At 68.7% G+C, this 43,262-nt stretch carries 37 protein-coding genes; 13 read left to right on the top strand and 24 right to left on the bottom strand.

The window, feature by feature from the left end; all coding sequences use genetic code 11:
- From ON38_RS06990 to ON38_RS06970, 5 genes are all read right to left on the bottom strand, one after another.
- A partial coding sequence (locus ON38_RS06990) for a translation initiation factor IF-2 N-terminal domain-containing protein (protein WP_039823327.1) occupies positions 1-232 on the bottom strand: 232 nt, incomplete at its 3' end.
- 405 nt (positions 233-637) lie between these two features.
- The gene (gene ndk, locus ON38_RS06985; protein WP_039823326.1) at positions 638-1,054 is read right to left on the bottom strand and encodes a nucleoside-diphosphate kinase; all 417 of its coding nucleotides are present in this window, start codon (positions 1,052-1,054) and stop codon (positions 638-640) included.
- Between the two features lie 114 nt (positions 1,055-1,168).
- Complete coding sequence (locus tag ON38_RS06980) at positions 1,169-1,588, bottom strand: DUF4233 domain-containing protein (protein WP_039823324.1); 420 nt, start codon at positions 1,586-1,588, stop codon at positions 1,169-1,171.
- Positions 1,589-1,803: 215 nt separating this feature from the next.
- A complete protein-coding gene (folC, locus tag ON38_RS06975) occupies positions 1,804-3,189 on the bottom strand; it encodes a bifunctional tetrahydrofolate synthase/dihydrofolate synthase (RefSeq protein WP_444543708.1) in 1,386 nt (461 codons plus the stop codon).
- 71 nt (positions 3,190-3,260) lie between these two features.
- Entirely contained in the window at positions 3,261-5,939 is a 2,679-nt protein-coding gene (locus tag ON38_RS06970; protein ID WP_039823322.1) for a valine--tRNA ligase, read from the bottom strand.
- 534 nt (positions 5,940-6,473) lie between these two features.
- Between ON38_RS06970 and ON38_RS06965 the strand changes: the two genes are divergently transcribed.
- Positions 6,474-7,196, top strand: coding sequence for an ATP-binding protein (locus ON38_RS06965; protein ID WP_245563944.1), 723 nt, complete (start codon positions 6,474-6,476; stop codon positions 7,194-7,196).
- 9 nt (positions 7,197-7,205) lie between these two features.
- Here ON38_RS06965 and ON38_RS06960 read toward each other — a convergent pair whose 3' ends face one another.
- Positions 7,206-8,135: a diacylglycerol kinase family protein gene (locus ON38_RS06960; protein WP_039823320.1), complete on the bottom strand. Its 930-nt coding sequence runs from the start codon at positions 8,133-8,135 to the stop codon at positions 7,206-7,208.
- Positions 8,132-9,709: an FAD-binding oxidoreductase gene (locus ON38_RS06955; RefSeq protein WP_039823319.1), complete on the bottom strand. Its 1,578-nt coding sequence runs from the start codon at positions 9,707-9,709 to the stop codon at positions 8,132-8,134. The genes ON38_RS06960 and ON38_RS06955 overlap by 4 nt, the downstream gene beginning before the upstream one ends.
- Positions 9,710-9,784: 75 nt before the next feature.
- Between ON38_RS06955 and ON38_RS06950 the strand changes: the two genes are divergently transcribed.
- Together ON38_RS06950 and ON38_RS06945 are read left to right on the top strand one after the other, a co-directional pair.
- Positions 9,785-10,402, top strand: coding sequence for a TetR/AcrR family transcriptional regulator (locus tag ON38_RS06950; RefSeq protein ID WP_051164453.1), 618 nt, complete (start codon positions 9,785-9,787; stop codon positions 10,400-10,402).
- Positions 10,403-10,502: 100 nt separating this feature from the next.
- Positions 10,503-12,056: a glycerol-3-phosphate dehydrogenase/oxidase gene (locus tag ON38_RS06945; protein ID WP_039823316.1), complete on the top strand. Its 1,554-nt coding sequence runs from the start codon at positions 10,503-10,505 to the stop codon at positions 12,054-12,056.
- 2 nt (positions 12,057-12,058) lie between these two features.
- Here the strand turns inward: ON38_RS06945 and ON38_RS06940 are convergent, their stop codons facing one another.
- A complete protein-coding gene (locus ON38_RS06940; protein WP_039823315.1) occupies positions 12,059-12,580 on the bottom strand; it encodes a GNAT family N-acetyltransferase in 522 nt (173 codons plus the stop codon).
- Positions 12,577-12,750, bottom strand: coding sequence for a hypothetical protein (locus ON38_RS35880; protein WP_157181689.1), 174 nt, complete (start codon positions 12,748-12,750; stop codon positions 12,577-12,579). The genes ON38_RS06940 and ON38_RS35880 overlap by 4 nt, the downstream gene beginning before the upstream one ends.
- A 137-nt stretch (positions 12,751-12,887) precedes the next feature.
- Between ON38_RS35880 and ON38_RS06935 the strand changes: the two genes are divergently transcribed.
- The 3 genes from ON38_RS06935 (at position 12,888) to fdhD (ending at position 17,230) form a co-directional block, all read left to right on the top strand.
- Positions 12,888-13,997 carry an FHA domain-containing protein gene (locus tag ON38_RS06935; protein ID WP_039823314.1) on the top strand — a complete coding sequence of 370 codons (1,110 nt, stop codon included), beginning with the start codon at positions 12,888-12,890 and terminating at the stop codon, positions 13,995-13,997.
- Positions 13,998-14,105: 108 nt separating this feature from the next.
- Positions 14,106-16,406 carry an FdhF/YdeP family oxidoreductase gene (locus ON38_RS06930; RefSeq protein WP_051164455.1) on the top strand — a complete coding sequence of 767 codons (2,301 nt, stop codon included), beginning with the start codon at positions 14,106-14,108 and terminating at the stop codon, positions 16,404-16,406.
- Positions 16,403-17,230 carry a formate dehydrogenase accessory sulfurtransferase FdhD gene (gene fdhD, locus ON38_RS06925; RefSeq protein WP_039823311.1) on the top strand — a complete coding sequence of 276 codons (828 nt, stop codon included), beginning with the start codon at positions 16,403-16,405 and terminating at the stop codon, positions 17,228-17,230. Before ON38_RS06930 ends, fdhD begins: the two co-directional genes overlap by 4 nt.
- 129 nt (positions 17,231-17,359) lie before the next feature.
- On the opposite strand, the gene ON38_RS06920 is transcribed toward fdhD, so the two are convergent.
- Positions 17,360-18,586 carry an FAD-dependent monooxygenase gene (locus tag ON38_RS06920; protein ID WP_245563943.1) on the bottom strand — a complete coding sequence of 409 codons (1,227 nt, stop codon included), beginning with the start codon at positions 18,584-18,586 and terminating at the stop codon, positions 17,360-17,362.
- 53 nt (positions 18,587-18,639) lie between these two features.
- On the opposite strand from ON38_RS06920, the gene ON38_RS06915 reads away from it, so the two are divergent.
- Positions 18,640-19,377 (top strand): TetR/AcrR family transcriptional regulator, encoded by a 738-nt coding sequence (locus tag ON38_RS06915; protein ID WP_039823310.1) that lies wholly within the window; start codon positions 18,640-18,642, stop codon positions 19,375-19,377.
- 33 nt (positions 19,378-19,410) lie between these two features.
- Here ON38_RS06915 and ON38_RS06910 read toward each other — a convergent pair whose 3' ends face one another.
- Both ON38_RS06910 and mihF read right to left on the bottom strand, forming a co-directional pair.
- Positions 19,411-19,848 carry a DUF6841 family protein gene (locus tag ON38_RS06910; RefSeq protein WP_039823309.1) on the bottom strand — a complete coding sequence of 146 codons (438 nt, stop codon included), beginning with the start codon at positions 19,846-19,848 and terminating at the stop codon, positions 19,411-19,413.
- Positions 19,849-20,019: 171 nt separating this feature from the next.
- Positions 20,020-20,334 (bottom strand): integration host factor, actinobacterial type, encoded by a 315-nt coding sequence (gene mihF, locus ON38_RS06905; protein WP_030523251.1) that lies wholly within the window; start codon positions 20,332-20,334, stop codon positions 20,020-20,022.
- 456 nt (positions 20,335-20,790) lie between these two features.
- Between mihF and ON38_RS06900 the strand changes: the two genes are divergently transcribed.
- Together ON38_RS06900 and ON38_RS06895 are read left to right on the top strand one after the other, a co-directional pair.
- Entirely contained in the window at positions 20,791-21,168 is a 378-nt protein-coding gene (locus tag ON38_RS06900; protein WP_039823307.1) for a nuclear transport factor 2 family protein, read from the top strand.
- A 206-nt stretch (positions 21,169-21,374) separates the two neighbouring features.
- The gene (locus tag ON38_RS06895) at positions 21,375-21,944 is read left to right on the top strand and encodes a carboxymuconolactone decarboxylase family protein (protein ID WP_039823306.1); all 570 of its coding nucleotides are present in this window, start codon (positions 21,375-21,377) and stop codon (positions 21,942-21,944) included.
- Between the two features lie 12 nt (positions 21,945-21,956).
- Here the strand turns inward: ON38_RS06895 and ON38_RS06890 are convergent, their stop codons facing one another.
- The 6 genes from ON38_RS06890 to ON38_RS06865 all read right to left on the bottom strand — a co-directional run bounded on the left by ON38_RS06890 (position 21,957) and on the right by ON38_RS06865 (position 28,665).
- The gene (locus tag ON38_RS06890) at positions 21,957-22,418 is read right to left on the bottom strand and encodes a hypothetical protein (protein ID WP_157181688.1); all 462 of its coding nucleotides are present in this window, start codon (positions 22,416-22,418) and stop codon (positions 21,957-21,959) included.
- A gap of 95 nt (positions 22,419-22,513) precedes the next feature.
- On the bottom strand, positions 22,514-23,794 hold the full coding sequence (clpX, locus tag ON38_RS06885) for an ATP-dependent Clp protease ATP-binding subunit ClpX (RefSeq protein ID WP_030523255.1): 1,281 nt from the start codon (positions 23,792-23,794) through the stop codon (positions 22,514-22,516).
- Positions 23,795-24,153: 359 nt separating this feature from the next.
- The gene (locus tag ON38_RS06880; RefSeq protein ID WP_039823303.1) at positions 24,154-24,819 is read right to left on the bottom strand and encodes an ATP-dependent Clp protease proteolytic subunit; all 666 of its coding nucleotides are present in this window, start codon (positions 24,817-24,819) and stop codon (positions 24,154-24,156) included.
- Between the two features lie 88 nt (positions 24,820-24,907).
- Entirely contained in the window at positions 24,908-25,516 is a 609-nt protein-coding gene (locus tag ON38_RS06875; protein WP_083872360.1) for an ATP-dependent Clp protease proteolytic subunit, read from the bottom strand.
- A gap of 910 nt (positions 25,517-26,426) precedes the next feature.
- Positions 26,427-27,800 carry a trigger factor gene (tig, locus tag ON38_RS06870; protein WP_039823335.1) on the bottom strand — a complete coding sequence of 458 codons (1,374 nt, stop codon included), beginning with the start codon at positions 27,798-27,800 and terminating at the stop codon, positions 26,427-26,429.
- A 295-nt stretch (positions 27,801-28,095) separates the two neighbouring features.
- Positions 28,096-28,665 carry an FKBP-type peptidyl-prolyl cis-trans isomerase gene (locus ON38_RS06865; protein ID WP_039823302.1) on the bottom strand — a complete coding sequence of 190 codons (570 nt, stop codon included), beginning with the start codon at positions 28,663-28,665 and terminating at the stop codon, positions 28,096-28,098.
- A 440-nt stretch (positions 28,666-29,105) separates the two neighbouring features.
- Between ON38_RS06865 and ON38_RS06860 the strand changes: the two genes are divergently transcribed.
- Entirely contained in the window at positions 29,106-31,574 is a 2,469-nt protein-coding gene (locus ON38_RS06860; RefSeq protein WP_083872358.1) for a phosphoketolase family protein, read from the top strand.
- Positions 31,575-32,212: 638 nt separating this feature from the next.
- On the top strand, positions 32,213-32,527 hold the full coding sequence (locus ON38_RS06855; protein ID WP_039823301.1) for a hypothetical protein: 315 nt from the start codon (positions 32,213-32,215) through the stop codon (positions 32,525-32,527).
- A 19-nt stretch (positions 32,528-32,546) separates the two neighbouring features.
- Here the strand turns inward: ON38_RS06855 and ON38_RS06850 are convergent, their stop codons facing one another.
- The 4 genes from ON38_RS06850 to ON38_RS06835 all read right to left on the bottom strand — a co-directional run bounded on the left by ON38_RS06850 (position 32,547) and on the right by ON38_RS06835 (position 37,090).
- Complete coding sequence (locus ON38_RS06850; protein WP_039823300.1) at positions 32,547-35,096, bottom strand: ATP-binding protein; 2,550 nt, start codon at positions 35,094-35,096, stop codon at positions 32,547-32,549.
- 80 nt (positions 35,097-35,176) lie between these two features.
- Positions 35,177-35,749, bottom strand: a complete 573-nt coding sequence (locus ON38_RS06845) for a dihydrofolate reductase family protein (RefSeq protein ID WP_039823299.1) — start codon at positions 35,747-35,749, stop codon at positions 35,177-35,179.
- Between the two features lie 201 nt (positions 35,750-35,950).
- On the bottom strand, positions 35,951-36,706 hold the full coding sequence (locus ON38_RS06840) for a MerR family transcriptional regulator (protein WP_039823297.1): 756 nt from the start codon (positions 36,704-36,706) through the stop codon (positions 35,951-35,953).
- Between the two features lie 87 nt (positions 36,707-36,793).
- Positions 36,794-37,090 (bottom strand): WhiB family transcriptional regulator, encoded by a 297-nt coding sequence (locus ON38_RS06835; RefSeq protein ID WP_039823295.1) that lies wholly within the window; start codon positions 37,088-37,090, stop codon positions 36,794-36,796.
- Positions 37,091-37,237: 147 nt separating this feature from the next.
- Between ON38_RS06835 and ON38_RS35875 the strand changes: the two genes are divergently transcribed.
- Positions 37,238-37,621 carry a DUF1707 SHOCT-like domain-containing protein gene (locus ON38_RS35875; RefSeq protein ID WP_051164452.1) on the top strand — a complete coding sequence of 128 codons (384 nt, stop codon included), beginning with the start codon at positions 37,238-37,240 and terminating at the stop codon, positions 37,619-37,621.
- Positions 37,622-37,623: 2 nt separating this feature from the next.
- On the opposite strand, the gene ON38_RS06825 is transcribed toward ON38_RS35875, so the two are convergent.
- Together ON38_RS06825 and ON38_RS06820 are read right to left on the bottom strand one after the other, a co-directional pair.
- Entirely contained in the window at positions 37,624-40,263 is a 2,640-nt protein-coding gene (locus tag ON38_RS06825) for a serine/threonine-protein kinase (RefSeq protein ID WP_245563942.1), read from the bottom strand.
- Positions 40,264-40,408: 145 nt separating this feature from the next.
- Complete coding sequence (locus ON38_RS06820; protein ID WP_083872362.1) at positions 40,409-41,929, bottom strand: amino acid permease; 1,521 nt, start codon at positions 41,927-41,929, stop codon at positions 40,409-40,411.
- Positions 41,930-42,134: 205 nt separating this feature from the next.
- Here ON38_RS06820 and ON38_RS06815 point away from each other — a divergent pair.
- Positions 42,135-43,262: SPFH domain-containing protein (locus ON38_RS06815; protein WP_245563941.1), on the top strand; the 1,128-nt coding region annotated here is incomplete at its 3' end.

Here is a 43,262-nt window from a genome sequence, read left to right as displayed (position 1 = left end):
GCTCGGCCGGGGCGAGTGCGGGCGGAGCGGTCAGTGATTCGCGCACCGACTCCGCGACGGCCCGGTCCACGCTCGATTGCGGGCTACGGGCCTCGGTCCCGAGTTCGCTGAGTTTGGCCAGGATGCGCTTACTGGTCACGCCGAGCCGTTTGGCCAGGGCATGTACTCGGATTCGCTCCGGCAAGTGATCGTCGTCCTGTGATGTTGTGTCCAGCGGCTCTTGATCGGCCACGAAGTCTCCTCGGGCCCCCGGGCGCGTTCCTCTTCGAGTGACGCGGCCGTCGCGGGGACGCTTTCCGTCCGCCTCGCGCGGTTGGCGCGAGGTCAATGGTCTCGCCCCGCGTGCCCGGTTATCTCCACTATCGAACGTCGGTCGGGCTAACTGGCCACGCGGCGCCTGGCATATGGCTGAACTCCGCGGTCCGAGCGCTCGTCCAGCGCGCCGGGCAGACGCAGCCCAGAAATCCGGCTGTACGTCCGCGGCAGCGGTGGCGGCATCGTTCCGCAGTGTGTCATCCGGTCGTGCCCCCTGTGGAGCGCAACCGAGTACCAGTATCCCATACCGTGCGCCAGGTGTTCGCCGTGGCGCCGGGCGGGGCACTCGCACGGGTCCGGTCGGCCCGGCACCGGACAGTGATCAGAGGGGGAATTCGGGGAACCAGAGGGAGATTTCGCGCTTGGCCGACTCGGGCGAGTCCGATCCGTGGACCAGGTTGTACTGGGTCTCGAGGCCCAGGTCACCACGGATACTGCCGGGCGCGGCCTTCTCGACCGGATCGGTGCCACCGGCCAGCTGCCGGAACGCGGCGATGGCGCGCGGGCCCTCCAGGACGGCCGCGACGACCGGGCCCGAGGTGATGAACTCGATCAGCGAACGGTAGAACGGCTTCTCCGCGTGCTCGGCGTAGTGAGCGGCGGCCACTTCCTCGGTCACCTGCTTGAGCTCCAGGGCCGCGATGGTGAGACCCTTGCGCTCGATGCGGTTCAGTACTTCGCCGACGTAGCCGCGGGCCACACCGTCGGGTTTGATCAGAATCAACGTCTGCTCTGTCACGCGGTCAGCCTAATGGGCGCCGCCGGGCGAGGCCCAACCGCAGTCCCCTCGGCCTACGCGCGAGTAGCGACGGCGCCGGGAGGGCGGAGGCGGAGCCGTGCCGGGCGGCCTCGCTCAGGAACCTCCGGAGGTGCGCTGACTCGGCAGCGTCCCCTCGTCCATTCGCCGCTTCACATCCGAGCGCAGCAGCAGGATGAACGCCCAGACCGCGAGGAAGATGACGCCGATGACCGCGATCGACAGATGGAACACCCCGCCGATCAGCACCAGCACCTGCAACCCAAGATTGAACGGGACCGCCCAGGGGCGGCGCTGCAAACCCGCGCCGACGATCATCACCAGGGCCAGGACCACCAGATAGGTGCCCGATACCCAGGTGACACCACCGGCGACATCGGCCACCACCGGCAGGGCCAGCAGCACCGTGATCGCCTCGAGCACCAGGGCCCCGGCCATCACCCCGCGCAGACCCTTCCACGGATCGGGCGGAGCCGGGGGCGTCGCCTCGGATTTCGGCGCTTCGGGCTCACTCATGCTGTATATATTGCGCCGCCTCCGGCGGCGCGGGTTCGGGGCCCCCTCGGTCTCGATTCTTCACTCCGACGCTCCCCCGCTCCGTCGCTCCAGAATCGAGCCGGGCCCCGAACCCCATGGTCGGACGGAAGCGGGGGCCGCCCTTGGCGCGAAAACCCCGACGGTAGGTATGCCCCGTCGGGGTGCTCGAAATGCCGTTCCGGTGGATGGGGGCGCTACGCGGGGTCTTTGCCGAAAAGGGCCCGGGCGGCGCCGGCCGTGATGACCGACCCGGTGACGACCACTCCGGCACCGGAGACCATTTCCCCGCTCGCACCGACCTCCTCCGCGAGCGCGACGGCGGTTTCCAGCGCGTCCGGCAGGGTGTCGGCGGTGACCACGCGTTCGTCGCCGAACCGCTGGACCGCCAGATCGGCGAGCTGATCGACCGGCAACGCCCGGGGGGACCCGTTGGTGGTCACCACGATCTCGTCGAAAACCGGCTCCAGCGCGGTGAGGATTCCGGCGACATCCTTGTCGGCCAGTACCGCGACCACGCCGACCAGCTTGCGGAAGTCGAATTCGGCGGTCAGCGTGGCGGCGAGCGCGGTCGCCCCGGCCGGGTTGTGCGCGGCATCGATGAACAAGGTGGGTGCGTTGCGCATCCGTTCGAGGCGCCCGGGGCTGGTGACCCCGGCGAAACCGGCGCGAACCGCGTCGATGTCCAGCTGCCGCTGCGCCCCGGCGCCGAAGAAGGCTTCCACCGCGGCCAATGCGAGCGCCGCGTTGTGGGCCTGGTGCTCTCCGTGCAGGGGCAGGAAGATCTCGTCGTAGACCCCGCCGAGCCCCTGCAGTTCGAGCTGCTGACCGCCCACGGCGATCCGCCGGCTCAGCACCTGGAACTCCGAACCGGCCCGCGCCACCGCCGCGTCGGTTTCCACGGCCCGGCGCAGCAGTACCTCCAGCGCCTCGGGGTCCTGTTGGGCGATGATCGCGACCGTATCGGTGGGAACCAGCGACTCCGGGGCGCGTTTGATGATCCCGGCCTTCTCCTTGGCGATGGAGGTCAGATCCGGACCCAGGTATTCGGTGTGGTCGAGGCCGATGGGGGTGATGACCGCGACCTGCGCGTCGATCACATTGGTGGCGTCCCAGCTGCCACCCATCCCGGTCTCCACGACCGCGACGTCCACCGGCGCCTCCGCGAACGCCGCGTAGGCCATGGCGGTGAGCACCTCGAATTTGCTCATCGCCGGGCCGCCCGCGGTCGCCGACTGGGCATCGATCATCTCGATATAGGGCTGCATCTCCCGGTACAGCTCGACATAGCGGGCCGGGGAGATCGGCCGGTTGTCGATACTGATCCGCTCGGTGGCCAGCTGCAGGTGCGGGCTGGTGAGCCGGCCGGTCCGGCGGTGCAGCGCGGTGAGCAGCGAGTCGATCATCCGGGTCACCGACGTCTTACCATTGGTGCCCGCGACATGGATCGCCGGGAACGCGCGCTGCGGTGAACCCAGCACATCCATGAGCGTGGCGATCCGGGTGAGCGAGGGTTCGATCTTGGTTTCCGGCCAGCGCTGATCGAGTTCCGCCTCGACCAGGGCCATCTCCGCCAGGTCCACCGGTGACGGCCCGGTGCCGAGCCGAGAGCCCCCGGACCGGGGGTCCGGCTCGGCGTCGTCGCCGTGGGTGTTCACTTGCCGCTCAGCTCGGCCAGGCGGGCCCCGATCCGCTCCACCTCGGCCGCGGCGACCTCGCGCCGGGCCCGGATCTTGTCCACCACCGGTTCCGGGGCCTTGGCCAGGAACGCCTCGTTACCGAGTTTGGCCTCGGTCCCCGCCAGTTCCTTCTGCGCGACCGCCAGATCCTTCTCCAGGCGCCGCCGCTCGGCCGCGAGGTCGACGGTGCCCGAGGTATCGACCTCGACGGTGACCGTGGTGCCGCTGAGCCGCACCTCCACCGAGGCCGTCGCCGCGAAATCCGCGCCGGGCTCGGTGAGCCGGCCCAGCGTGCTCACCTCCGGATGGAGATGCGCCAGACCCGCCGCGTCCAGGCCGAGCACCCGGGCCGCGACCTTCTGCTTGTCGTTCAACCCCTGATCGCTGCGGAACCGGCGGATCTCGGTGACCAGCCGCTGCAGATCGGCGATACGCCGCGCCGCGCCGGTATCGGCGGGCGTGCCGGAGCGCTGCGGCCAGGACGCCACGACCACCGACTCCGCGCCGGTCAGCGCCTGCCACAGCGCTTCGGTGACGAACGGGATCACCGGGTGCAGCAACCGCAGCACCGCGTCGAGCACCGACCCGAGCACGACCCGGGTCGATTCGGCCCGCTCCTCGCTCTCGGCGAACTGGACCTTGGACAGTTCCAGATACCAGTCGCAGAGTTCGTCCCATGCGAAGTGGTAGAGCGCCTCGCAGGCCTTACCGAACTCGTAGGCGTCGAACGCGGCGTCGACCTCGGCGAGCACCTCGTCGAGCCGGTCCACGATCCAGCGGTCGGCGTCGGTCAGCGTCTCCCGGGCGGGCACCGGTCCCGGGCGGGCGCCGTTCAAGAGCGCGAACTTGGTCGCGTTGAACAGCTTGGTGACGAAACTGCGCGAGGCCAGGGCGTGCGGTTCGCCGACGGACAGATCACCGCCCGGCTGGGCACCACGGGCCAGGGTGAAGCGCAGCGCGTCCGCGCCGTAGTTGTTGATCCAGTCCAGCGGGTCGATCCCGTTACCCCGCGACTTCGACATCTTCCGGCCGAACTGGTCGCGGATCAGTCCGTGCAGGAACACATCCTTGAAGGGAACCGGATAGTCCCCGCCCTTACCGGTGGCCACCGCGGCGTCGTCGGCGACGAAGGTGCCGAACATCATCATCCGGGCCACCCAGAAGAACAGGATGTCGTATCCGGTGACCAGCACGCTGGTCGGATAGAACTTCGCCAGCTCCGGGGTCGCGTCCGGCCAGCCCATCGTGGAGAACGGCCACAGACCGGAGGAGAACCAGGTGTCGAGGACGTCGGGGTCCTGCACCCATCCCTCGGGAGCCTGTTCGTCGGGACCGACGCACACGACTTCGCCCTCGGGCCCGTACCAGATGGGAATGCGATGGCCCCACCACAGCTGCCGCGATATGCACCAGTCGTGCATATCGTCGACCCAGTCGAACCAGCGCGGTTCCTGGCTCGCCGGGTGGATGACGGTATCGCCGTTGCGGACCGCGTCACCGGCCGCCTTGGCCAGCGATTCGACCTTCACCCACCACTGCATGGACAGCCGCGGTTCGATCGCTTCGCCGCTGCGCTCGGAATGCCCGACACTGTGCAGGTACGGGCGCTTCTCGGCGACGATCCGGCCCTCGGTGGCCAACCGCTCACGGACCTTCACCCGCGCCTCGAACCGGTCCATCCCGTCGAATTCGGTACCGGTATCGGCGATCCGGCCGCGTTCGTCCATGATCGTGGGCATCGGCAGGTTGTGCCGCAGGCCCATCTCGAAGTCGTTCGGATCGTGGGCCGGGGTGATCTTCACCGCGCCGGAGCCGAACTCGGGGTCCACGTAGTCGTCGGCGATGATCGGGATCTGCCGTCCGGTGATCGGATGTTCGAGCGTGGTGCCGATCAGGTCCCGGTACCGGGGATCATCCGGGTGCACCGCGACCGCGGTGTCACCGAGCATGGTCTCCACCCGGGTGGTGGCGACCACGACGTGCGGTTCGGCATCGTCGAGCGACCCATACCGCAGCGACACCAGCTCGCCCTCGACGTCCTCGTACTTGACCTCGATATCGGAGATCGCGGTACGCAGTTCCGGCGACCAGTTCACCAGCCGCTCCGCCCGGTAGATCAGGCCCGCGTCGTAGAGGCGCTTGAAGATCGTCTGGACCGCGCGCGACAGGCCCTCGTCCATGGTGAACCGATCCCGCGACCAGTCCACACTGTCCCCGAGCGCCCGCATCTGCCACTGGATCGCGCCACCGGACTCACGTTTCCAGTCCCAGACCTTCTGCACGAACAGTTCGCGGCCGAAATCCTCTTTGGTCTTCCCGTCCGCGGCGAGCTGCTTCTCCACCACCGTCTGGGTGGCGATACCGGCATGGTCCATCCCGGGCAGCCACAGCACCTCGTAACCCTGCATCCGCTTCCGGCGCGCCAGGGTGTCCATGAGGGTGTGGTCGAGCGCATGGCCCATGTGCAGTGTGCCGGTCACATTGGGCGGCGGCAGCACGATCGAGTACGCGGGCGCGGAACTGTGCGGGTCGGCCGTGAAGTAACCGGCGGCTACCCAGCGCTCGTACAGGTCGGCCTCCACCTCGCCGGGATTCCAGCTCTTGGGGAGGGCATCGGCACGATTACGCGTGTTGTCAGGGGCTGCGCTGGTCACGCCGCGATTCTAGTTCTATCGGCGTCGCCTTCGGCGCCGCGGGGTCGGAGCCCTCGTGACCCGGCTCTTCCCTCCTCCGCTCAGTCCGGAGTCGGGGCGGGCTCCGACCACAAATGCCGACCATCCGGACAGGCATAGGAGAAGACAGACCGGCGGTTGCGTACCTTTGTCCCTACTTCGAGGGGGATCGACCGAGGGGCGAAGGACCTATTGCGGAATCTGTCCGCACGCGCCCGGACGCCGGAGTCCCGCTACGCGCGAGAAGGCGAGGGGCGACTGCGGGGACCGGCGAAGACCGTGCACACTGCCGGCCTCGGCGAAGATGCCGGAAAGGTCGAAGGCGGAGCCTTCGGTGGATGAGGGACACCGAAGACTCCGCCTACATGTGTAAGACTACCGCCGATCCGGGCCTGCGCCGCCAATCCATAAACAATTCTCAGCTTGAGCACCGGAATTCTCAGGCGAGCGCCCGGCTCGCCGGGCCGACGCGCTTCGGCCGAAAGCTGTGACCTCGAGCAGACAAAGGCGACATTCTTGCCGAAACCGGTTCGACTGGGGACCCTGGACGGGGTGAACCCCCCGCTCGACTCGTTACCGGTGAACCCCGCGGAATCCATCTTCCCGGAATCGGATTCGGAAATCGTCCGGCCCCGGGCCGTCGACGACCTACGGGGCCGGGCGACGCGGGAGCTGCGGTACCCGGCGAGCGCGGCCGTGCTGTTCGCCGGAATCCCCGGCGCGGGCAAGAGCACCGCGCTGCGCCGGCTGTTCGGCGCCGACCCCGAGGCCGAGCACGCGCTACCCGGTCCCGACCGGTCGGTGGTGCTCGATTCCATCCATGCCCGCAATTCCTGGCGGCGCCGGCTGTCCTGGCTGCCCTATCCGCTGTGGCGGCCGGTGGTACACGTGGTGCATTTCGGCCGCATCTGGGTCGCACTGCGCGATCACACCGGCCCCGTGGTGATCCATGATTGCGGCACCATCGGTTTCACGCGGCGGATGCTGACGCGCTGGGCCGTCCGGCACGGCCGCGAACTGCACATGGTGTTCCTGGATGTGCCGGCGACGGTCGCCCGCGCCGGACAGTACGCGCGCGGACGGCGGGTCGGACGGCTGTCGTTCCACTGGCACGTATGGCGCTGGAGACGGCTGCTGGGGCAGCTGGAGACCGGGGCCGGTCCCCGGCCCGCGCCCGCCTCGGTCGTGGTGATCGACCGGACCGGCGTGGACCGGCTGCGTATCCGGTTCGCCGCCTGACCGCCGCGGTCAGGGCGTCAGTACGGTCAGCGCCGCGCGTTCGACACGCACGGTGAGCGGGAGCCGGCCCGCGGGCTCGCCGTCGGCGGTGGCCGGGGCGCCGGGAGCGTGCAGACGCAGGGATTCGGTCCGGTACTGGCTCACCGCGGGGTGTTCGATCCGCCGGCCCGCCGAGAGGGCAGGCAGGATTCGCAGCATCTCCAGATGCGAGACCTTGCCGACCACGGTCACATCCAGCAGGCCGTCGTCGCAGCGGGCGTCCGGGCAGATGAGCATTCCGCCGCCGTAGGTGGTGGTGTTTCCCACCGCCACCAGCAACGCCTCCGTGGTGATCACCTCGGGGGCCGGACCGCCCAGCTCGATCCGGTAGGGCACGGCGATACCGTGCGCGATCTCCGCGACCGCGGCCACGGTGTAGCGGGACCGGCCGCGCGGGTAACGCATCCGGTTGGCACGCAGGGTGACCCGGGCGTCGAAGCCGGTGCACGCGACGGTGGCGAACCACATCGGGTCGTGCCCGTCGGGTTCCAGCCGGCCCAGGTCGATGGTGCGCACCCGACCGGAGCGGATCAGTTCCGCGGCCCGGGCCGGCTCGTCGGCGATACCGAGTTCCCGCGCCAGGTCGTTGCCCGTACCCGCCGGAACCAGGGCCAGCGGAACGCCCGAACCGGCCAGCGGGTCCAGGATCGTGTTCACCAGACCGTCACCGCCGACGCAGACGACGGCGTCGGGGGCGCCGCCGGTCACCACCTCGCGAACCTGCTCCCGGGTCCGGGCCGCGGAGGGCGCGTGGATCTCGACGACGGCCACGCCGTCCGCGCTCAGCCGGTCGGCGACGGTGCGGGCGGCTTCGCGCGCTCTGCCCTGCCCTGAAGCGGGGTTGGTCACCACGGCGACCGTCCGCACCTGCCGGGACTCCGCTGCGTTGCGGCGTGTCATGGCAGCAGTTTGCCAGGGTTGAGGATCCCGGCCGGGTCGATCTCGCGTTTCACCGCGCGCAGTACCCGCACGCCCAGGTCGCCGATCTCGTCGGGCAACCAGGCACGGTGGTCCGCGCCCACGGCGTGGTGGTGGGTGATGGTCGCGCCGGCCGCGGCGATGGCGTTCCCGGCGGCGGTCTTCGCGGCCCGCCACTGCGCGATCGGATCGTCGAGCAGCTTGGCGACCACCGTGAAATACAGCGACGCGCCGGTCGGGTAGGTATGCGAGATATGGCACATCACCAGCGCGGGAGCGCCTTGGGCGGTCAGCGAATCGGTGAGCGCGCTCGTCACCTTCGCCTTCAGCTCGGCCAGCGCGCTCCAGGTGGTGGCGGTCTCCAGGGTTTCGCACAGCACCCCGACATCCAGCAGTGCGTCCCGCAGGTAGGGGGCGGCGAAGCGGCCGTGCTGCCACTCCCGGGCCGGTTCCGGCCCGAGTTCGGTACCGCCGGCGGCGCGCAGTAGCGCGGCGGCCTCGGCGCCACGGGCCGCGGTGTGGGCGGCGGTGCCCTCGAATGTGGTCACCGCCAGGCAACCGGAAACCGATGCCCCGCCGACGTTTCCGGCGCGGGCCAGGTTCAGCCCGGTTTCGGCTTCGTCGGACAACCGCAGCACCGTCGGCGCCGCGCCCGCCTGCACCACCGCGCGCAATGCGGCGGCGCCGGTCGCGAAATCCGGGAAAGACCAGGCCATATGAGTTGTGGTCGCCGGGATCGGATGGACCCGGACGGTGACCTCGGTGAGGACGCCGAGCGCGCCCTCGGAACCGACGAACAGTTCGCGCAGATCGGGTCCGGCGGCCGAGGCGGGTGCCCGGCCCAGCAGCACGCTTCCCGTCGGCGTGGCCACCCGGACGCGCTGGACCATATCGTCGAACCGGCCGTATCCGGCGGAGGCCTGACCCGACGACCGGGTCGCGGCGAATCCGCCGATACTGGCGAATTCGAAACTCTGCGGGAAATGTCCGAGCGAGAGCCCGTGCTCGGCGAGCAACTGCTCGGCCCGCGGGCCGGTGACGCCGGCGCCGAAGGTGGCGGTGCCGGAGACCGGGTCGCAGTCCAGCAGGGCATCGAGCCGGCGCAGGTCCAGTGCGATCACCGTGTCGAACGCGCCGCGCACCGGATCGAGCCCGCCGACCACACTGGTGCCGCCGCCGAAGGGCACCACCGCGATGCCCTCCGCCGAGCAGTAGGCGAGGACGGCCGCCACCTCGTCGTGGCCGGCGGGAAAGACCACCGCGTCCGGTGCGTCCTGCGGGGCCGGATCGCGACGTCGCAGCAGGTCGGGTGTGCTCTTGCCACCGGCGTGGCGCAACCGGGAGACCGCTTCGGTGGAGATATGGTCCGCGCCGACGAGATCTGCCAGACCGGCCCGCCGGTCCGGGGACAGGACCGGCGGCCGGAGCGGCACATCGCCCTCATCACGACGCGTCGCCGGCTCCCCGGAGATTCCGAACACCTGTGTCAGGAGGCCGCGGATCTGCTCGGGCAGCGGTGTGTGCCCGGCGGGAACACCCCAGGCGTCCCACACCATATCCGGTCGCCGCGCGCTCGACGCCGAGTTCACCGGACGTTCGCCTTGCTCACCTGTCATGCGTTACAGTTTGACATGGAGTGTCAAGCAGTAACCCGAACTGGAGACGAGGTCGAGTCCGTGTCATCCGGCGCAGCAGCCGTCGAGCAGACGATCCTGGACGCGGCCCGCGCCTGCGTCGCGGAGTTCGGCGTCCGGCGCACCACGCTCACCGAGGTCGCCCGCCGGGCAGGCGTGAGCCGGCCGACGGTCTACCGCCGGTGGGCCGACAGCCGCGCTCTGGTCGCCGAACTCCTGGTGCGCGAACTGCGCGAGATCATCGCCGCGGCCGTACCGACCACCGGTCCGGCCCGGGAGCGGCTGGTCACCGGCGTGGTCACCGGCGCGGCGGAGGTCCGATCGAACCCGCTGTTCGGCAAGATCTTCCGCACCGATACCGACCTGATGCTCACCTACGTCTTCGGCCGCCTGGGCCGCAACCAGCGGCAACTGCTCGAACTGTTCGACACCGGCATCCGGGACGGCCAGGCGGACGGATCGGTCCGGGCCGGCGAACCCGACCGGCTGGCGGCCATGGTCCTGCTGATCACCCAGTCGGCGGTGCAGTCGGCGGCCACGGTCGCCCATCTGCTCGACGGTTCCGCGCTCGACACCGAACTCCGCCACGCCCTCGACAGCTATCTCGCCCCGTGATCCCACCTTCCAGGAAGGAGTAGGGCCCGGCGCATCCGGAAGCGGTGCTCGTCCCCGTCTTCCGTTCCGCCGCACCGGCGGGCGCCGTGCCGAGAAACAGATGGCCGAGAACCCCTCCCGCACCGCGGGACCCGCACTGAACGCCTCCCGCCGGCGCCGCGAGCTCGCGGCCCTCGGCGACCACCCGGACATCGACCTGCTCGTGATCGGCGGCGGCGTGACCGGCGCCGGCGTCGCGCTCGACGCGGCCGCCCGCGGACTGCGCACCGTGCTGGTGGAACGCCATGATCTAGCCCACGGCACCAGCCGGTGGAGTTCGAAACTGGTGCACGGCGGACTGCGCTACCTGGCGAGCGGCAAGGTCGGCATCGCGCACGAGAGCGCGGTGGAGCGGGGAATCCTGCTGCGGCGCAATGCTCCGCACCTGGTCCGGCCGCTCCCCCAACTGGTCCCGCTGCTGCCCGGGATCGGCCTGTCCACCCGGAGCCTGATCCGGGCGGGGTTCCTGGCCGGCGACGCGCTGCGGTTCGGGGCGGGCACACCCGGAGCACTGCTACCCCGGTCGCGGCGGGTGACCCGCGCCGAGGCACTGCGGCTGGCGCCGACCGTACGGCAGCACGGACTGCGCGGCGGATTGCAGGCCTGGGACGGGCAACTGGTGGACGACGCGCGACTCGTGGTCGCACTCGCCCGCACCGCGGCCGCGCACGGCGCGACCGTGCTGACCCGTGTCGCCGCCGAACAGGCCGGCGGTGACGGCGCCGTCCTACGCGACACCCTGACCGGCGAAAGCCTCCGGATCCGCGCCGCGGCCGTGGTCAACGCGGCCGGTATCTGGGCCGACCAGGTGGATCCGAGCATCGAGTTGCGACCCAGCCGCGGCACCCATCTGGTGTTCGACGCCGCCGCCTTCGGCGGGCTCACCGCGGCGCTGACCGTGCCGGTGCCCGGCGCCGTCGGCCGGTTCATCTTCGCCCTGCCCGCCCCGCACGGACGGGTCTACCTGGGACTCACCGACGAGGACGCGCCCGGGCCCGTCCCCGACGAACCGCGGCCCACCGCTACCGAGATCGACTTTCTGCTCGACACGGTGAACACGGTGCTCCGTATCCCGCTGACGCACACCGATATCCGCGGCAGCTATGCCGGCCTGCGGCCGCTGCTGCGCACGGCCGGCGACAGCACGGCCGATATCTCCCGGGAACACGCGGTCCTCACCGCGCCGAGCGGGCTGGTGACAGTGGTCGGCGGCAAACTCACCACCTACCGCAAGATGGCGCAGGACGCCGTCGACGCCGCCGTGGCACACTCGCGACTGCGCGCAGGCCCGTGCCGGACGAAGAACCTGCCGCTGGCCGGCGCGGTCACCGGGGTGGCCCGCGACCGGCTGGCCGCGCCCCAGCTACTCATCGAACGCTACGGCGCCGACGCCCCGGCGGTCGTCACGCTGACCGCCGCGAACCCGGAGCTGGCCACCCCGGTCGCGCCCGGCGTGGATGTGCTCGCGGCGGAGTTCGTCTGGTCGCTGGAGCAGGAGGGCGCCCTCGACGCCGGTGATCTGCTGGACCGCCGCACCCGGATCGGGCTGGTTCCGGCCGACCGGGCCGCCGCGCTGGCCGCGGCCGTTGCCGCGGTGGCGGCCACCACGGGCTGAATTCAGGCGTACTCCCAGGTCTCGGTCGCGGCCCACATGCACGACCGGGGCCAGCGGTCGAGACCGTGCGCGATCTCGGCCGCTCGCAGCGCGTGCAGTTGCGGGGTCTCCGCGGCCGGATCGAGATAGCGGAAACCCAGCCGCTGGTAATAGGGCCCGTTCCACGGCACCTCGGTGAACGTGGTGAGCGTTATCGCCGGCAATCGGTGCTCGGCGGCCCAGCGCACCGCGCGGTCGATCAGGCGCCGGCCGATGCCGGCTCCGCGGTACTCGGGCAGGACCGATACCTGGTCGATATGGGCGTTCCCGTCGACGACGCTCGCGATGAGGTAACCCACCGGTCCCCGGTCCGCGACGGCCCAGACCCAGGCGCGATCGTCCAGCACGAATTCGCCCAGCACCTCGGCCGACAGCGGTTCGTCACCGGCGACCGCGTGCATCCCCAACGCCGCGAACGGCTGCCCCGCCCGCACCTCGATCTCCTGCAGCACCGGGATATCCGCGGCGCTCGCCGCCCGGATCACGCCGCACCCGCCCGCAGCACATCCGCCACCCGGGAGGAGCAGTGATCCACCAGAGCGGCCCCGGCCTGCCCGAGGTAGCGGGGCCGACGGAGCACCGGCAGCGCCGGGCGCGCGGTCGAGGACCCGGCCGCGACCACCCCAGGGCGTCCGTCCGGTGCGCTGAGCGACATGACAATCCCTACTCTCTGTTCCGTGCGGCGCGGCGGTCTGCCCGCTCACCCCGGCGATCCGTCGCCACCATCTCATACGCCGGGTAACGGATTCGCATCTATGCTGGATCCGGTAGTGCGCCAGGAAGGAGCCGCGGGTGCGCGTTGATACGTCCACTATCGGGATCGCACCGGGCGAGGGCCTGGTCGCGCGGTTCGGTGACGTCGTGATCTATCTCGTGGGGGCCAATGCCTCCACCGAGCGGATACTCGGCGCGGTCGAAGCCGTGGCAGACGCCGAGCATCCCGGGGCGGCCATCGCGCAGCGGCTCGCCGCGGTCGTCTTCGGCACCGGTTCGGAGCCGCCCCCGTTCGGGCTCGTCGCGCCCACCGCCGACGGCACCCTGGTGCTGCTGCGCGGCCCGGTGTCGGCGATGATCTCGGGGGCCGAGGGGTCGCGGCGGCTGGTCGGTGCCCGCGCCTTCACCTGGGTGGACGAAATCGTGCGCGACCCCGTGCGCACACTCACCGTGGGCCCCGGCGCCGACGGCCGGATCACGCCGTATCCGCGCACCGATCTGCGCGCCGGAGTCGTGCCCGGTGGGGGTTTCGTCATCCAGGCCGCGGTGCGCCGCGGCACCAAGAATCAGAACCGGGCCACCACTCCGGCGAAGAAAACGGCGGCGTCCTACGAACCCGTCGCGACGGCACCGGCCGGGCTCGCCGCGAGCGAGCCGGAACCCGAATCGCATTCCGGGCCCCGGACCGGTCTCGCCGAGGTGTCCCCCGCGGAACCACTGCCCGGCACCCGCGCGTGGTCGGCCGCACCGGCGCCCATGCGCGTGGATCCCGAACCGATCCGCCTGCGCAAGGAACCGGCCCGGCCGCACCCGCACACCCGCACCCCCAGCGCCGAACAAGCCCATTCGGCCCCGCCGACCCTGGTGGCCGAGGACGGTACCGCCTACCCGCTGGACCGCGCCTACGTCATCGGCCGCGGCCCCTCGGTCGACGAATCGGTACGCCGCAAAACCGCCGCTCCCCTGGTTCTGCAGCGCGACCGCCACATCTCCCGCGTCCACGCCTACCTCTCGGTCGACTCGGGGAAGGTCTTCCTCCGCGACGCGGGAACCGCCGCCGGAACCTTCGTCTCCACCCCCGGCGAACCGCGCTGGACCCGGATCAGCCAGTCCCCCACCGAACTTCCGCCCGGCGGACGGATCCGCATCAGCGAACAGGTCCTCACCTACCACGGCGGCTCCGCCTGATCCCGGCACCCCGCTCGTCCCCCCGGCACCCGGTTCTCCACTCCGGCGCTCGGCCGTTCCGGAACCGGGGGCGGGCCCCGGCCGCGAAGGTGGATCACAATGGTCGGTATGCACCGCAACGCCCCCACCGACGATATCGACGAGTCCGAGCTGACCGTCACTGCACCGAAGGAGCAGGCGGCCGGTGTACGAGCGGTGGCCGTGGCCCTGCAGCGGGCGGTCTCCGATATGGGTGTCATACGCACGGCCCGCACCCTCGCCCGGGTCAATCAGGTGAACGGGTTCGACTGCCCGGGTTGTGCCTGGCCGGAGCCGAGCGGTCATCGCCGGCCCGCCGAATTCTGTGAGAACGGCGCGAAGGCCGTCGCCGAGGAAGCGACGCTCGAGACCGTCGGGCCGGAGTTCTTCGCCCGGTATTCGATCGACGAACTCGCGCAACGGTCCGGGTACTGGCTGGGGCGGCAGGGCCGGCTCACCCACCCGATGGTGCGGCGGCCCGGCGATACCCACTACTCCCCCATTTCCTGGGCGGAGGCCTACCGGCTCATCACGGAGCACCTCCACGCCCTGGATTCGCCGGACGAGGCCGTGTTCTACACCTCCGGCCGTACCGCCAACGAGACGGCGTTCCTCTACCAGCTGCTGGTGCGCAGTTTCGGGACCAACAACCTGCCCGACTGCAGCAATATGTGCCACGAGTCCTCGGGCACCGCGCTGACCGGGTCGATCGGTATCGGCAAGGGCTCGGTGACCATCGACGATTTCGCGGCCGCCGATCTGATCCTGATCGCGGGGCAGAATCCGGGTACCAACCATCCGCGGATGCTCAGCGCTCTGGCGGACGCGAAGAAGGCGGGCGCGCGGATCATCGCGATCAACCCCCTGCCCGAGACCGGCCTGATCGGTTTCCGCGATCCGCAGACCGTGCGGGGGCTGACCACCGGGGTGGATATCGCCGACGATTTCCTGCAGATCCGCCTGGGTGGCGATATGGCGCTGTTCCAGGGCTTGGCGAAACTGCTGTTCGAGGCCGAGGACCGGGCCCCGGGCACCGTGGTTGACCGGGCTTTCGTCGATACGCACACCGCCGGTTTCGCCGACTACGAGCGGCATATCCGGGCTGTCGACCTGGACACCGTGCTCACCGCGACCGGACTCTCCCGCGACGATCTCGAACGCACGGCCGCGCTGCTGGCCGGTTCGACGAGCACGATCGTGTGCTGGGCGATGGGACTCACCCAGCACACACATGCGGTGGCCACCATCGAGGAGGCGGCCAACCTGCTGCTGATCCGCGGCATGATCGGCAGGCCGGGGGCGGGCCTGTGCCCGGTGCGCGGACATTCCAATGTGCAGGGCGACCGCACCATGGGAATCTGGGAGCGGGCTCCGGAAACCTTCCTGGCCGCCCTGGACCAGGAGTTCGGGATCACCAGTCCGCGGGCGCACGGTTACGACACCGTCGCGGCCATCCGGGCTCTGCGCGACGGTCACGCCCGCGTCTTCTTCGGTATGGGCGGCAATTTCGTCTCCGCCACCCCCGACACCGCGGTCACCGAAGCCGCACTGCGCCGGTGCGCGCTGACCGTGCAGGTGTCCACCAAACTGAACCGCAGCCATATCGTGCACGGGGAGACCGCGGTGATCCTGCCGACCCTGGGCCGCACCGATCTGGATATCCAGAACGGTATGCGGCAACAGGTCTCGGTGGAGGATTCGATGTCGATGGTGCACCTTTCCACCGGCCGGTTGACACCGGTCGGGCCGGAACTGCGCAGCGAGGTCGCCATCGTCTGTGAACTCGCCCGGGAACTGCTGGGTCCGGACCATCCGGTGCCGTGGGATCGGTTCCGCGGTGACTACGACCTCATCCGCGATGCCATTGCCCGGGTGGTGCCCGGCTGCACCGATTACAACGCCCGGGTCCGGCAGCGCAACGGTTTCGTGCTGCCGCATCCGCCGCGCGATTCCCGTGAATTCCGGACCACCACCGGCAAAGCCAACTTCGCGGTGAACGAACTGCGGTGGGTACCGGTGCCGCCGGGGCGGCTGATCCTGCAGACCCTGCGCAGCCACGACCAGTACAACACCACGATCTACGGCCTCGACGACCGCTATCGCGGGGTACACCACGGGCGCCGGGTGGTCCTGGTGAACGCCACGGATATCGCTGACCTGGGTTTCCGCGACGGCGATCTCGTCGATCTGGTCTCGGAGTGGAGCGACGGCGCGGACCGGCGCGTCGAAGGGTTCCGGCTGGTGGCCTACTCCACTCCGCGCGGCAATGCCGCCGCCTACTATCCCGAGACGAACCCGCTGGTGCCGCTGGATCATGTGGCCGACCGTTCCAACACCCCGGTGTCGAAAGCCGTCACCGTCCGGCTCGAACCGCATACCCACCGGCGATGAGCAGAGTCACCGCCCGCCGCCGTATGCGGCGGATCACCCCGTCCGGGGAGATCGTCCGCCCCGACACCTTGGCCGTGGAGGAGCCTCTGGAGATCCGGGTGCGCGGCGAGTCGCTCACCGTCACCATGCGCACCCCCGGTCACGATATCGACCTGGTGCACGGTTTCCTCTTCGGTGAGACGCTGATCGGCGCCGCCGCCGATATCCACAGCGCCCGCTACTGCGCCGGTACCGACGACGAGGGGCGCAATACCTACAACGTGCTGGATGTGGGCCTGCGTGCCCCGATCGTGCTCCCGGACCGGCCGTTCCTCACCACCGGTGCCTGCGGGCTCTGCGGGCGCACCGCGCTCGACGAGGTCCGGATGCGCAGCCGATATCCGTTGCCGGCGCCGCGACCGCTGCTGGACGCCGAAGTACTCGCTGCCCTGCCGGATCGGCTGCGCGCCCACCAGTCGGTGTTCGACGCCACGGGCGGCTTGCACGGGGCGGGTCTGTTCACCCCCGACGGTACGGCCCTGGTGGTGCGCGAGGACATCGGCCGCCACAATGCCGTGGACAAGGTGATCGGCTGGGCGCTGCGCGAAAACCGTGTACCGGCTTCCGATCTCGTGCTCGTGGTCAGCGGGCGCGCGTCGTTCGAACTGGTACAGAAAGCTGTCCTGGCCGGTATCCCGGTCCTCGCCGCCGTCTCGGCGCCCAGTTCGCTGGCGGTCGACCTGGCCGACGAGTCCGGTCTCACCCTGGCGGGGTTCGTGCGCGGCGACACCATGAACATCTACAGCCATCCGGAGCGGATCCGCGGCATCGGCATCGCCGGATGACCCGGGCCGGGTGGCCGCGGCATCTTCCTCGGCCATGACCGGTCGGGCCCCGCGCCGGCGGTAGGTTTCCCGGCAACGGCGAGGCGCTCACGATTCTCGGCGTGCAGTGGGCGGACGGCCGCGTACTCGCTACCGCGCCGGCGCAGCGGCGTAGTCGGCCAACTCGATATCGTCCTTGGCGTCGCCGGCGAACCTGTCCATCATGTCGAACCAGCGTGACCCCAGGAACCAGTTCCGCAACCGCAGGCCCAGAGCCGTTTTCGGCGCCAGGAACGGGCCCGGGCTACTGCTGCCCCCGAGTTTCGCGTATCGGCGCATGATGCGGTCGTATCGGGCGAAGGCCTCGGTGTGCTCGCCCCCGGCGGCGGCGAGTTCGCCCGCCAGCACATACGCACCCACCACTGCCAGACCGGTCCCGAAGCCGGCCAGGGTGTTGCCGTAGGCGCTGTCGCCGACCAGTGCCACCCGGCCCGACACATAGCTGGGCATCCGCACCCGGGCCAGCGCGTCCAGATAGAAGTCGTCGTATCCGGGCAGTTCGGCGAGCATATCGGAGACCGGCCCGCTCATTCCGGCGAAGTGGTCGACCAGTACGCGCCGCTTCTCGGCGTCGTCGGCGAATGTCCGCGCGGCGGCGGCGAACATGTACATCTGCTGCGCCTTCGGCCCCCCGCGCACCGCGAGGCGGCCCGGTGCGCTGTAGGCGTGGGACACTCGCCGCCGCGGCCCGTCGCCGGATTCGGCGGCGAGTGGTTCGCCGGCGATGGCGTAGTAGTAGCCGCGGTGCCCGACGAACTTCTCCTCCGGGCCGAATGCCAGGCGGCGGACCCGGGAATGGATACCGTCCGCGCCGAACACCAGGTCGAAGCGGCGCGCAGGACCGTGCTCGAATTCGACCTCGACGCCGTCTCCGGTCTCCCGCAGTGCGCTGATCGAATCGCCGAACACGTAGGCGCAGCGCCGGGCGGTCAGGTCGTAGAGGATTTCGGCCAGATCTCCCCGCAGGATCTCGACGTCGCCGCCGGTGAAGTCGCCGGACATCCGTGCTCGTTCCCGGCCGTCGGCATCGACGAAGACCATATCGGTGGCGCCCGTACTACGCCGCCGGATCTCGTCGTGAACACCCATCCGCTCGAGCACCGTGCGTTGCACGGCCCCTGTGAAATCGACGGCCTGCCCTCCCGGGCGCAGCGCGGGTGCCCGTTCGACCACGGTGACATCGAACCCGTAGCGGTCGAGCCAGTAGGCGAGCGCCGGGCCGGCGATGCTCGCCCCGGAGATGAGAACGGTGCGGTTCTGCATGACGAACTCCATCCATATTTGCGTCCAATGGAAACTGTTTCCGATGGACGCCATTCAGCGTATGGTAGACACAGTTCCACGTCAATCCACTTCCGGAAAGGAATCCGATGGCGACGCCGACCGTCCTCGAACTGCTCTGGGGAACCGACCGGCGCCCGACACGGGGCCCCAAGCCGACACTCACCCGCGCCGCGATCGTCACCGCGGCGGTCGAATTGGCCGACACGGAGGGTCTGGCGGCGCTGTCCATGCAGCGGCTGGCCGATCGCCTCGGCTATACGAAGATGTCGCTGTACCGCCATCTGCCGGGGAAGGCGGAACTGACCGCGTTGATGGTGGAGGAGGCGCTGGCCGGCCTGCCGGCACTGGACACCTCGGGATCTCCGCGCTGGCGAGCCGGCCTACGGTCCTGGGCACTGCTGACCTTCGAGCGGTATCGGCGCCACCCATGGGTGATGGAACTACTCGCCGGAGCGCGACCGATGGGACCCAACGAACTGGGCTGGACCGAGGCCGCGCTGGAGGCGATGGCGGATACCGCGCTGACCGGCCCGGAGCGACTGGACACGCTCGTCGTACTGAACGGGCACGTGCGCAGCCTGGCCCAGCAGGTCGTGGGGCCCGGCGCCACCGAGGAAGAATTCACCGGCGCCATGGCCGCGGCACTCGAATTGGCGGGGGATCGATTCCCGCGGCTGATCGCGGCCGTATCGGAACCTCCACCCTCCGCCGGCACACACGCGGGGGCACCGCAACGCGACGCCGCCCTGGAGTTCGGCACGGAGCGAATTCTCGACGGAATAGCGGCCCTGCTCACCACCCGAGGCACGGCCGACGGCCGGTAACGGGCATCACCGGAACCGGGAAGAGCTTGCTCCTCACATTCCCGGCAGCCGGACGCCCCTGTCCGCCGCCACCCGGGCCAATTTCTCGGCCTCGTCGATGGCGACCGCCACATAGGTACGCAACCCGTCGTCGTCCCGACGCAGCAGGTACTCGTAATCGCTGTCGGTGAGCAATGCGTCGTCGCTGTCGTAGAAATGCCAGCGCACCCGCGCCCGCACCAGTGAACCGGTCAGTTCCGCGTAATCGACCACGGTGTGGTCTACCCGCGCCAGCCCCAGCGTCTGATAAATGGGATGAGCCTGTGCCAGACCCTGGGCCATCTCTTCCCGCGAATGCAGCGCACCGACGAAATCGTCACCGACAATGGTGCCCGGAGTGCCCCACAGGGCCGCCGTACGCTCGGCGTCGTAGGCGCTCAGCGTCGATTGGTATTCGTCGAGGAACGATTCGAGTTCTACACGGAGGGCCATATCGCCACGTATCCACCTTTTCCGGCCGGGGCCGCGAACCGCCCGGAATCGACGTGCCCGATCGGGTACGGCGGCTCGCGACAGCCGCCCGCCGGGCCACGCCGGTCGTGTCACCGACCGGCTCGGCCACGGCCGGAGTTCGGAGCGTCCACCTTCGAACGCTCCACCTCCTCAGTTGGCCAGCGCCTCCAGCAGCGCCGCCCGCTGACGAGCGCCCAGCCCGCCGATCCGGCGATCTTCCGGGATATCCGCCTGGTCCATCAGCTTGGCGGCCTTCACCGGGCCGACACCGGGCAGCGCCTTGATCACGGCGACCACCTTCGTCTTCTTGACCAGTTCATCACTATCGGCCTTGCGCAGCAGGTCGGCGACAGAGACTTTGCCGTCTTTCACCTGACCGATCAGTTCGGAGCGCGCCTTGCGCACCGCCGCCGCTTTGGCCAGAGCCTCCGTGCGTTGTTCCGCGGTCATCGTTGGCAGTGCCATATCTCCTCCGCTTTCACTCATCGCTCGAACATCTGGTTTGACCGGGTCGATTCAACATCACAATACCGACACCGACCGATCGACACACCGTCCGGACCTGCAGTCATAGCAATGTTTTCTGATTCGATCACCCGGTAGGGGCCCGGATACCGGTAAACCGGTCAATGGGATCGGGCACGAAAGAGCGCCTGTAACACGTAACACTCGGACCCGCTGCGGCGAAATTCAGAGCAGACACATATCTGCACGGCGGCGGTTCAACGGCGAACCGAGGGGGTCAGCGGAGATACCCGCCCGCTCTGCACAGTCAGTGCGATTACCAGGCGTTTTCCCGCCACACCGAAGTGGCGGACATATATGAGAAAACCTTTTTCCGATGCGATCGGGCGACCGGACGCGCCCCCGACTGCTACGCTCCCGAACCTAGAACACGTTTCATTTTCGGTAGGAGTGGTGATGGCACGGGAGATCCGCGACGTAGTCGAGCAGTACGTAAAACTGGTCGGCTCGGGACCGACGGCCGATATCGTCGATCTCTACGCTCCGGACGCGGTGATCGAGGATCCGATCGGCACCGAACCCAAACAGGGCCATCAGGCCATCCGCGAGTTCTACGACGTGATCGCGAGCCTGGAGCGGGAAACCGGTCTCGCCCCGGAAACCGTGCGGATCGCCGGGAACCACGCGGCATTCGTGTTCACCCTCGTCACCCGGGCGGGTGGGCAGCGCATGACGCTCAGCCCCATCGACACCATGGAGTTCGACGCGGAGGGCCGGATCATTCGGATGCGCGCCTACTGGAGCGCCGACGATATGTCCGTCGAGCCCGAATGAGCCGCGAGGTGGCGACTCGACCGTGCCGAGCCGCCACCTCGCCCACCCCCAAGCCCGCCTCCGGCCTCGTCCCCCGCGCGCACCCGGCATACCCTGGGCACAGGGCACGGGTGCGCTCGGTCACAGTAGGCGGCGCGGGGCGTCACGTCGCGGGCCACTGTCTCGTCCGAGTTGCAGGGAAACGAACCCACCTCAGAGGAGACCCGATGAGCACATCACGTATTCCGGCCGTGGCCCCGGGAGACGCCGGGCTACTGACCAGGGCACTGTACTGGTTCGCCAAACGCCAGTTCGGCGAAGTGCCCGAACCCTTCGCCGTCGGCGCCCACCACACCGGCCTGCTCGTGGCCGGTGGCATACACGAGATGCTCGCCGAGAAGGCGTCGAAGAAGCTGCCGGCCAATATCCGCGAGATCGCGGTCTACCGCACGGCCTGGACCGTCGGCTGCTCCTGGTGCGTCGACTTCGGGACCATGCTGCAACGGCTGGACGGCCTGGATATCGAGCGGCTCCAGCACATCGCGGACTACGAGACGTCACCGCACTACACCGACGACGAACGCGCGGCCATCGCCTACGCCGACGCCATGACCGCCACCCCGATGACGGTCACCGACGAACAGGTCGCCGACCTGGAAAAACGCTTCGGACGGCCGGGACTGGTCGAGCTGACCTATCAGATCGCGCTGGAGAATTCGCGGGCCCGCAACAACCACGCCCTCGGCATCACCGCGCAGGGGTTCGGCACCGATTCCTGCCGGGTGCCCTGGGCGTGACGCCGCCGCGGCTCAGCTGACCCAGCAGGCGTAGCCGATGTGCTCCCCCCGGCCGACGAAGACCCGCACGTACGGCGCCTGGTCGTTCCCGCCGGTCGGCTGGACCGCCTGCAGGGTGTGATCCCCCTCGTAGGCGGGCACCCAGTGCACCAGTGCCAGCCCACCACCGGCCGGGTCGACCGTGGCGAACGGGACCCCGTTGTCGAGGAAGGTCACCGCGGTCACCGCCTCGGTGAGCCGGGCCCGCACGGTGTAGCTGCACCCGGTGCCGTAGCTCGTCCGGATACCGGCGTTCAGGTCCGGGGTCACACTGACCTCGCGTACTGTCGCGCCGGCCGGCGGCGCCGTACCCAGCGAGGCGAGCAGCACCGCCGCTGCCACCGACAGCAGTAGGCCCACGCGGGTCCGCGTGGGCCTATCGGCGGCACCGCGCCGCCCGAACCGGATATCCCACGCCAGCGGCGGCGTCACCATGACCTGCTCCTCCATCGCACGAATGCCGAGGGGTCACCGAGCTTACTGCGGGCCGGCTACGGACCGGCCGCCGTCACGTCGCGATCGCGGAGGTCTCAGGCCGACTTGTCGCGGCGCTCCGGACGCTCCCGCTTGCGCGGCACGATGGTGGGCAGCACATTGTCGTTCACCGTATCCGCGTCCACGACGACCTTGGCCACATCGTCGCGGCTCGGGATATCGAACATGACCTGCTGCAGCACTTCCTCCATGATGGCGCGCAGCCCACGGGCGCCGGTACCGCGCAGAATGGCCTGATCGGCCACGGCCTCGAGCGCGTCCCGGGTGAACTCCAGATCCACGCCGTCCATCTCGAACAACCTGATGTACTGCTTGACCAGCGCGTTCTTGGGTTCGGACAGGATCTTCACCAGCGAATCCTTGTCCAGGTTCGTCACCGACGCCACCACCGGCAACCGGCCGATGAACTCGGGGATGAGGCCGAACTTGATCAGATCCTCCGGCATCACCTCGGCGAAATGATCGGTGGTGTCGATCTCGGCCTTGGACCGCACCTCGGCGCCGAACCCGATCCCGCGGTGCCCGGTGCGGTCGGAGATGATCTTCTCCAGGCCCGCGAACGCCCCCGCCACGATGAACAGCACATTGGTGGTGTCGATCTGGATGAACTCCTGATGCGGATGCTTGCGCCCGCCCTGCGGCGGCACGCTCGCCTGGGTGCCCTCCAGAATTTTCAGCAATGCTTGCTGCACACCCTCACCGGACACATCGCGGGTGATCGACGGGTTCTCGCTCTTACGCGCGATCTTGTCGACCTCGTCGATATAGATGATCCCGGTCTCGGCGCGCTTCACATCGTAATCGGCGGCCTGGATGAGTTTGAGGAGAATGTTCTCGACGTCCTCACCGACATAACCGGCTTCGGTGAGCGCGGTGGCATCGGCGATCGCGAACGGCACATTCAGCATTTTCGCCAGCGTCTGCGCCAGATAGGTCTTACCGCAGCCGGTGGGGCCGAGCATCAGAATATTGGACTTCGCCAACTCGACGCTTTCCCCGCGCGCGTCACGGCCCTTGTCGCCGGCCTGAATACGCTTGTAATGGTTGTACACCGCGACCGCCAGCGTGCGCTTGGCCGTGTCCTGCCCGATCACGTAGTTCTCCAGGAAATCCCGGATCTCCGCGGGTTTGGGCAACTCATCGAGTTTGACCTCGCTGGACTCGGCCAGCTCCTCCTCGATGATCTCGTTGCACAGATCGATGCACTCGTCGCAGATGTACACCCCTGGTCCCGCAATGAGCTTCTTGACCTGCTTCTGGCTCTTTCCGCAGAACGAGCATTTGAGCAGATCGCCGCCGTCGCCGATGCGCGCCATCTCGTGGGTCCCTACTTCCTTGTTCGCGTGCAACCATCCGTCCAGCTTCCAGCCGACCGCCGCCTGCGGTGGAGAAAATCCGGCTCGATCACCCGGATCGAAGGGCGGTGCTGTCAACCGGGAACAAAGGTCCCTGGGTTTGACCGTACCCGGTGTGTGCGATGGAGGTCGACAACTCGGGCAGGTTTCTCGTCGCGGTTGTGCGGGGATTCACGCGGATACCGCGTCACGGCACGTTTTCCGGATACCGAATCATCCGGGGTGTGTCGCAACGCCTCAGCGGGAATCCACCTGGGCCGGGCCCCGCCGCCCGGCCGGTCCGGCGTACCGCTCACACGGCGCGCCGGACCCGGAAGCACTCACTTCTGAGCGCTGAGCTTGCGGTAGTCGAACACCGTATCGATGATCCCGTATTCCTTGGCCTCCTCGGCCGTCAGGATCTTGTCGCGGTCGGTGTCCTTACGGATGACGTCGGCGTCCTTACCCGTGTGCCGGGCCAGGGTGGTCTCCATCAGGCGGCGCATCCGCTCGATCTCGGCCGCCTGGATCTCCAGATCCGATACCTGCCCCTGGATACCGCCCTCGACCGACGGCTGATGGATGAGCACCCGGGCATTCGGCAGGCAGGCCCGCTTACCCGGCGTCCCCGCCGCCAGCAGCACCGCCGCCGCCGAAGCCGCCTGGCCCAGGCAGACGGTCGCGACATCGGCGCGCACGTACTGCATGGTGTCGTAGATGGCCATCAGGGAGGTGAACGAACCACCCGGCGAATTGATGTACATCGTGATGTCGCGATCGGGATCCAGCGATTCGAGCACCAGCAGCTGCGCCATGATGTCGTTCGCCGACGCGTCGTCGACCTGCACGCCGAGGAAGATGATGCGTTCCTCGAACAGCTTGTTGTACGGGTTCGATTCCTTGACGCCGAAACTCGAATGCTCGATGAACGACGGCAGGATGTAGCGCGACTGCGGGCCCGCCGGGGCGATACCGCCGAGGCCACGAGAATCGATCGGATTGGCCATATTCGTCTCCAAGTCTGTGAGTGAGCTGTCCGCTGGACGGATTCGCGGACACCGGCCGGTCACCCGGACCGGAGCCGCCGACAACGCCCTAGTTGCTGCCCGTGCCGCCCGCCTGGCGCGCATTGGTGATCACACGGTCGATGAAGCCGTACTCCAGCGCCTGTTCGGGCGTGAACCAGCGATCGCGGTCGGCATCGGCGTTGATCTGGTCCACCGGCTTACCGGTGTGCATCGCCTGCAACTCGTTGAGCTCACGCTTGGTGTACGCGAACTGCTCGGCCATGATCGCGATATCCGCGGCCGAACCACCGATACCGGCCGACGGCTGGTGCATCATGATCCGGGTGTGCGGCAGCGCGAAACGCTTCCCCGGCGCACCCGCGGTCAGCAGGAACTGCCCCATGGAGGCGGCCAGACCCATCGCGGTGGTCGCGATATCGCATTCGGCGTACTGCATGGTGTCGTAGATCGCCATGCCGGCGTTCACCGACCCGCCCGGCGAGTTGATGTAGAGCGAAATGTCTTTGGTCGGGTCCTCCGCGGACAGCAGCAGGATCTGCGCGCAGATCTTGTTCGCGATGTCGTCGTCGACCTGGGTGCCGAGAAAGATGATGCGCTCACGCAGCAGGCGCTCGTACACCGAATCGCTGAGATTGAGCCCAGCGGTCGGAGCTGTCATGACCTCGGCTTTATTCATTGTCACGGATACCTGCCTTCTCTCGCCGGCTCGTTGCTGTCACAAACATTAACGAAGCAGGGCGGCACCGAACTCCCGGTACCACCCCGATTCGCTCAGAGCGCAATATAGATTGCGGCGCCTCCGGCGCCGCGGGGTTGCGGCCCCCTCGGTCCCGCTGTTCAGGGCCCGAGACTCGCGCCTTCGGCGCATGCAATGTGCGGTCGGCCGTCCGCGGGTGCGACCGTTGAGCACCTTCGGCAAAGGGACGGAACGGGCCGCAACCCTTGATGGGCCTCGCTGAACTCGGAACCCGGGCGATGCGGCCGTTCGTGGCGGGAGGCCGTTCCAGCTTCTGCGGGCAAATGCGGCCTCCACTCCAGGGCTCGCCATGCGCCACAACGCAGTGGGCCGCCTCCTGCGTGCCATCAGAGACAGGCGTGATCAACCCGAAGTCGGAAGTTCGGTGTGCGACGCAACCACATGCGTCGAGTTTTGCGAGACACCTCCAAGGGTTGAGGCCCGTCTCGCCGTTTCGGCCTCGAAAGCGCATGCGGCGAAGCCGCGAGTCCCGAGGCCGAAACGGCGAGACACAAGGGGGCCTCAACCCCGCGGCGCCGAAGGCGCCGCCAAAAAACACAGCACCTTCACGAGCGAGCCCACTTCTCGCCTGTGCGAGCCGGCTCACCCGCGATCCTCCGCGAACCAGCTCACCGCTCCCCACCCCCGAGCGCCATCCCACCACACCGGGTGCACCGGCGTCCTGCGATAACCAGGCAGAACGCCCGACGGAAACCGCCCGGTCCTCGGGGAAAGCAGGAACCCCGGAGGCTTCGGATGTGCGCGTACCGGGGACGATTGTCGATCTTCTGTCTCCGGATTGCCAACACCGCCTAGGTCTCAGGGCTTCCTACCCGCAATTCTCACGTGGTCACTCCGCGTCGGAGGTGGCCTCTTCGGTGGTCTCCTCGTCGGATTCCTTGGCGGTGCCGAACATTTCGTCGGTGTCGACCTTGTTGCCCTCGGAATCGGTGACCGTCACCTTGCCGACGACCTCCGCCAGGGCCTTGCCGCGGCGGACGTCGGCGAAGACGGCCCCGAGCTGGCCGGCCTGCTGCACCTGCTGGATGAACTGCTCGGGCGCCATCCCGTAGCGCTGGGCCTGGAACAGGATGCGCTCGGTGAGCTCCTCCTGGCCGACCTGGGTGCCCTCCGCCTCGGCGACCGCGTCCAGCAGCAGCTGGGTCTTGACCGATTTCTCGGCGGCCTCCTTGGTGTCGGCGTCGAACTCTGCACGGCTCGAGCCCTGTGCCTCCAGCGCCTCGGCGAACTTGGCCTCGTCATGGTCGAAGCCGTGGATGGCGTCGTGCTCGACGGCGTCGATTTCGGCCTTCACCACGGCCTCGGGCAGCGGCACCTCGACGCTGTCGAGCAGCTGCTCGAGCACCTTGTCGCGGATATCGCCGGCCTGCTGCACCTTCTTGACCCGCTCGACGCGGGAGCGCAGATCGTCCTTCAGTTCGTCGATGGTGTCGAATTCGCTGGCGAGCTGGGCGAACTCGTCATCGGCCTCGGGCAGTTCACGTTCCTTGACCGAACCGAGGGTCACCGTGATGGTGGCTTCCTGCCCGGCGTGCTCGCCGGCGACCAGGGTGGAGGTGAACTCCTTGGACTCACCGGCCGACATCCCGATCAGGGTCTCGTCCAGGCCCTCGATGAGCTGCCCCGACCCGACCTCGTGCGACAGCCCGGTGGTCGCGGCCTCCGGCACCTCTTCCCCGCCGACCGTGGCGGACAGATCGATGGAAACGAAATCGCCGTCCTGAACGGGGCGTTCGACACCGGTGAGGGTGCCGAAACGCTGACGCAGCGACTGCAGCTGCTCATCGATATCGGCATCGGTGATCTCGATGGCGTCCACGGTGACCGCGATGGTGCTGTAGTCCTCGGGCAGAGCGATCTCCGGCCGGACGTCCACCTCGGCGGTGAAGGCCAGTTCCTGCCCGTCCTCGATCTTGGTGATCTCGATCTCCGGCTGGCCGATGACCTTGACCTCGGAGGTGGTGACGGCCTCGCTGTAGCGGCCGGGCAGGGCGTCGTTGACGACCTGCTCCAGCACCGCGCCGCGGCCCAGACGCGCCTCGAGCAGCTTGGCCGGCGCCTTACCCGGACGGAAGCCGGGAATGCGCACCTGCTTGGCCAGGGCCTTGTAGGCGCGATCGAAGTCCGGCTTCAGCTCCTCGAAGGGCACCTCGACATTGATCCGGACCCGGGTCGGGCTCAGCTGCTCGACGGTGCTCTTCACGGACATGCTCCTTGTTCTCGTCGGTTCGTGTTCGCCGGCCCGCACGATATCCGTGCTGGTGGCCGGGTGATGGCGCGTGGTCTGGCGACGACGCGTGGGTACGCGCCCCCGGCGTACCGTCCGGAGCGGCGAGCACCTGCGGTTTCACGCGCCCGGGATACGCATCCCGACCAGGGTAGTTGACCGGGTCCCGCCCCCTGCACCCTGGTGGGTGCGGATGCCCCGACCTCCCCCCTTCGTCCCTACACCCCTACCGGCTACTCCGGGTGGGCCCCGGCCTGCGGCGCCGGAGAAATTACTGCACGGATACGGCGTCGGTGACGAAGACCAGGGTCTCGTTCGGTTTCACTCCGTTGCCGCCCGCGCCGTAGCCCAGGTCGGGCGGGATGATCAGCAACCGGCGGGCACCCTGCCGGACACCTTCGAGGCCCTGCTCCCAGCCGGGGATGACCATTCCGTCGCCGAGAGTGAGTTCGAAAGGTTCACCGCGGTCGAACGACGAGTCCAGTTTCTCTTTGTCCGACCAGGTGACCAGGGCGTAGTTCATGGTCAGTTGCTGCCCGGGGGCGGCACCGGGGCCCGAGCCGGGCACCAGGTCCTTGGTCACGAGCTGTTTCGGGGGATCACAGTCGTCGGGCAGGGTGATCTGCGGGACTTCGCCGAATCCACCCTGCACGTCGATATCGTCGGCCGTGCATTCGCGGCCTTTCGATGCGGCGGGTGCGGTCTGCCCCGGCGCGGCGGACGAATCGGCCGTCGTGGCGGTGGTCGTGGTGCCGCCGGAGTCGTCGGAGCCGCATCCGCCGAGGCCGAAGGCGGCCGCGGCGACGGCGGTGACAGCGAGGATCCTGCCGATTGTCTGCATGTGCCGCACCCTACCGCCGGGCGGCGAGGGGCCGGCACGAAGAACCGGGTTCGGCTCGGAGCATCCTCGACCGCGCGGGCTCGGATCGGCGGAGCCATCCGCGAGATGCCTGCTCCTGCCCGAGCCGTCCGCACGGCCGCCGTGGTCCCGGCGAGCGACGGATCTCCGGCCGGGATCCGATCGAGGCGGGATACCGCACGGCTCGGCGCGGGTCGGACGGAGCGGCCGGAGGCTCCGCGGGTTCCGCATCCGCCGGATCCCCGCGCCGGCACCGGTTTCCGCTGCGCGGTACGGGTAAGGCGTGGATGAGAGCAGAGAAGTTCCGCCGGCCGCCATCAGCGAACCGAGGGCAGTGTGGCACACCTCCGGCTATCGTGGTGGCAGTCCGCACTCGGGGTGCGGTAGCCCGGCGCGACCACGACCTCCAGGAGGTTAGGCGTATGACGCAGTTGGCGAGTGCAGGCGGGGACACCAGTGCCGACAATGTGGGCAGTCACGGCGGTGAATCCGTCGCGCCCCGGCCCTATGTGCTGTCGGCGGCCGAGGGTCCCTTGGAACCCGAGGAGCTGGAATGCCTCGACGCGTGGTGGCGGGCCGCCAACTACCTGTCGGTGGGGCAGATCTATCTGATGGCGAACCCGCTGGTGCGCGAACCATTGGCCCCGGAGCACATCAAACCCCGGCTGCTCGGTCATTTCGGCACCGTACCGGGCCTGAATCTGGTCTGGGTGCACGCCAATCGCGCCATCATGGCACGGGATCTGAACGCTGTGTTCGTCGCCGGGCCCGGGCACGGCGGTCCCGGCCCGAACGCCTGCGCCTGGCTGGAGGGCACCTATTCCGAGCTGTACAGCCATGTGCCCCGAGACGGCGAGGGCATGAGTGCGTTGTTCGCCCAGTTCTCCTTTCCCGGGGGCGTTCCCAGCCATTGCGCACCGGAGACTCCGGGTTCCTTCCACGAGGGCGGCGAACTGGGTTATTCGCTGTTGCACGCGTTCGGGGCCGCACTGGACAACCCGGATCTCACCGTGTTCTGCGTCGTGGGCGACGGCGAGGCCGAAACCGGTCCACTCGCGGGCAGTTGGCATTGCAACAAGTTCCTGAACCCGGCCCGCGACGGCGCGGTCGTGCCGATTCTCGCCCTCAACGAGTACAAGATCGCCAATCCGACTCTGCTGGCCCGTATCCCCGAGGACGAGCTGGTCTCTCTGCTGCGGGGCTACGGCTACGAACCGCTGATCGTCGCCGGCGCCGAGCCGGCCCGGGTACATCAGGACATGGCCGCCGCCATGGACACCTGCCTGGAGCGGATCGCGCAGATCCAGCGCGCCGCCCGGGACGGCAGTGAAACCACCCGCCCGCACTGGCCGATGATCGTGCTGCGCACCCCGAAGGGCTGGACCGGGCCGCCGATCGTGGACGGCGATCCGGTGGAGGGCACTTTCCGCGCCCACCAGGTCCCGCTGCCGGGCGCCCGGGACGACGCGTCGCACCGGGCGGTGCTCGAGGAATGGCTGCACTCCTACCGGCCCGAGGAACTGTTCGACGAGACCGGGGCGCCCGTCTCGGAATTGCGGCGGCTCGTCCCGCCCGGGAGCCGCCGGATGAGCGCCAACCCGGTGGCCAACGGGGGTGCGCTGGTGCGGGATCTGCGGTTGCCCGACTGGCGGGGTCATGCGGTCGACGTCACCGAGCCGGGCCGGACGTCGCACGAGGCGACCCGGGTACTCGGCGGCTGGTTGCGGGAGGTCACCGCGCACAATCCCGATAATTTCCTGACCTTCGCTCCCGATGAGCTGGCCAGCAACCGGCTGCAGGACATCCTCGCGGTCACCGGACGCAACTGGCAGGCCGAGATCGGCGTCCACGACGAGAAACTGGATCGCCGCGGCCGGGTGATCGAGGTGCTGTCCGAGCATATGTGCCAGGGTCTGCTGGAGGGCTATCTGCTCACGGGCCGGCACGGGGTGTTCACCTGCTACGAGGCGTTCGTGCACATCGTGGACGCCATGTTCAACCAGCACGCGAAATGGCTGGACGCGAGCGCGGCGGTGCCGTGGCGGCAGCCGCTGGCGAGTCTGAACTATCTGCTGTCGTCGCATGTGTGGCGCCAGGACCACAACGGTTTCACCCATCAGGACCCCGGCTTCCTCGACGTGGTGCTCAACAAGAAACCCGAGATCGTGCGGGTGTATCTGCCGCCGGACGCCAATACCCTGCTGTCGGTGTACGACCACTGCCTGCGCTCCCGGCACCACGTGAACGTCGTCGTGGCCGGTAAACAACCGCAACCGGATTGGCTCGGGCCCACCGATGCCGCACTGCACTGCGCCCGGGGTATCGGCATCTGGGAGTGGGCGGGCCATCGCGACGAGCCGGCGACCACCCCCGACGTGGTCCTCGCCTGCGCCGGTGACGTACCGACCCTGGAAACCCTGGCCGCCGCGGCGATCCTGCGCGCGGAGCTGCCCTGGCTGCGGGTGCGGGTGGTGAACGTGGTCGATCTGATGCGGCTGCTCCCGGCCGGCGAACATCCGCACGGGCTACCGGACAGCGAATTCGACACCCTGTTCACCCGGGACTCTCCGGTGATCTTCGCCTTCCATGGTTATCCGTGGCTGATCCACCGGCTCACCTACCGCCGCACCAACCATTCGGGTCTGCATGTGCGGGGCTACAAGGAACGCGGCACCACCACGACCCCGTTCGACATGGTCATGCTCAATGACCTCGACCGCTTCCACCTGGTGATGGATGTGATCGACCGGGTGCCGGCGCTGCGCCAGCAGGCGGCGGGGCTGCGCCAGCAGATGGTCGACGCACGTCTGCGGGCCCGCACCTGGACTCGCGAGCACGGCGAGGACATTCCCGAGGTGGCGGACTGGCGCTGGCCCGGCCCGTCCGCCTGAAACGGCGCGGACCGGAAACGCGCCGCGACCTCGGCGCAGTTCGACGTCGCATACGTGCGGACGCCCGTGACTCGGCCGGAATGCGGCGATAGCGGCCGGACGACGACCGGCCGGATCCGGGGTCGAGGCTGCCGGGCCCGCCGGCCGGGGCCGGAAAGGGCGTCAGTATGCCATCACTCTCCCAAAAACCACGCTGAACAGCCGCAATAGGCTTGTCCGGTCGGCCGTCCGATCGACCCGGCGTCAAGGGCGGTAGACCATACCGCACCGGCTCGACCACGGAGTCGAGCGCTCCCGCCCGAAGGGCCTGCGTCGACTGCGCGACCACCGGTCGGACCGGAGACGACCGTCGACCTCCGGCGAACGACCTGTATACCGAGGCCCTGAACCGGCACCGTGATCGGCGCGTACAAGAAGCGGCATCCGCCCTCCCGATCACGGACGCCGAACCCGGCCCCATCTCCGGCGGTAGCCCGACCCCGAACAGCGGTTGCCCCTTTCCCAGCGCTGGGAAATGCATAGACGCTTATTCAAACACTCGTGTACCGTACCGTTAAACAGCGGCACATAGAACTACGGACCCACATACATCGACTCACCGTAGAAGTTCTACATGCCGGGACAGAACGGAGCACACCATGACCATCACCCGCACCTTCGGATTCGTGAAGAGAATCGCCGCCGCCACCGTACTGGCCGGCGCGCTCGCCGCGATCCCCGCCACCCTCGCCCCCCAGACGGCGCTCGCCGACGTCCCCGGCCACAGCAGCCGCGACGACTCCCACCCGGGCAAAGGCAGCTACGGCGACACCCACGATCTGCCGAGCGATCCCAGCAACCGCAGCGAGCCGGTGCACGCGATCCCGGCCGAGCGCAGCTTCACCTACGACAGCGATCAGGGCGGCTACCTCGACATCTGCGCCTACAAGCCGTACTACTACGCCTGCCGGTGAGGTGAGCGCCGCGCGATCACTACCGGCCGGGCAGGCGCGGCGTACGCCGCCGGTTACGGGAACGTACCGCGGCGGTAGCGCGTTCGGCGTCCACCGCCCCGGCGAGATAGGCCGGAATATGATCCGGTATCTGGCGCCGGGAGCCGATCACGAGCTTCTGGCGGACGCTGGCGACCTGAGCGTCCACCGTGCGCACCGAGCTACCCCGCCGCTCGGCGATGGCACTGTTCGGCCAGCCCGCGGCCGCCAGCACCGCGACCTCGCGTTCGGCCGGCGATAAGCTCCGCCAGCGTGAATCGGCCGATTCCCCACGATCGACCGGTGTGTCCACCGCGACCGGACGCACCGGCCAACGGCGACGCAGATACTCCTGTACCGCGTCGCCACCGGGGCGGAACTGCCCGCCCCGTTGCTCGGCGACGGCGAAATCCGCCGGCCCGATGACCGCCGTGGCGACCTCGGTCGCCCGGCGCACACCGAGCACCACCATCGGCACCCGCTCGATACACACCCCCATCGAGCGGTGGCAGGCCCGGAAAACCCCGACCAGCCAGGCCAGTTCGGTGGCACGGATGCGGATGGCCGCCGCGGCACCCAGCGCGGCGGGATCCCCCGCGAGCACCTGCGTCAGCACCAGCATGCACACCGCTACCGACCACGAGGTCATCCAGGTGTTGCGGCCCGCAGCCATCCGCGACACCACCATATGGGCAGGTTCCAGAGCGGCGGCGGGGTCGGCCGAACGCGCGAGTGCCAGTGTCCGCGGCACCCGGGCCCACCGGGCGGCCAGCGAAGACCCCGAGGCCACCGATCGTTCCAGGTGGCGACGGGTGATCCGGTCGGCCTGTTCCGGATCACTCAGCATGGAAGCCGCGAGCGCCGCGAAGATCTGGCCGCGTTCCACCCCGACCCGGTCACCCTGCGCGGTGAACTTGCGACCGGCCCGTTCCAGTACCGTCACCGCGCGCGGATCCAGCCGGAACAGCATCAGTTCCAGGCCGCGTATCCATTCGACCGACGCGGGCAGGCCGATATCTGTTCCCGGTGTATCCCGCCACGAAGAATCACCCACGCCGGCCGCGGCAGGGCCGGCCACACACTCGTCCAGCAGGGCAGCCGCCCGATCGGCCTCGCCCTGCCACAGGTAGTACCAGCCGAGCAGCGCGGTGGCTCTGATGTGGTGTTCGGTGACCCCGTCGGCGCGGGTGACCTCGAGCGCTTGCGCGGTGAGCCTGGTCAGCGCCCGGCTGCCGCCCTTGACGAACGGCACCCATACCGACAGCAACACCGAAGCCGTCTCCAGGCCGACCAATGCCTCGTCGGGGTCGGTCAGCCCGGATTCGATACCGATCAGGATGTCGTCCCAGGAGGTCCGCGCCCAGTCGAGCCACGAACGGTCGCCCGGCCCGTACCAGAGCGACCGTGCCTCGACCACTCGATCGCGGTGATAGCGGCGATGCCGGGCGGCGATCCGGGCCGCCTCGGCCGGTTCCCGGCGCAACCTCTCGCCGGCGAACAGCCGCACGCTCTCCACCAGGTACCAGCGCACGTTCGTCTCGGTGCGGAAGGTCGAGACCAGGGAGCGTTCGGCCAGCCGCTCCAGCAGCGGAGCCACCCGTCCGGCGGGCAATGCCCCATCCGCGCACACCGCTACCACGGCGGCCGGTTCGACTCCGTTGCGCTGCGGCACGACCCCGTCGGTTTCGTATCCGGCCGCGAATACCGACATGCGCCGCAACAGCACCTGCTCCTCGACGGTGCACAGATCGAACGACCAGGCGATCACGTCGTAGACCCCGCGATGCCGCCGTTCGGTGCCCGCCCGCGCGCTCTGCGACCAGCGCATGCGCTGATCGGCGGCGTCGCCGCTGAGCTCGGCGAGCACCATGGCGGGCGGCTGGTGGCGCAGCCGGGCGGCGGCGAGCCGCAGGAACAGCGGATTGTGGTCGACCCGGCGGCAGATCCGGCGTACGAGCTCGAGCTGGTCCGGATTGTCGGATACGGGACATCCGGTGAGTTCGGCGCGCTGCCGGAACAGCTGCAGCGATTCGGAGGCCGCCAGCGGCGGCACGGCGAGGAGGTATTCGTCGGCCCAGCCGATCGGCTCACGGCTGGTGGCCAGCAGGGTGAGCCCCGGGGCGACGGCGAGCAGCTCGATCACCGCGCGACCCGCCGCCACGAGCACATGTTCGCAATTGTCCAGCACCAGGATCGCGTGCTCGGCGATCGCGCCGGCCGGCGGGCCCACCGCCACATCCAGGGTGTCCGGATCGCTGATATCGGTCCGCGCCACCGAGCGCAGCACGTTCTCGGCACACTCGCCGCAGTCGCGTTCGAGCTCGGCCAGGCGCGCCCAGTACAGCGGCCGGTCCGGTTCGGCACGGTGAATTCGGCGTGTCGCTTCGGCGGCCAGTGCGGTCTTACCGATACCGCCGGGCCCTATCAGGGTGATCAGCCGTGCCGAGCCGGAACGCAGCAGGTCTTCCAGGCGTGCGAGTTCGCGCTCCCGGCCGAAGAACTCGGTGGCAGGTACGGCCGGTGCCGCACCGGTCGGGTAGATCACCGCCATGGAAAAGTAAATTAGTGCACGTCACGTCGGACCGTCCGTCGAACCTGTGCATTTCACACAACACCCGCCCTCGTGGGCGCTCAGCACATCACGCAGGCCTGCTGGCGGTAATGCATCTGGACCACCGCGCTGTCGAAGGTCAGCACATCCACCAATTGCAGCCCGCTGGTGTCCACCGGCGATCGGAACAGTGGAACACCGCCGCCCAGGAGCAGGGGGTGCACGAAGAGCCGGAACTCGTCGATCAGATCGTGCGCCATGAAGGACCGTGCGGTTTCCGCCCCGCCGAAGAGCACCATGTCCTGGCCCGCGGCCCGGCGTCGGCGCACTTCCTCGATGGGATCCGGGCCGGTGACCCGGGTGTTCCACGAGGGGTTACGCAGGGTGCGAGAGACGACGAGTTTCGGCGCGGCGCGCCAGAATCGCGCGAAGTCGACATAGAACGGTGAGACCGGGGCCAGGTCGGCGGTGGGCCAGAAGGCCGCCAGGATCTCGTAGGTTCTGCGCCCGTAGAGCAGCAGATCGGCGCTGCGGAGTTCATCCAGATATTCGGTACAGAGTTCCTCGTCCACGACCGGCCAGTGGACCGCCTCGTCAGGTCCCTCCGCGAACCCGTCGAGTGATATCTGCATCCACAGTGTCACGCTTCCCATTCCATGCCTCATCTACCGCGTCAGGTGCCAAGAAGCAGATTCTGCACCCGCTTCGGGCCGCGCGCATCCGTAGAAGACCGGAAAGTTACCTAAGTAGTCGTTCGCCGGGGATCGACCCGGCCGACGGAAGAGCCACCGTCGAATGTACCGTCGTTCAGCGCAACGCTCATCCGACCCGGTTCCCAGACCGGGGAAGCCGGGTCAGCTCTCGCCGGGCAGATCGGCGAGTTCGCTGTCGCTATCGATGTAGTGGGCGACGAATTTGTTCACCAGTTCGGCCGCCGCCTTACCGGGCAGGGTGCGGGCGAGCTGCAATTGCCCGGTCAATTCCGCCAGGTCGGCGGCTTCTTGACCGGAGTCCTGGTACTTCTGCCAGGCCGTGCGGTGGAACAGGTCGACGAACCGGCGGGCCATCCGGTCGCAATCGGCGCGGATCCGTTCGAGTTCGCCGAGGACTTCCGCATCCGGCACACCGGCGGCCGCCAACTGCTCCGCGATCCGGATGAGCTGCCGGTCTGCGGGCCGATAGGTGGCGGCGTCCACCGGCTCGTAGAGCCCGACCGCGACGATCCGAGCCAGCCCGTTCGGGACGGAACCGTAGCGTTCCTGCAGTTCTGTGGCTGCGATGGCATCGGCGGGAACGGCCGACTCGCCCGCGAGCGGCTCACCGGATTCCATACCGCCGAGCAGCGGCCCGACGCCCAGGATATCCCCGAGATCATCCCCGCGGTCCCAGGCCTTGAGCAGCTCTTTGATGCCGTTCAGCTTGATGCCACGGTCGAGCAGCCTGCTGATCGTGCGCACCCGATTGAGGTGATCAGGACTGTAATAACCCGTTCGCCCCTTGACCTGCGGTGGAGGGAGAACCCCCCGTTCGTGGTAAACCCGCAGGCTGCGCACGGTCGTGCCGGCAGCCCGCGCCAGTTCATCGATCGTGTACTCCACACCAGCAGCCATATAACAAGGAAACCACAAAGGCGCGGCGACGACCTGCGCCGGACACGACCGAAACGTCCGATTCAACCAGCTTTGGCGCGCGATTCGCTAGTTCGTCGAGCGTGAAGTAACGGCTCGCTGGGTATGTGTACGACGCTCGTCCTCGGACATACCGCCCCAGACACCGTACGGCTCGCCGACCGCCAGCGCGTAACTGCGGCACCGGTCGAGTACCGGACAGGTATCGCAGATCTGTTTGGCCCGCCGCACCCGTGCGGCGCGCGCCCGGCCCCGCTCCCCCTCGGGATGGAAGAACACGGTGGATTCCAGGCCGCGGCAGGACCCGTTCAATTGCCAGTCCCATGCCTCGGCAGCCGGGCGCCGAGACTGGATCACGGTGGACATACACAACTCCTCTGCCCGCAATGCTGTGAGGCCAGCGTAATTACTCCCCAGGTCTGGGAACCGGCGCCGAGTGACCACCCGCGGGCTTCCCGGCAGTGGCGACCGCCGGGTGGGGCCGGACCACGGAAACCGTCCTATGCTGCGAGTATGAGTGAGCTACCGGGCGCGCGCATCACCGTCGAGCAACGCGATCGCGCGCTGCGGGAGCTCGCCGAGCACCTCGGTTCGGGCCTGCTCACACTCACCGAATACGAAGAGCGCACCGCCGCCGTGACCGCGGCGCGCACCACCCCGGAACTCGCGGCCCTGTTCACCGATCTGCCCGCACCACAGGCGACACCCGGCACGAGCGAGACCGCCGATCCCGCACGGGGTTTCGCGGTGCTGGCCGGCGGCTCGGCCGTCTTCGCCCTGATCCTCGCGCTGGTATACGGCGGCTGGCTGTGGCTGCTACTGCTGGTGATCGTTCTGGTCTCGGCGCCGCTGCTGCCCGCGGTGGTCCGGCGGCGCCGGATCGCCGGACAGTCCTGATCTCACCAGCGGGTATGCGGTCGTATGCTGTTGGCCAGATCGACGAGCCGGTATCGGTGCAGGCGCCCGGGCGCGGTTCGGGCCAGGGCGCGCAGCCGTGACTCCAGCCCGCTGCGCAGCCCCGCCACAGTGAGCGGATAGCCGAGCAACCGGGCGTCGGCGGACGCGGGCCGCATCCGGGATTTCAACCACTCCAGTGCCGCGCCGACCACCACCACCTGCATCTGCAGTGCCCGCGGCTCGTCTACGAGTTCCAGCCGCGACGCCGCCTCCCGCAGATCGATCTCGGTGATCTCCCGATGCGGCCGCGATACCAGCAGCAGGCTGCCCGTCATCCGGGCGGTGCCGTGATGCCGGGACGTAACAGGCACCTCGTCGAGGACCTGCACGGCCTGCAACAGTTCACCGTCGGCGGCCAATCGGCGAGCCAACCCGAACGCGGCGCTGACCACCGCGTGATTGGTCTGCCATACCAGTCGATAGAACTCCGACGCGGCGGTATGCCAACGGTCGGAATCGCCGGGATCGCTGAGCGTCTGCAGGGCCAGTTCGGCCGTCGCGGCCAGGGCCAGCGGCGGCGCCAGCTCCCCGGGCAGCATGGTGTGCACCTGGTCGAAATGCAGGTAGGCCTGCTCGTAGTGCCCGTCCAGCAGGTCGATGACACCGCTGAACCATTCGACCCGCCAGTCGGTCACCGCGCGGGGCCGCAACTCTTCGAGCAGGGCGAGCGCCGGAGCGAGTTCGCCCAGATCGAGATGAGCGCGGACCGCGGCGAGCGCTCCCTCGACCTCGAAGGTCTCCGGCGCGTCGATGGTGCCGGCGGCGATCCGCTCGGAGGTCTGGCGCAGCGAGTCCAGCGTCTGGCGGGCGTCTCCGTGCAGCAGCGGGCTCAGCAAATGGACACTGGGATCGTCGGCATCGATCAGCGGGATAGGCAGGGTGGCCACCACCGCCGCGGCGTCGAGACCGAGGCTGTGCTCGCCGCCGTCGACCATTCCGTCGGTCTGGCCGATCAAGGTGTCGATGCCGAAATCTCCCCGCAGCGAACCGAACTCCACCGAAGCCTGCGGGTGTTCGCGACCGGAATCGGCGGCCAGCACCATCCGCAGTACCCCGGCCAACTGGCAGTACATGGCGTAGGTGGAGGGGAAGCGCCGGCTCGGATCGGCGTGCGTCGAGCGCACCAGCAGCCGGTAGAGGCACGGGTAACGCCGCAGCAGCGGGTACTCGTCCGGCGTCGGCATCTCGGTGCGGTAGTTGCCGTGGGAGTCCTTGCGCAGGTCCAGGATGAGCGCGGCCAGCGTGCGACCGGCCGCGTACACATCGGTGGCCACCGTGGGACCGGTCTCGATGATTTCCGGCGCCTGATAGCCGGGGGTGCCGTAGATACTGCCGTAGGATTCCATCGCGGCGACCGCGCCGAGGTCGATGAGTTTGACCTCGTCATCGGTGACCATGATGTTGTCCGGTTTGAGATCGTTGTAGGCCAGCCCGAACGAGTGCAGATAGTCGAGCGCGGGCAGGACCTCCATCATGTACGCGATGGTCTCGGCCACCGGAATACGATCCGGTCCGGCCATATCCAGCATTTTCTTCAAGGAGCGTCCGCCGACGTACTCCATGACGATGTAGCCGTCGGCCATCTCGCGGTGCGAGCGGTGCTTGACGAAGTTGTAGATCTTGACCACGCCGGGATGGGTTATCTCGGACAGGAACTGGCGCTCTGCCAGCGCCACCACGTGCGCCTCGAAGTCCTGCGGGTTCTGCAAACCCTTCAGGACGACCCACCGGTCGCTGACATTCGTATCGACGGCCAGGTAGATCCAGCCCAGCCCACCGTGCGCCAGACAGCCTTTGACCACGTACTGTTCGGCCACGACCTCACCGGCGGAGAGTGCGGGCAGGAAGTTGTAGGCCGACCCGCAGCGCGCGCACTCCCCCGCCACCGCGCCGGGCCCGTCCGGACCGGACCGCCCGGTAGGCGCCTGACATTTCCAGCAGAACCGCTTGTGCTCGGGCACCACCGGATCCGCGAGCACCGCGGTGGCGGGGTCGACCGGGTCCACCCGCGGCAGCGCGACCAGTCCGGCGCCGAGGCGGCGAACGCTCGGACGGGAACGGGCGCTGCGCCCGGAGGGCATTTCGTCCTCGAACCCGGCGAACGGATCGGGTTCGTCGAGATCCTCGTCGTCGTCGGCCAGCAGCAGGTCGTCGAGATCGTCGTCCGGACCGGCGAGACTGTTGAGCCGGGCGATATCGTCGCCGGTCAGCGCGGCGATGGCCCGGTCGAAATCGGACAGCCCCGGCGTCTCGGGCGGGGTGTCCGATCGGTCGGGCGGGGCGACCGGGGGTACCGCGCCCACTGTCACCGGTACGAACACCCCGGATCCGCTGGGGACCGAGGCGGCGTCGGTGGCGCTGCGCGGCTCCGGACTGCCCGATTCGGCGAGTAGCTCCTCGGCGGCCCGCGTCAGATCGGAATCGGCGGCACGGCGCACACTTTCGCTGCTGTTGGTGCGTAGCGTCGACCAGGTGTGCGCGCCGCGCCGGGGCATATCCGCGCCGCGGATCCGGCGCTTGGACCAGGGCGGCGGGAGCGGACGCTCGGAGCTGGGCTGCGACGAGCTGGGCTGCTCTGGCATGCACGACCTCTCAAACCCGCGGAAGAACAGAGAGAGTCTATTGTGATCCCGGTCCGCGGGCGCGCGAGGCCGATCGTTCCCTTTCCTGGGAATGAGGAATACCCCGGACCTGCTATCCGGGGTATTCCGCCACACAGTTTCGGCGTTACCGCTGATCCTCGGGTTCGTCGAGAATACGCACGGTGCTGCCGGGTTCTTCGGCCGGTGCCGGACCGGCGGCCACCGCGGCACGTGCGGTGTTGAGCTCGGCCACCCGCTTGCGGGCCAGGAACCAGCCGCCGACCAGGGCCGGAACGCCGACCACCAGCATGGCGATCACCGCGGCGCGCTGTTCGATCTCGTCGCTGAACAGCATCAGCAGCACCACACCGACCAGGAACACCAGGGTGGCGTAGCTGGTGTACGGCGTGCCGGGCAGGCGGAACTTCGGCCGGGTCACCTTGCCGTCGCGAGCCCATTTCCACAGCTGGAGCTGGCAGAGCACGATCGCGGTCCACGAGAAGATGGTGCCCAGCGCGGAGACGTTCAGCACGATCTCGAAGGCCTGATCCGGAACCACCGCGTTCAGCCCGACACCCGCCAGCGCGATCACACCGGTGGCCAGGATGCCCACGTAGGGAACGCCGTTCTTGGACATACGGCTCGCGACGGACGGGGCACTGCCGTTCATCGACATCGAGCGCAGGATGCGGCCGGTCGAGTACAGGCCGGCGTTCAGGCTGGAGAAGGCCGCGGTCAGCACCACCAGGTTCATGACCGAACCGGCACCGTCGACACCGATCTTGGAGAAGAAGGTGACGAACGGGCTCTCACCGGACTTGAAGACGGTGTAGGGCAGCAGCAGGCCGAGCAGCACCAGCGAACCGACGTAGAACAGCGCGATCCGGGCGATCACCGAGTTGATGGCACGCGGCATGATCTTCTCGGGGTTCTCGGCCTCACCGGCCGCGGTACCCACGAGTTCGACAGCGGCATAGGCGAAAACGACACCGGTGGTGACGACGATCAGCGGCAGGAAACCGCTCGGGAACAGACCACCGTTGTCGGAGAGGACGCTGATCCCGGTGGGCTGGCCCTCGATGTCGAAGCGACCGGCCAGGAAGATGGTGCCGATGATCAGGAAGGCCACCAGAGCGACGACCTTGATCAGCGCGGCCCAGAACTCCAGCTCACCGAACCACTTCACCGAGATCAGGTTGATCGCGACCACGATGGCCAGCGCGATCAGCGCGATGGTCCACTGCGGGATCACCTCGAACGCGCCCCAGAAGTGGACGTAGGTGGCGATCGCGGTGATATCCACGATGCCGGTCATGCACCAGTGGAAGAAGTACATCCAGCCGACCGCGAAGGCCAGCTTCTCGCCGTAGAACTCACGGGCGTAGGACACGAACGACCCGGAGGACGGGCGATGCAGGACCAGCTCGCCCAGGGCCCGCAGAATGAAGAATACGAAGACGCCGCAGACGGCGTACACCAGGAACAGACCGGGGCCGGCCTCGTGCAACCGGCTGCCGGCGCCGAGGAACAGGCCCGTTCCGATGGCGCCACCGATGGCGATCATCTGGAGCTGCCGGGGCCGCAGCGACTTGTGATAGCCCGCATCTTCGGCGTGCAGACCGTCCGCCGGCGCCGCCTGACCCGGAGGCTCTTGAACTGTTGTCATCATGTTGCCTTTCGAGTGGCGCAGATCATGTCTGCGAGCAATGTACCGCTAGTTAGCGGCACGATCAATAGGGGGCCGTCATGTGTAACGCGGTGGAAACCAGGCACTTTGGTGAAAACCCGAGGTCGGCCGCACTGTAAGAGCCATTGATCGAGCCGCTGAACGTCGATACGCTGGACACGTCAAATGCGTAGGGAGCACCCAGATGGCCTGGTTCGAACGCGAGTTCATCGCCGTCCCCGAGACCGGCAAGAAGCAACTCGTCTACAAGTGGCCGGATGTGAACATCCGGCGATACTCCCGCGCCATCGTCAACGCCGATCAGACCGCGCTGTTCGTGAAGTCCGGTCAGGTCCTGGCCGCGCTGGGGCCGGGCCGGCATCGGATCGACGCGGACGAGCTCCCGGTGCTCGGCGCCCTGGTGGATACGCTGACCGGCGGCAACCTCTACCGTGCCGAGCTCTACTTCGTCTCCACCCGGGAGTTCGCCGGTATCAAGTTCGGCGGCCGGCTCGCCGATATCGCCGATCCGGTCAGCGAGCAGATCGTCACCCTGCGGGTCTTCGGTGAGTTCGCGCTGTCAGTGCGCGATGCCCGCCAACTGATCACCTCGCTGGCCGGCAGTACGGACCTGCACGATCCGGCCGGAATCGAATCCTGGAGCGCCGATCTGCTGCTCAAGGCGATGAAGGTCGCGGTGACACAGGGCGTCTCCCAGGGCGAGTGGCCGGTCCTGGGCCTGTCCGGCCTCCTGCCGGCGATCGAGCAGGCGGTCGTCCAGCAGACCAATACCGCGCTCTACGAGTACGGGCTACGGATACCACGGCTCGGCAATTTCGACATCACCCTGGCCCCCGAAGACGCCGACCGGCTCAAACGACTCGCCAAGGATGTCACCTACATCCGGCTCGCCGGCGATTTCCGGCAGTACGCCGCCGGGGAGATGGCCCTGGGCGCGGGCCAGGGACTGGCCTCCGGGAACGGCCACGACGGCGGGTTCATCGGCGCCGCACTGGGCATCAATGCCCTGCAGCAGCCGGGGCCCGCGGCCGCGGGGAATTTTCCGCCCCCGCCGAGTTCACCCTGGCAACAGCACCAGCAGCCCCGGGAGGAGCCGAGCGCGCCGGCGCTGCCGCCCACCGCGAAACCCGCCGAACTCGGTCCCGCGGCGAACCCGGTCTGCACCGACTGCGGCACCACCAACCCCCCGGGCGCCAAATTCTGCGTCGAATGCGGTAAGCGCTTCGCACCGGCCGAACCGGCCCGATGCCGTGAATGCGATGCCGAACTGCTGTCCCACGGCCAGGTTCTGCGCTTCCTGCGGGACCCGCCG

Source organism: Nocardia testacea NBRC 100365, assembly GCF_000308775.1.
Lineage (GTDB): Bacteria > Actinomycetota > Actinomycetes > Mycobacteriales > Mycobacteriaceae > Nocardia > Nocardia testacea.
The sequence above is the reverse complement of the archived record's forward strand: the minus strand, read 5'-3'. Positions and strand labels throughout refer to the sequence as shown.

Bases quoted from the DNA above. Each gene is read 5' to 3' on its own strand.
- ON38_RS06980 (WP_039823324.1), bottom strand. From the start codon at position 1,588: ATGAGTGAGCCCGAAGCGCCGAAATCCGAGGCGACGCCCCCGGCTCCG.
- ON38_RS06960 (WP_039823320.1), bottom strand. From the start codon at position 8,135: ATGACACGCCGCAACGCAGCGGAGTCCCGGCAGGTGCGGACGGTCGCC.
- ON38_RS06955 (WP_039823319.1), bottom strand. From the start codon at position 9,709: ATGGTGTGGGACGCCTGGGGTGTTCCCGCCGGGCACACACCGCTGCCC.
- ON38_RS06950 (WP_051164453.1), top strand. From the start codon at position 9,785: ATGGAGTGTCAAGCAGTAACCCGAACTGGAGACGAGGTCGAGTCCGTG.
- ON38_RS06945 (WP_039823316.1), top strand. From the start codon at position 10,503: ATGGCCGAGAACCCCTCCCGCACCGCGGGACCCGCACTGAACGCCTCC.
- ON38_RS35880 (WP_157181689.1), bottom strand. From the start codon at position 12,750: ATGTCGCTCAGCGCACCGGACGGACGCCCTGGGGTGGTCGCGGCCGGG.
- ON38_RS06930 (WP_051164455.1), top strand. From the start codon at position 14,106: ATGCACCGCAACGCCCCCACCGACGATATCGACGAGTCCGAGCTGACC.
- fdhD (WP_039823311.1), top strand. From the start codon at position 16,403: ATGAGCAGAGTCACCGCCCGCCGCCGTATGCGGCGGATCACCCCGTCC.
- ON38_RS06920 (WP_245563943.1), bottom strand. From the start codon at position 18,586: ATGGCGTCCATCGGAAACAGTTTCCATTGGACGCAAATATGGATGGAG.
- ON38_RS06915 (WP_039823310.1), top strand. From the start codon at position 18,640: ATGGCGACGCCGACCGTCCTCGAACTGCTCTGGGGAACCGACCGGCGC.
- ON38_RS06910 (WP_039823309.1), bottom strand. From the start codon at position 19,848: ATGGCCCTCCGTGTAGAACTCGAATCGTTCCTCGACGAATACCAATCG.
- mihF (WP_030523251.1), bottom strand. From the start codon at position 20,334: ATGGCACTGCCAACGATGACCGCGGAACAACGCACGGAGGCTCTGGCC.
- ON38_RS06900 (WP_039823307.1), top strand. From the start codon at position 20,791: ATGGCACGGGAGATCCGCGACGTAGTCGAGCAGTACGTAAAACTGGTC.
- ON38_RS06895 (WP_039823306.1), top strand. From the start codon at position 21,375: ATGAGCACATCACGTATTCCGGCCGTGGCCCCGGGAGACGCCGGGCTA.
- ON38_RS06890 (WP_157181688.1), bottom strand. From the start codon at position 22,418: ATGGTGACGCCGCCGCTGGCGTGGGATATCCGGTTCGGGCGGCGCGGT.
- clpX (WP_030523255.1), bottom strand. From the start codon at position 23,794: ATGGCGCGCATCGGCGACGGCGGCGATCTGCTCAAATGCTCGTTCTGC.
- ON38_RS06880 (WP_039823303.1), bottom strand. From the start codon at position 24,819: ATGGCCAATCCGATCGATTCTCGTGGCCTCGGCGGTATCGCCCCGGCG.
- ON38_RS06875 (WP_083872360.1), bottom strand. From the start codon at position 25,516: ATGAATAAAGCCGAGGTCATGACAGCTCCGACCGCTGGGCTCAATCTC.
- ON38_RS06865 (WP_039823302.1), bottom strand. From the start codon at position 28,665: ATGCAGACAATCGGCAGGATCCTCGCTGTCACCGCCGTCGCCGCGGCC.
- ON38_RS06860 (WP_083872358.1), top strand. From the start codon at position 29,106: ATGACGCAGTTGGCGAGTGCAGGCGGGGACACCAGTGCCGACAATGTG.
- ON38_RS06855 (WP_039823301.1), top strand. From the start codon at position 32,213: ATGACCATCACCCGCACCTTCGGATTCGTGAAGAGAATCGCCGCCGCC.
- ON38_RS06850 (WP_039823300.1), bottom strand. From the start codon at position 35,096: ATGGCGGTGATCTACCCGACCGGTGCGGCACCGGCCGTACCTGCCACC.
- ON38_RS06845 (WP_039823299.1), bottom strand. From the start codon at position 35,749: ATGGGAAGCGTGACACTGTGGATGCAGATATCACTCGACGGGTTCGCG.
- ON38_RS06840 (WP_039823297.1), bottom strand. From the start codon at position 36,706: ATGGCTGCTGGTGTGGAGTACACGATCGATGAACTGGCGCGGGCTGCC.
- ON38_RS06835 (WP_039823295.1), bottom strand. From the start codon at position 37,090: ATGTCCACCGTGATCCAGTCTCGGCGCCCGGCTGCCGAGGCATGGGAC.
- ON38_RS35875 (WP_051164452.1), top strand. From the start codon at position 37,238: ATGAGTGAGCTACCGGGCGCGCGCATCACCGTCGAGCAACGCGATCGC.
- ON38_RS06825 (WP_245563942.1), bottom strand. From the start codon at position 40,263: ATGCCAGAGCAGCCCAGCTCGTCGCAGCCCAGCTCCGAGCGTCCGCTC.
- ON38_RS06820 (WP_083872362.1), bottom strand. From the start codon at position 41,929: ATGACAACAGTTCAAGAGCCTCCGGGTCAGGCGGCGCCGGCGGACGGT.